This is a genomic window from Domibacillus sp. DTU_2020_1001157_1_SI_ALB_TIR_016 (assembly GCF_032341995.1).
GTDB classification, from domain to species: domain Bacteria; phylum Bacillota; class Bacilli; order Bacillales; family Domibacillaceae; genus Domibacillus; species Domibacillus indicus_A.
This window is the reverse complement of sequence record NZ_CP135439.1, coordinates 57,672-115,342: the sequence shown is the minus strand read 5'-3', so window position 1 is coordinate 115,342 and position 57,671 is coordinate 57,672. Positions and strand designations below refer to the sequence as shown.

Here is a 57,671-nt window from a genome sequence, read left to right as displayed (position 1 = left end):
GCATGTTCTCTACCATTTCAACTGCCTGGTCGCCATCGTATGCGCATTGCACGTCATATCCTTCTTTTTTTAAATTAAACTGCAAAATATCTGCAATGGGTCTTTCATCATCGACAACCAATATTTTCTTTTGCATCATGTATGTCCCTCACTTTTAGTTTCACAGAATAAAAGATGGCTTCAAATATTATATTTTATCACATTTTTGCCCTTTACGCTTTTCTTTACTTTACCATGGCAGGAAGACTGCGGCATCTGGCAATAAGCGTTAGAAATAACAAAAAGCACCACGGGAGCGAAATCACCGCGATGCTTTTTCTATGGCTCAGGACGGAATCGAACCGCCGACACAAGGATTTTCAGTCCTTTGCTCTACCAACTGAGCTACTGAGCCGGAATTAAACAACATGTTTATACATAGGTTATTACGTTTTTACTGCCAGAAGTGCATGAAGACTAAATTTTCAAAAAACACAGCGGCCGTTTTTTCGTGAAGGACAATTCAAAGATGCGGACGGCCGCCATCAAGAACATAACGATAGATAGGTTTAAGTAAAGTAAAAATGGCGGTCCGGACGGGACTCGAACCCGCGACCTCCTGCGTGACAGGCAGGCATTCTAACCAACTGAACTACCGGACCAATTTTAGCGCTGTTTCCCAGCAACGTTGTTAATAGTATCATATGGGGGGAAGGGTGACAATACATTTTCACCATATTTGTCGAAAAAAACGAACAAAATAGTGAAATTTCGACAATTTCATGCCTTTCCCCAAACATTCTAAGGAAAAAAGTACAAAATAATACATTTTTATCTTATATAGGGAGAATTTGCGGGAGGACCATTGACATAGATAGATAGAAAAAAGCGGGACAAAACTTAAAAAATAAAATCTTTTGAAAAAGTATCTCTTTGTTTCTTTTTTCTCAAGAAGTGCGGCAGTTCAGATGAGAGCCGGCAAGGCGGCAAAGGTTAATAGAACACATGCCCTATCACCAAAGCGGTAAAAGTGTATGTGAAGATGCCTCTTTGCGGCTTTTTCGAAACAAATGGGGAAGCCGGCCGGACGAAGACTCCTGCGGGATGCACAGTGAGTCGGGAGATCCCGCAGGCGTGTGCGCCGAGGAGGCTCCCGTACTGTCCCTAAGGGGTGTAAAGTCCGACCGGCTTCCTATCGGCTCTTTTTTTAGAACTGATAGTCTCCTGCCCATTTTAGGCGGCGAAACTTTCATAAAAAAAGACTGACGACAAAGTCGTCAGTCTTAAGCTGACCTATCTTAAGGCAGCTTTTTTTATTATTTAACTCCACACACTGCGGACTATATTTGTCTGGTTACGGTCTGGGCCTACTGAGAAAACAGACAATGGGATACCAGTCAGCTGCGACACACGTTCGATGTAATGGCGTGCATTTGCCGGAAGCTCACTTAAATCTTTCACACCTGTAATATCTTCTGTCCAGCCTGGAAGCTCTTCATATACCGGCTCGCACTCTGCAAGTACGCGAAGGTTCGCTGGGTATTCTGTGATTAGCTCGTCTTTGTAACGGTACGCTGTACAAATTTTCAACGTTTCAATTCCTGTTAGTACGTCGATTGAATTCAGTGAAAGATCTGTGATTCCGCTCACACGGCGCGCATGGCGTACAACAACACTGTCAAACCAGCCAACACGGCGCGGACGGCCTGTTGTTGTACCATATTCACGGCCCACTTCACGAATTTGATCTCCGATTTCGTTGTTCAGCTCCGTTGGGAACGGACCATCGCCGACACGAGTTGTATAAGCTTTGGATACGCCAACAACATGTGTAATTTTGGATGGGCCGACACCCGAACCAATTGTTACACCGCCGGCAACTGGATTCGAAGAAGTAACAAACGGATATGTTCCCTGGTCGATATCAAGCATAACGCCCTGGGCGCCTTCAAATAGAACGCGGCGGCCTTCATCAAGCGCATCGTTCAGGACAACGGATGTATCACAGACAAGGTCTTTGATTTGCTGTCCGTACTCATAGTATTCGTCCAGAATATCTTCCACTTTAAAGCCTTCTGTTTCGTAGAAGCGCTCAAGCAGGCGATTTTTTTCTGCAATGTTATGCGTCAGCTTTTCTTCAAATGTTTCGCGATCCAAAAGGTCAGCCATGCGGATTCCCATCCGTGCAGCTTTATCCATATAAGCAGGGCCGATGCCTTTTTTCGTTGTGCCGATTTTATTGGCGCCTTTGCGCTCTTCTTCCACTTCATCAATTTTCAAGTGGTATGGCAAAATCACGTGCGCACGGTTTGAAATGCGCAGGTTTTCTGTTGACACGCCATGTCCATGCAAATATTCCAGCTCTTTTACAAGTGCTTTTGGATCTACAACCATACCGTTGCCGATTACGCAAATTTTATCCGAATAAAAAATACCAGATGGAATCAAGTGAAGTTTGTATGTAACACCGTTAAATTTAATTGTATGACCTGCGTTGTTACCGCCTTGGTAACGGGCTACGACTTCTGCGTTTTCAGAAAGAAAATCGGTTACTTTCCCTTTTCCTTCATCGCCCCATTGCGTTCCTACTACAACTACTGATGACATTTTTTGCACCTCCGAAGGTTCATGAAAAACGTTTTATCAAACACGTTTATTTTACCAGCAGAAAACGGAGCCGTCAAACTAAAAGACGAACATTTTAAACTTAATCAGATTTTTTTATTCGTTTTTATTCCAAAAGTACCGGTTGCTTCAAGTGAGAGAATGCTTGAAAACGCATAAAAACAAAAAAAGCCAGCAATCGCTGGCTTTTTTTATGCTCCGGGCGGCGCTCCCATTTCATCCATGCGCCGTTCCACATTTACGAATTTATTGTATTCCTTCACGAAAGCGAGCTCGACTGTTCCAGTCGGGCCGTTCCGCTGCTTGGCAATAATGATCTCGATCATATTTTTGTTTTCGGTTTCTTTATCGTAATAATCATCCCGGTACAAGAACGCTACAATATCGGCATCCTGCTCAATCGATCCAGATTCCCGGATATCGGACATCATTGGACGCTTGTCCTGCCGCTGCTCCACGCCACGGGAAAGCTGGGAGAGCGCAATAACCGGCACTTCCAGCTCACGGGCGAGCGCTTTTAAGGAACGGGAAATTTCCGATACTTCCTGCTGGCGGTTTTCGCCGGAGCGTCCATTCCCTTGAATGAGCTGCAGGTAGTCGATCAAAATCATGCCCAGTCCCTGCTCCTGCTTCAGCCGGCGGCATTTGGAGCGGATTTCTCCAATGCGTACACCCGGCGTATCATCAATATAGATACCTGAATTAGACAAGCTGCCCATTGCCATTGTCAGCTTGCGCCAGTCTTCATCCGTCAGGGTGCCTGTCCGCAGGCTTTGCGCATTAATATTTCCTTCTGCGCAGAGCATCCGCATAACCAGCTGCTCTGCCCCCATCTCAAGACTAAAGATCGCAACCGTTTCGTCCGTATTTGTTGCGACGTTTTGGGCAATATTAAGAGCAAATGCCGTTTTCCCGACAGACGGACGTGCGGCAACAATAATTAAATCATTTCGCTGGAACCCTGCGGTCATCCGGTCCAGCTCGGCAAATCCGGTTGGAATGCCGGTTACATCGCCTTTTCGGTTGTGAAGAAGCTCAATATTATCATACGTGCGCACAAGCACGTCTTTAATATTGTGAAAGGCACCCGCATTTTTCCGCTGGGCCACTTCCATAATGCTTTTTTCCGCTTCGCTCAGCAAGCCTTCCACTTCATTCTCACGCTCGTACCCGTCTGTGGCGATGGTAGTCGCCGTGCGGATCAATCGGCGCAGAAGCGATTTTTCTTCTACAATGCGGGAATAATATTCAATATTAGCCGCTGTTGGGACAGCTTCCGCCAATTCACTCAAATACGAAATACCGCCGACATCTTCAATCAATTTATGAGCGGCCAGGTCTTCGGTGACCGTCACCACGTCCACTGCTTTTCCGTGGTCGCTAAGCTTCAGCATCGTTAAATAAATCTGCTGGTGGGCATTCCGGTAAAAGTCTTCCGGAATTAATATTTCCGAAGCGACTGTTAACGCGGACGGCTCCAAAAAGATCGCCCCCAGCACAGCCTGTTCTGCTTCAATATTTTGCGGCGGTACACGGTCCGTTAATACATCGCTCATTGTTACCCTCCTCGTGAAAAAAACATGTGATCAGAGAACTCTGACCACATGTTTTTCTATTATTTTTCTTCTGTTACATGTACCTTAAGTGTAGCTGTGACTTCATTATGCAATTTAACCGGCACGTTTGTGTAGCCAAGGCCGCGGATGCCGTCCGGAAGATCCATCTTCCGTTTATCAATCTTAATTTTATGTGTTTTATTTAATTGATCTGCCACTTGTTTAGCTGTTACAGAACCGAAAAGTCGTCCGCCTGCCCCTGTTTTAGCATGCAATTCAACAGTCAGTGCTTCAATCGTTTCTTTCAGGCGCTTTGCTTCTTCCAGCTCTTCTGCTGCAAGAGCTACTTGTTTTTTCTTTTGAGCATCAAGCGCGTTTTGGTTGCCCGATGTTGCTTCGACTGCATAGCCGTTTTTAATTAAAAAGTTATGTGCATAGCCGTCGGCTACATTTTTAATATCGCCTTTTTTGCCTTTTCCTTTTACGTCCTTTAAAAAGATTACCTTCATTCTTCATTTCCTCCTTCAGTGACTTCATCGATAACGCGGCACAGCTCCATTTCAGCGTCTTCTACAGAAGCGTCCCGAATTTGCGTTGCAGCATTTGTTAAATGGCCGCCTCCGTTCAACTGCTCCATAATGATCTGTACATTGACTTCGCCAAGTGAGCGGGCACTGATCCCGATCATTTCTTCGGACCGGCGGGCAATCACAAACGATGCCTGGACCCCGTTCATGGTCAAAATCGTATCCGCTGCCTGGGCAATTAAGACAGAATCATACACATAATCATCATCGCCTTTGGCAATCGCCAGGCCGTCTTTATAAAAATAAACCGTTTCAATCAGCTGGCTACGCTGAATGTAGGTGCCAATATCTTCTTTTAAAAACTTTTGAACTAAAATCGTATCCGCACCGTTTGTACGTAAATAAGCAGCTGCGTCAAACGTGCGGGCTCCAGTCCGCAGTGAAAAACTTTTTGTATCGACAATTATACCAGCAAGCAGGGCCGTTGACTCAAGCATCGATATTTTTTTTGTTTTCGGCTGATATTCCAACAGCTCTGTGACAAGCTCTGCCGTAGAAGAAGCATAGGGCTCCATATAAACAAGAAGCGGGTTTTTAATAAATTCTTCTCCGCGCCGATGGTGATCGATCACGACCACTCGTTCCGCTCTGGAAAGCAGTTTTCCTTCAATGACAAGCGATGGCTTATGGGTATCCACCACAACAAGCAAGGTTCGATTCGTTGCAATTTCAAGCGCTTCTTCTGGTGTAATAATTCTTGAATGAAGTTCAGGATTCTGTTCTTTCAGCTCGTTAAGCAGTCGTTTCACTGCCGTATCGACTTGTGCAGGATCAACGACAATATAACCTTCCCGCCCATTTAATTCTGCAACATGGCGAATACCCATTGAAGCACCAACTGCATCCATATCCGGATACTTGTGGCCCATCACGATCACTTTGTCACTCTCAGTTACGATGTCACGAAGTGCGTGTGAAATCACGCGGGCACGCACCCGTGTCCGTTTCTCGGTTGGATTTGTTTTCCCCCCGTAAAACTTTACTTTCCCGTCTCCCTGCTTGATGGCAGCCTGGTCACCGCCGCGTCCAAGAGCCAGATCCAAACTGGATTGAGCGAGATCGCCCAATTCCGGCAGTGGAACAACTCCCTGTCCGATACCAATGCTCAATGTCAGCGGGGCATAATGCTTAGCCGTTTCTTCACGCACTTCATCCAAAATGGAAAACTTATCTTCTTCAAGTTTGGCTAAAATACGCTCGTTCATCACAGTAAAAAAGCGTTCCGACGACACACGTTTTAAAAACATGCCGTGTTTTTTCGCCCAGCCATTGAGCATAGAAGTAACCAGGCTGTTTAAGCTGCTTTTTGTTTGATCATCCATCCCCTGTGTTAAATCATCGTAGTTATCGAGAAAGATGATGCTGAGCGTGGTTTTTTCTTCTCTAAACTGGCGGGCGACCCGTTCTTCTTCGGTCACATCAAAAAAGTAAAGAAGCCGTTCATCTGGTTTTGACACCACACGAAAGGTTTTGTCGTTTAAGTTAAGCATAGCTTCTTTGCCGCTTTTAATAGCCGAAAGCAAAGGTTCCGCTACTTCATAAAGCGATTCGCCAACAAGGGTCTCCTCTTGAAAGTAAGAGGTTAAAAAAGCATTCGCCCATTCGATTGTATACTCCTTATTATAAAGCAGAATGCCAATCGGCAGCTCCTGAAGCGTTTCTTCACCGACTTTTTGAAGGCGGTACGATAAAGTGGCCACATACTTCTGTACATCTTCATGCATTTTTCTTTCTGCCAAATATAAAAAGAGGAGCAGAAAAATCGTCAATGTAAGCAAGCCGGCGCCGGCAGCCCAATTGTAGGAGAACAGCCAGGCCGACGCGGCCACAAGCACAAGCGTAATGACAATGATCGGTACTTGAATCATCCGCCTGTTATAATACGAAAGCATTCGCTTCAGCTCCTCGTTCTAAAGCTCCACCTTTTGTGCTCGATGGAGCTAATTTTAAAAAGCATCTTACCGCTTTTTTTGCATCCGTTGTCTTAAGTCGAACCCTAAATCAATTATACCTAATAATCGGATAAGATAAAGAAGCGGAATTAGAGGAATTGATAAAAGGGCCGCTAAAACCGGGATGGCTTTTGGCCATTTTTTGCTGTGGGCAAAGAAAAAAACAAAAGACAAACCTTGTATATATAAGCATGCCTGCAAAATAAACAGCACGTTCACATAAATATCATACCAGCTTGTACCGGGCTCCGGCTGAACAAAAATAGCTCCTGCCATTAAAAGGAGATAATACCAAAGGATTGTCCGGGGCAGACGTACTGTCCGGAATGGCTGAAGCGGTTTTATTTTGACGCCGAGCCGTTTGGCAATCGGGTAATTCACCGTTCTTAAAAGCAGCACCGTAAGAAAAGCCAGCGCTGTGAGAATCGCCGGTAAAATAGCGTTCATATACTCAATCAGCGTATTGATTTCCTCGCCTGTGTAAGGCACTTCCTGTCCGAGCACGCGGCTTGTTTCGGCTGCTGACTCCTTAAAGGCTTTACTGAATTCGTCTGCAAACGAAATATCAAAAAGCCACATGGCTGCCGCATACTGCACAATCAAATTTAATAAAAATACGAGACTTCCACCCATATAAACAATCCAGCCATCTGACTGCCTGCGGATGAGTGCCCCCATCATCAAGCCGGTTGTTCCGTACATAATCGCCAGAGGCACAGAGATTACGCCTCCTATTATAAAGGACAGCGCTACCGAACAAGCAAGCAGCCCAAAAGCCGGCCCGGCCGGATATTTAGCACTGTATATCAAAAAAGGAAGCAGTAAAAAAAGCGCGCCGACAATAGAGATAATCGGTACGTAGACGGAGACCGCCAGTAGAATCGCAAAGATGGCCAGCATCATTGCTCCTTCTGTTATGACTTTTGTTCTTTCCACTTTAACACTCCGTTCATTTACCAAGCATTTCGGCATTCTCCCCCCTTATTCTACATTCCTTTAGTCCCCCATTCAACTTTAAAAGAAAAAAGTCCGAACAAAAGATCGGACTTTTTCACTTATTTTTCATATTTGAAATTGGTGTATTGCGTGAATCAATTCTTCATTAAGTAAAGACAGCTGTTCGGAAGCCGCCGCTACGCCCTCAATGGCCAACAGCTGCGTCCGCGTTCTTTCCTGGGCTTCTTCACAGGAAAAAGCCGAAACTTTGGCTTCTTCCGCCAGCTGGCCGGCCGTATACACAACTGTATCTTTTTCCTGATCGGCTGTACGAATCCCTCTGACCATTTCGGCAATCGCTGCCTTCATTTTCTGCACAACTTCTTCCTGATGAACAAATACTCCTTCGGTTTCCTGTACCGCTTCTGTTTGCGCGGTAATGTATCCGCCTGCTTCCGTTACCGTCTGGATCGCTTGAATGGACCCTTCCTGCACCGCCGCAATTTTTTTATGTATCTCACCGGCCGCCTTGCCCGACTGCTCAGCAAGCTTTCTCACTTCCTGGGCAACCACTGCGAAGCCTTTGCCGTGGCTGCCTGCCCGCGCTGCTTCAATCGATGCATTGAGCGCCAGCAGGTTTGTCTGAGCGGATATCCCTTCAATAACATGTACAATGTCTTCAATGCGTTTAATGTCCTCTGCCAGTGTGCTAATAGACTTCATCGCTGCGTCCATTCTTTCAGCAGAAGCACCCATAGATTCTGCCATCACCGAGACATGCCTTGCTCCTGTTTCAGCTGCCTGGGCTGCCGTGCCAGCAAGCTGAGTCATGGCATCTGCTTCACCTGATATGGAGCTGATTAACGTGCCCAGCTCCCTTGAACGATCCGCTGCTTTTTGCGAGCCGTTTGCGGATCTTTCCGTTCCATGAGTTAATTCATCCAGCGCAGACGCTGCTGCTGTTCCGGATTCATTGATTTCCTGTACCGCGATATTCAAGTTCTCAATGGATTCCCTTACATTTTTCGCTGCATCTTCTGTCACCCCGACAATGCTGCGCATTTTCACGACCATTTCATTAAAATTGCGGCTTAGTTCCGCTGTTTCGTCCCTTCCTGAAACATAAACGTGTGTTTGCAAGTTGCCTTCTGCCACTTGTTTCACAGAGGCTTTCAATGTTTGAAGCGGCTTTGTAATGTTTGATGTCAGCCAAAACACAACAAGCATCACAACGGCAAGTGCCGACAGCGCTGTAAGGGCCAGAATTTTTTTCATTTCGTCTGAAACGCTGAACAAATGGCTCTTTTCGTAGACCGCCCCGATTTTCCAGCCGGTCTGTGCAGCTGTATCGTAAACAATCAGCTGGTTTTCTTTTTCTAAAATGCCGCTTTTTTCACCAGCTAACATCGCTCCCATCAGCGCATCTTTTGATACATCTTTGCCTTTTTGAGATGGGTGAACAAGTGCCCTTCCTTGCTCGGATAGGACAACCGGGTACCCTTCGTAGCCGACGTTCAGCTTGTTCATTCGATTGGTCATGCTCGTTAAGTCAATATCAACCCCAATGACGCCGAGCACTTCTGAGCCGCTCATAATGGCTTTGGAGACTGTAATAATATCGTCCCCTGTTTCGCTTTGATACGGTTCACTCCACACCGGCTGTCCGCTTTCGGCTGCCTGCTTATAGGCGAGCTCCTCTAACGGGTTAAAATCTTTTAGAAGCGATGTGGCAGGTGCCATTTTAAAGGTGCCGGCTGCTGATGTATAGTAAACGCTTAGTGTTTCCTTATAAATATCGGTGTACCGGTTAAACACAGCCTGCAGCTCCCTGTCTGCTTCGCCGTCCAGCTGTTTATCCGACTGCGCCAGCTGGGCATATCCGAGTACTTGTGCGCTTTCGGATAAAAGTAGAATACTTTCTTCGTACTTTTGCAAAAAGGCATCCGCAGAATTGTTTAATTCTTTTACAAACTCTTTTGTTTGGGCGGCTGCATTTTTTTCAATCCGCTGTTCTGTTTTTAATCCAGTAAAAAAAATAACAAAAGCAAAGGCACTGATCAGAATAATCGCAATGGGAAGCATAAATTTCATTCGAATTGATTTCATTTCACTACACCTTTCTCCCTATATACGCTCCCATTATAGTTTTATAGTCCTAACACAGTATTAAGGAAATGTAAAAAATTTATTAAAAAAAGGACGCCGGTACTAGCCGGCATCCTTTTTATATTTTAAATTGATCTACAATTCCTTTTAATTCTGCACTTAACTCCATCAGCTGCTCAGAGGAATCTGTCACGGTCCGAACCGCTCTTAATTGCTCTTCGGCCGAGGCACTGACTTCTTCACTTGCAGCGGCAGACTGCTGGCTGGCCGCGGCAATACCGGTCATCGTATGGATCACTTCATCCTTTGTGACTCCTACTTCTTTGATTTCCTCATTGATTGTGGCAATGGACGAATCAATCGTACTGACAAGAGACGAAAGCTGGTGGAAAACCTTGCTTGTTTCTTCTACCGCTTCCGTTTGCTCATCGAAATTGCTGCGTGTTTTCTTCATTTGCTCAACGGCTGTACGAGAGCCGGATTGAATGTCGAGAATCGTTCGTCTGACTTCATCTGCTGCTTCGCTGGACTGCTCTGCCAGCTTGCGGACTTCTTCTGCCACCACAGCAAATCCTTTGCCGTGCTCGCCGGCTCTTGCCGCTTCAATCGATGCATTGAGCGCTAGCAGATTCGTTTGGGCGGAAATGTCAGTAATGGCTCCAATCACAGCCTCAATCGAGTTCATTTTCGATTCCAGCTCTTCAATCACCATTTGCATGCCGGAAATGTACGTTTTCGTTTCATTATTTGAAGCGCGAAGCTGTTCAATTTGCCCGGCTCCTTTTTGGTTTGCCTGTTCAGCCTGGGAAGCGGCGTGCGCCATGTCTCCTGCCTGGCCGGTAATCACATCAATTTGGCTGCCTAAACTGTTTGAGCGCTCAGTTGCCTCAGCAGAATCTTCTGCCGAACGGGAAACCCCCAAGGTAATTTCACTGATCGCATGGGTCATTTGTTCGCTGGACGCACTTGTTTCTTCCGATACGGCACTTAAGCTTTCAGCAGATGCTTTGACATCCTGTACCGAGTCATTCACTTTTTGCAAAATGTTTCGCATGTTGGCAGTCATTTTATTAAATGCTTCGGACAGTTGTCCTACTTCATCCCTTGTTTTGACCGGCACCTGCACCGTCAAGTCACCTTCAGCAATTTGAGAAGCAGATCGTTCCAAATAGCGGAGCGGTTTGACGATTTTTGAGATTACAAACAGCATTACGGCACTGATCAACAAAAGCAGCGCAACGCCGGTCCAAAGCAGAGACTTACCAATGGATTGAGACAAACCGAGCAAGTCAGCCTGGTTATAAACGGCTGCTGTCGTCCAATTCACACCGGGCACGTTGTTAAATACGATAATACGGTTTTCCCCGTCCAGCTGATAGTACTTTCTGCCGGATGGAGAGGAACCATCGATAATGCTCTTAATAACCGGAATCTTTGTTAAATCTTCTCCCTGTCTATCCGGATGGACAATGCCCATGCCTGCTGTTGAAAACACAACGGGGTAGCCTTGATAGCCAAGATCTGTTTGTTTGACCCGTTCTGTTAACACGGTTAAAACAATATCAGCACCAATCACGCCAAGGAACCGGTCATTATCGTCATAAAGGGCTCTCGACACCGTTACGACAGAAGAACCGGTGGCCTGGTCTTCATACGGCTCGCTCCAAACCGCCGCTTTTTTATTTTCAGCTTGTGTATACCAGTCTCTTTCCCGGGGATCGAAATCTGCAGGAAGCTCAATTACCGGGGAAATAATGGTCGTTCCATCTGCTGAACCAAAATAAATACTCGACACATCCTGATACGTATCCAAATAATTGATGAAAAGTGTTTCTATTGACTGGCGGTTTGCTTTGTCTTGGGCTAATTCATTTTTTGCGTAAGATTGAATCGTATCGTCGAAAACAAGCAGATCAATACTTTTCTCATGTTGGTCTAAAAATGACTTTACCGTACCCGACAAACTTTCTACTGTACCCTCACTTTGATCGATCACGCTTTTTTCCACACTGTTTTCTGTTTGCCAGCTGATAAATATAATAATAAAAGCAAACGCCAAAACAAGCGCTGCAATAATAGGAATAAGTAGTTTCGTGCGAATAGATTTGATGCCTTTCAACTGTGCACCTCCTTTTGTAGTAAAAATACCCTATGCTTATTTTACCTATTAATGAATAAATATCTAGCCTTTTCTTTTATTTCATTAAAAAAATTAATATTTTCTTCCTATTTAACCCATATATTTACACACAAAAAAGCACAGTCCTGAATGATCAGAACTGTGCTTTTTCTTATATAAAAGATCTTATCTTTCTTCTCCAACGAATGGAAGAAGTGCTACCTGACGCGCACGTTTGATTGCAATTGTCAAACGGCGTTGGTATTTAGCACTTGTACCTGTTACACGGCGTGGAAGAATTTTTCCACGTTCAGATACGAACTTTTTAAGCAAATCAACATCTTTATAGTCGATATGTGTAATACCGTTAGATGTGAAATAGCAAACCTTTTTACGCTTACGTCCACCTCTGCGTCCTGCCATGAGTTTCCCCTCCTTGCTTAAATTAGAATGGAAGATCGTCGTCTGAAATATCGATCGGCTGTCCGTTATCTGCAAACGGATCTTCATTCATTTTAGAATAACCGGCATTGTTATTGCCGCGCTGTTGATTCTGCTGTGGCTGACCAAATGGAAAGTCCTGATTGCTTTGCTGTCCGCCATAACCGCCACCTTGCTGCTGGGGAGCATTGCCATACTGCTGGCCGCCTCCACCGCCTCCGGATTTTGGTTCAAGAAATTGGACACTGTCTGCCTGGACTTCTGTCACGTATACACGCTTTCCATCCTGGCCTTCATAACTGCGTGTTTGAATGCGCCCTTCTACGCCGGCAAGGCTTCCTTTTTTGAGGAAATTTGCCACGTTTTCAGCCGGACGACGCCAAATCACGCAATTAATAAAATCCGCTTCCCGGTCGCCTTGCTGATTCGTGTACGCGCGGTTCACCGCGAGCGTAAACGTTGCAACAGCTGCACCAGCTGGCGTATAGCGAAGTTCAGGATCTTTCGTTAAACGGCCTACTAAAACCACTCGGTTTATCATCAGAATCAACTCCTTTTCTTTTAAAATGTTTCAGCTTGAAACATGATGAAAAAGATGTATATTTAGTGCGTTTCGATTACTTTGCTTCTTCTTTAACAATGATATGACGGATAATGTCATCGCTGATTTTCGCAAGACGGTCAAATTCATTTACTGCAGCTGCATCTTCAGCGTTAGCATGAATAAGTTGGTAGAAACCTTCGCGGAAATCGTTGATTTCATACGCTAAACGGCGTTTACCCCATTCTTTTGAATCGATGATTTCAGCACCGTTTGAAGTAAGGATGTTGTCAAAACGCTCAACTAGCGCTTTTTTCGCCTCATCTTCAATGTTCGGGCGGATAATGTACATGAATTCGTACTTTCTCATCTTCGTTCACCTCCTCGTGGACTATGCGGCTGTCGCCTTCCCTTTACGGGCTCGACAGCAAGGAGCAAATTTTCATTACTCACAAGTTGAAATTATAACATGAATCTCTCAACAGCGCAATATTTTTCGCAATACAATAAAACAAAAAGGGACTTATGGCGATTCAGGTGATACTCCCCCATTATAGAACATATGTTTGAAACATGCAAGTTTAAAACATTCTTTGCTTGAAAAAAGCGGGGTATGTAAGGAAAGAAACAATCATCGCCGTAATCGCCGTGTTGCCAAATGTGGTTAAGGCAATGACAAGCTGATACTTTACAGCGACAACAGGTGAAGCACCGGCGATAATGGCTCCTGTCATCATACCTGGAAGCTGCACAAGGCCAATGGTTTTCATCCCTTCCATGCTCGGAATCAAAGCGGCTTTGACCGTTGCCTCAATCAATTCCTGTGATGCCTGACGGCGCGTAGCACCCAGCGCCAGCTTTCCCATAATCAATTCTTTTGTCGAATCAAATTCCCGCTTCAGCCTGTCAAACACGAGACTGACAGCCACCATAGAACTGCCGATAATCATGCCGCTCATCGGCAGAATGTACTGGGCTTCAAAATCTACAATATCAAACGTTACCCAGATTACAACAGAAGCCGCTTCCGCTGCTACTAACGCAGCGAAGGCAATCCAGAGGGAACGTTCAAAGGCCTCCCCCCGCTTAGCGGATGTCCGCGAAGCAATGACAATCATAATAAAAATAATAAATAAAAACAAAACCGGGTTTTCAATCGAGAAAACAAATGTAATGATATACCCGATCACCGTCAGCTGAACAAAAGCCCGAACTGAGGCCGTCATCATTTCTTTTGAAATACCAAGTTTTTGTTTGTACGAAAGCCAAAACGGAATAAGCATAAATAAAAAAGCGGCCAGCAGGGCTGCATAACTGATATCTTTCAATCCAAACACCTCCTACAAAAAAACTCCACCGGTTATCTGGTGGAGTCATTGTACTTGTCTAGCTGCAGATGTTTTAAGCACGCGGGATGATAAGCCTGGCTGGCTTTTACATGCCGCTCCGGCCAAACGCTTTTTGCTTTTCGCTTAAACGTTAAAACGGAAGTGAACAACATCTCCGTCTTTCATGACGTATTCTTTTCCTTCAAGACGAACTTTGCCGGCTTCTTTCGCTGCGGTCATCGAGCCGTTCTCAACAAGATCATCGTACGAAACCGTCTCAGCACGGATAAAGCCCCGCTCAAAGTCTGAATGGATAATGCCGGCACATTGTGGTGCCTTCATGCCTTTACGGAACGTCCAGGCGCGTACTTCCTGCACGCCCGCTGTAAAGTACGTTGCAAGCCCTAAAAGCGAGTACGCAGCTGTGATCAATTGATCCAGGCCGGATTGTTCAATGCCAAGCTCTTCAAGGAACATCGCTTTTTCATCATCATCAAGCTCGGCGATTTCTTCTTCTACCTTCGCGCTGATCACAATGACTTCCGAGCCTTCGCCAGCCGCGTATTCACGCACTTTTTGTACGTGCTCATTGCCTGATGGATCCGCGATTTCTTCCTCGCTCACATTGGCCACATACAACATTGGTTTAGCTGTTAACAAGTGAAGCTGCTTGACAATTTTTTGTTGCTCTTCAGTGAATTCCACAGAACGGGCAGGCTTGTCAGACTCAAGCGCTTCTTTCACCAAGACAAGCACGTCATGCTCGGCAACCGCGTCTTTATCTTTTTGCTTAGCAAGCTTTGCCACGCGCGTAAGACGTTTGTCCACCGATTCAAGATCTGCCAAAATAAGCTCAAGGTTAATAACCTCAATATCATCAATCGGGTCTACTTTTCCAGATACGTGCGTGATGTTTTCATCATCAAAGCAGCGTACGACCTGACAGATCGCGTCTACTTCACGGATGTGGGACAAAAACTTGTTTCCTAAACCTTCACCTTTGCTGGCACCTTTTACGATCCCGGCGATATCCGTAAATTCAAACGCCGTTGGAATGGTTTTTTTCGGTGTTACCATTTCCGTTAGTTTCGCCAGACGCTCATCCGGTACTTCCACGATGCCGACATTCGGATCAATTGTACAGAATGGATAGTTGGCTGATTCGGCACCTGCTTTTGTAATTGCGTTAAACAAAGTCGATTTTCCCACGTTTGGAAGACCGACGATTCCTGCTGTTAATGCCATATAATTGGTTCACTCCTTGTTTTCTGTAAACACGTACATAGTATTCTAAACCTTTCCCCATTATATGGACTAAGGCGGAAAAAGGCAACGTAAGAAAAGCGCAAGCCCAAGGTCAGGATGAAATACCAGGGGAAACAGCTTCTATTCTAAAACGTCTTTTTGCTCCAAAAGAAAGAGCGGCTTACTCGCCGCTCTCGGTTACTACTTTTTTCATTTTTTTCGCAAATTCACGCCGCGGCAGCATGACACTGTGTCCGCACCCTTCACACTTGATTCGAATGTCCATGCCAAGACGAATGATTTTCCAGCGATTTGTTCCGCAAGGATGGGCTTTTTTCATTTCTACCACATCGTGCAACGCAAACTGTTTCTCTTCCATTTATGCCGTTCCCCCGCTTTTTGCCTGTTTTGAGCCTGCTTGTGCTTCCTGCTCCGTTCTTGAGTACATCACCATGCGCGGATATGGAATTTCAATTCCGTTCGCATCCAGACATTCCTTGATGTCTTTGCGCATCATTCGAGCCACATACCAGTGATTCATCGGCGTTGTTTCCGCTGTAATCCGAAGAGTCACATCTGACGGTCCCAGCATTTGAATGCCGAGCAGCTTCGGTGTATCGACAATTTCAGGATACTTGTCTTTTAATGTCTCAAGAAGCTCGTTAATCACCTTCTCAGCTTTTTCGACATTTTCCTCATAGGCAATACTGATGTCAACGACAGCCACACTGTTATGAAGAGAGAAATTCGTGACTTCTATAATGCTGCCGTTTGGCAAGATATGAATTTCACCCGTCCATACCTTCAGCTTTGTTGTGCGCAGGCCAATTTCCTCGACTGTTCCTTCAAACTGGCCGATTCGGACAAAATCTCCTACTGAAAACTGGTCTTCAAAAATGATAAAAAAGCCCGTAATCACGTCTTTTACCAAGCTTTGAGCGCCAAAACCAATCGCAAGCCCGAGCACCCCGGCTCCAGCGATGAGTCCTTTTACATCAAAGGTTAGAACCCCAAGTATATTCACAAGCGCAATAAAGTACACCACATACGCCAGCACATTTTCAATCAATTTGAGCAATGTGTTTTCCCGCCGCTCAGAAAACGTCAATGGTGCTTTTGAGCGAAGAGCAAAAAAATTGCGGATGGCGATTTTCCCAACTTTTACAATAAACCACGCCACCAGAATCGTCAGGGTAATTTTAATAGTGCCTTCTCCGAACGCAAGCCACGTTTCTTCATTGGTAAACTTTCTCCACAACGATTCGAGGGCGCGCTGATAGGTTGATAATGATTGATCGTCCAAAAAAAGCCCTCCTTCTGCTGGTTTACATAAGTCGTTTCCATTTTAACAGGAGAAAACACTTTTTCACAGAAAATTGAATTATGCGTGTGTCCGCTTATAGTAAGTGAGCGCCAGGGCAAAAGCAAGAACGGACCCTTTTACAATATCCATCGCATAATAAGGGACAGACATCATCACGAGCCCATTTTGCAAAATACCGATTAATACCGCACCAACAAAGGTGCCGAGCGCGTTCGGCTTGCCGGCACCGAGAACGGATAATCCAATAAACGCAGCGGCTACCGCATCCATTAAGTAAGGGCCGCCTGCGTTAATTTCAGCCGTCATCACGCGGGAAGCTAATACAATACCGCCAAGCGCGGCTAAAAGTGCTGACAAAATATAAGCGGCTACTTTGTATTTGTTTACAGGAATGCCGGACAAACGGGCAGCTTCTTGATTGCCGCCGATCATATACATAAACCGGCCGTGCTTTGTCAATGAAAGAAATCCTTGAACGGCTAAAACAACTACGACCATGATGACGATAATCCAGGGAAGCTGTCCAAGCTTGGCAAAAACAGGGCTGATTACACCTTCTGCATAAGATCCATCAGCCATGACCATGTTTTCAGAAATGGTTGCTCCTTTTGTATATGTTAAAGCGACACCTTGAATGATAAACATCATTGCCAATGTAGCCAGCATATCTGGAATTTTCAGCTTAACGATCATAATAGAGTTTAATATACCGATGAGCACAGCGCCGAGAAGGGCTGCCAAAAGCGCCACAACAAGGTTCTGCGAAAACCAGACAAACATAGAGATCACCACAGCACTTGCCAGGGAAGCGGATGAGCCGACCGATAAATCAAATCCATTTATCGAAAGTGACACTGTAACTCCTACAGCAATAATCGTGACAATGGAAATCGAGCGTAAAATGTTCAAAACATTGTCGCTGCTTATAAAAGCAGGATTCAAGGCGGTAAAAACAGCAATTAACACAATAATGGTTAAGATTGTGCCGTATTTATAAAAAAAATCAAACAACTGAAACGGTTTTTTCTGAGACACTTTAGTTTCCTCCTGTTGAATAATACATGACTTCTTCTTCTGTCGTAAGCGCGGTTTCTTTTTCCATCACGGCCTGTCCATCGTAAATCACATACAGCCGGTCTGTCATACCAAATATTTCAGGCAGTTCACTTGATGCGTATAAAATGCCTTTTCCGCGCGCGGCAAGCTCGGCGATTAAGTCGAAAATTTCCCGCTTCGCCCCAACATCAATGCCTTTTGTCGGCTCGTCAAAGATATACACATCCGCTTCGGCAAGCAGCCATTTTCCAATTGCAATTTTTTGCTGGTTTCCGCCTGACAGGTAGCGGACCTTCGTTTCAGGAGACGGGGTCCGCACATCCAGCCGCTCGATAACAGAAACAGCCGTTTCTTTTTCTTTTTTTAAATTAATCCAGGCACCCGCTCTCAGCATCGACTTCAGCGTGGTGACGGTGATGTTTGAGCGTACGGATTCTGACACAAATACACCTTCACGGCGCCTTTCCTCCGGCACAAGTACAAGGCCGCTGCGGACTGCATCGTAAGGCGAACGAAGCGATACCGGCTTTCCTTTTACTTGAATGTTTCCCGCTTCCACTTTGGATTCTCCAAACAGCGCTTTGCATATTTCCGATTTTCCGGCACCGACAAGCCCCGTTAAACCGACCACTTCCCCGGCGTGAACGGTTATATTCACACCGTTTACACCGGCTGCTGAAAGGCTGGATGCTTGAAGCAGTACTATTCCCTTTTCAGATTTGCGGACTGGAAACTGCTCGTCCATTTTCCGGCCCAGCATGTTTTCGACTACTTCATTTTGCGTCGTGTCTGCTATGCGTTTTTTTGAAACAAGCTCCCCGTTGCGCATAATCGTAATGTCGTCGCAGATCTCAAACAATTCTGGAAGGCGGTGTGAAATAAAAATAATACTTACATCCTCTTGCTTCAGCTGCCGCACAATCCGGAATAATTCATCAGTTTCTGCCTGGCTGAGCGGAGCGGTCGGCTCATCTAAAATTAAAAAGCGGCAGTCATTTGAAATGGCCCGGGCAATCAGCACCATCTGCTTTTCTGCCAGTGTCAGCTCACTTACCTGCTTTGTTGGAGAAAGAGAAAGGTTCATTCTTTCCAGCAGCGCAGCGGACTTTTCCCGGAGCTTCCTCCAGTGGATCCATCCGCTTCCCCCTTTGCCGTTTACAAGCTGATCCATCATAATATTTTCACCAACGGTTAAATGAGGAATAAGTGCTGTATCTACTTCCTGATAAACCATTTGAATACCATACTTTTTTGCATCAGCCGGCTGACGGACATGAATAAGCTCTCCGTTGATCGACAGCTCTCCTTCATAATGGCCGTAGGCACCGGATAAAATTTTCATAAGCGTGGATTTCCCGGCTCCGTTTGCGCCGATTAATGCGTGAACCTGCCCTGTCTGCGCCCCAAAATCCACTTCGTTCAGCGCTTTTACACCGGGAAAGGAAATCGAAATATTTTTCATATCAAGTGTTGCAGTCATCTTGTATCCTCCTTTCGGCGACAGAAAAGGAGGAAATCTCTTTAAAAGAGATTTCCTCGGGTTCTGTTCTTATTTTGCATAATGTTCTTTTAACGTTTTCATCCAGTCTTCTGTGAATTCATCCGACTGTCCCCAGCCTTCCACAACACCGGACAGGCTTTCCATGTTCACTGCGCCGTCAGCGGATTGAAGCTGATCTTTTGAAATAAGCGATGGCTCAAGCGCATATTCCTGTGGTGTTTCTTCCCCAGCGATTTTTTTCGCCAGAATACGCATATCGATTGAACCAATCAGTGCCGGGTCTACGGCAGCTGTGTACTGCCAAGGGCTTTTTGGATCTTGAATTTCCTGCAAATCTGCATTGGAAACGTCAATACCGTAAATCTTTACATCATCCCGTCCTGCTTCCTGCACGGCGCGTGCGGCACCGATAGCGAAAGCATCCCACGTTGCAAAAATAGCATCGAGTTTGCCTTCTGGATATTTTTTCAGCATGGCCTGCACGGCATTTTGTGTTTGAACCGTTGTATCAGCAGCGGCTACACCAAAACGGTCCACTTCCTTGATACCTGGGTTTTCACTTAGCTTTTGCTCGTATACGGCATTGCGGCGTACCATTGGCGGGAACCCGTCTACCCATAAATAAGCAATGTTTGCCTTGCCCTTTGTATCTTTAATCAATTGGTCAAGAGCCAGTGTTGCCAATGCTTCGTCATCCTGGGATGTCAGGGTCACGCCTTTCACATTTTTTAGTTCCTCATTGGAATCAAATGTAACGACACTTTTTCCTGCTTCCACAAGCTTTTTCACTTCGCTGATTGTTGCTGCATCATCGCCGTGTGAAATAATAAAGCCGTCGTAATCCTGTGTGAGCCCTTGATTAATCGCATCATGGAATTTAGCAGAATCACCGTTAGCGGTGATTGTGTCTACTTGAAACCCAAGCGATTCGCCTTCTTTTTGTGCGCCCGCTAAAAACTGGGCCGTATGGTCGTCACCGCCAATTTTGCGGATTACTTTAATTTTAACCGGATCTTCTCCGTTTACCTGCTCGGGTACGTTTTCAACAGGTGTATGGCTTCCGCCTGATGAAGCATTTTCGCCGCCGCAGCCTGCTAGAAAAAGTGAAAGTGCTACAGCCGAAAGGCCTAATGTTTGTTTTAACTTCATTGAATCCGCACAGACAATCCTGTGCTGCCCCCTTCCATTTCAATAACCTTATAATTCTTATGTAATAACTAGGATTATTACATGGGAAAGAGCAGGTGTCAATGAGTTTTTTGAAAAATGAAAAAAGCTCCTCCGAAGAGAAGCTTACGGCCAAATCGTTACAAACAAGGCGACGAAGGCAATTGCCGGCAGCAGATTAGCAATGCGTATATTGGTAATTTGAAGCAAATTCAGACCGATGGCAAAAATCATAATCCCCCCGGCTGCCGTCATTTCTAAAATAAAGGCATCCATCCATTCCTGCGAAACAAAACGGTCAATTTGCGTCGCAAACAGGGCAATAAGCCCTTCATATAGAAGAACAGGGACAGCGGAAAATAAAACACCGATGCCAAGTGTAGTCGTTAAAATAAGAGCCGTAATCCCATCGATCAGTGATTTTGTAAACAGCACTTCATGATTTCCCCGGATGCCGCTGTCAAGCGCGCCAATAACACCCATTGCCCCAATGACAAAAATAAGAGTCGCCGTTACAAACCCCTGCGAAATGCTGCCGTTTCCTTTTGAGCCTACTTTCTGCTCAAGCCAATTGCCAAGATCATTCAGCCGTTCATCAATTTTAAGCAGCTCGCCTACTACAGCGCCAGCTGTAAGACTCAAAATCACGAGCAGGAAATTCTCGCCTTTTAATCCCATTTGTAAGCCAAGCACCACTACCGCCAGCCCAATCGCGTGCATGACTGTTCCTTTTATTCCTTCTGGAATCCTCGCCATAGAGGCGCCGAGCAATGCACCGGCGCCAATGGCAATTCCATTCACGAGCGAACCTGTTATAAACATCGTTTAACCTCTGTTATCAAGCATTTCCAAGATGCGGTTTAAGTCTTCCGTAGACATATATTCAATTTCAATTTTACCTTTTTTGCCGTTTTTAGATTGGCGGATTTGCACGGATGTGCCGAACCGCTCCCGAAGAACCTCTTCTTGATCTAAAATAAAAATATCTTTTCTAACCGGCTTTGTTTCACGTGAAACTTTTTCTTTTTCTTCCCGGATCCAACTTTCAAGCTGGCGGACGGTCCAGTTTTCTGAAGCTGTTTTTTCAGCTGCCTTTAGCTGCTTTGCTTTCGGCTTCACACCGAGCAGCGCCCGGGCATGTCCCATCGATAGTTTTTCATCTGAAATCATATCTTGAATCTCACCCGGCAAATCAAGCAGCCGGACGTAATTGGCAATATGCGGACGGCTCTTGCCGATCCGCTCGGCAAGCTCTGCCTGTGTAACGTTCAGCTTGTCCATAATCAGCTGATAAGCTGCCGCTTCTTCCATTACGGTTAAATCCTCCCGCTGAAGGTTTTCCAGCAGAGCAAGCTCCATCATTTGAGCTTCTGTTAATTCTTTAATGATCGCCGGCACAGCTGTCATGCCAGCCGCTTTAGCAGCCCTGTAACGCCGTTCTCCGGCTACAATCTCGTATCCTTTTATGCTTTTTCGAAGCACGATCGGCTGCAGGATGCCGTGTGACTGTATAGACTGCTTTAATTCTTCAATTGCTTCTTCTTTAAACTTTTTCCGCGGCTGATGCGGATTCGGGCGAATCTCTTTAACGGAAATATCCTGCACAGTGCTGTTTTTATCATCAGCACCTAAATCTTTAAAAAGTGCATCCAAACCTCTGCCGAGCCCTTTAGCCATGTGCTGCCACCTCTTTCGCAAAATCAAGATACACTTCTGCACCGCGTGAACGGGCATCATACAGTAAAACCGGTTTGCCGTGGCTCGGTGCTTCACTTAATCGGACGTTACGCGGTATGACAGATTGATACACCTTGTCATGAAAATACTTTTTCACTTCTTCTGCCACTTGAATACTTAAATTGGTCCGGGCATCAAACATGGTTAATAGAACACCTTCTATGTAAAGGTCTTTATTTAAATGCTTTTGAACGAGCCGGATTGTATTTAACAGCTGATTTAATCCTTCAAGCGCATAATATTCACATTGAACTGGAATTAAAACAGAGTCCGCTGCCGTCAGCGCATTGATCGTTAACAAACCAAGCGATGGCGGACAGTCGATAATAATATAATCAAAGCTTTCACGGAGCGGCTCGAGTGCCCTTTTCATTCGAAGCTCTCGGGAAATGGCAGATACAAGTTCAATTTCAGCACCTGCGAGGGCAATGGTTGCCGGTGCGACAAACATGCCTTTCGCTGTTGTAGGCTTAATGACATCAGCCAGTTCTACATCATCCACAATGACGTCATAAATGCATTGATCTACGCTTTTTTTTTCAACGCCGGCACCGCTTGTTGCGTTTCCCTGCGGATCAATATCAAGAAGAAGCACCTTCTTGTCAAGAGAGGCGAGTGATGCCCCTAAATTTACTGATGTTGTTGTTTTTCCAACGCCGCCTTTTTGATTGGCGACCGCAATTACTTTTCCCAAAAGAAGCCACCTGCTTTCGTCTGTCGGTGTTATCTGTTTTTATTTTATCAAAATTGGCGCGTTTTGGCTTTTACGCCGTAAAAAAAAAGCCGCTTTTTATTAAAACGGCTGAGAGTGTAGACAAAGTAAGAAAGCAGGCTGATTGAAAACGCCTGCTCTTTCCAAGAACGCCGCCGGCTGAGAAGCGGAGTGACCTTTTTTAGGTCATGAGCATTCGCAGACGGCAAGTGACGCCGAACGCGGACGTTTGTGGGCAGCCTGAACCGTTTTTTATCAAAACGGCATTGTTTATGATTGCTTTGGTTTTTTCGGAATTTGAATCGTAATCCGATAGAAATCTTCATGGTCTTCTTCATCTTGTTCTACGTGGATGCCGCTTTTCTCTACAAGCACAAGTGACTGGCGAATCGTATTTAACGCAATGCGAATATCACGGCTGACCGCTTTTGTACGCGGGCGCGGCGGTTCTTTTTCAAGCATTTTGACCACGCGGTCTTCTGTTTGTTTTACATTCAATCCTTTATCAAGCACAATACGCAGAAGCTCACACTGCCATTCAGGCTTTTTCAGTGGCAGCAGCGCCCGAGCATGGCGTTCGGTAATTTTTTTTTCAGCAACCGCCTGCTGCACTTCGTCCGGCAGCTTTAACAGCCTCAGCTTATTCGCCACAAACGACTGGCTTTTTCCGACCATTTGGGCAAGAGACTGCTGGGTTGTATTATTTATATGAAGAAGGCTTTGATAAGCGCTTGCTTCTTCAATTGGAGACAGCTCTTCCCGCTGTATATTTTCAATCAGCGCTGCTGAAGCGGTCTGCTCGTCCGTAAACTGACGGACAATAACGGGTACCGTTTCATGCCCAAGGCTTTTGGCTGCCCGAAAACGGCGCTCCCCTGCTATAATTTCATATTTTTCTTCCTCGATCTCCCGGACAACAATTGGCTGAATAATGCCATGAACGGCAATAGTTGACGCAAGTTCTGCTATTTTTTCTTCTTGAAAGATAAAACGTGGCTGAAATTGGTTCGGTTCCAGAGAGTCTACCGGTATTTCTTTGACTTCATCTACGGGAAACATCATGGCTGTTTCACTTTTTCCGCCAAACAGACGGGAAAAAGGACGCTTCATGTTTACACCACCTTTTCATTCTCCATTCTGATAGTATTCGCCATGAGGCGCCCTGTTCCTGCTTAAGAACTATTCAATTGGTGTTTTATTCGGTGTGCCCGGCTTTCGCGGGTACTTTTTCGGCGTTTCTTTTTTCTTCCGAATCACGATAATCGTCCGCTCACTGTTTTCAATCGGCAGGCGGAAAGAAAAAACCTCTTCAGTTTGACCGCCAAGTGTTCCGATTGCTTTTGCAGCTGTTTCCATTTCATCCGCCGCACTCGCTGCTTTCATGGCAACAAATGTACCGCCCTTTTTCACAAACGGCAGGCACAGCTCAGACAGGACAGACATGCGGGCAACGGCACGTGCCGTTACGATGTCATACTGCTCGCGATGCTCCGGGTTCCGTCCCATTTCTTCTGCACGTCCGTGAACGAATTGAACATGTTCAAGCTTCAGCTCGGATGCTAGATGATTCAAAAACGTAATACGCTTGTTTAACGAATCAATGATGGTGACATCCAAATTCGGAAAAGCAATTTTCAATGGGATGCTTGGAAAGCCGGCGCCGGCGCCGACATCACAAATCCGGGCTGGTTTTGTTAAATCGGTATAGATGCCGGCTGTAAGTGAATCGTAAAAGTGCTTCATATACACTTCCTCCTGCTCGGTAATTGCAGTGAGATTCATTTTTTCGTTCCACTCTACAAGCAGTTCATAGTAGCGCTGAAACTGGCCAAGCTGTTCTTCAGACAGCTCAATGCCGTTTTTGGCAAGTTCGGATTGAAATTGGTCGATTTTCATGTTTTCGTTCCTTTCTTATTCGCTGACGGTCCGTGCAACACGGCCCTGCTCAATGTAAACAAGCAAAATGGAAATATCGGCCGGGTTCACGCCTGAAATACGTGAAGCCTGTGCGATGGAAAGCGGACGGACTTCTTTTAAGTTTGTCCGTGCTTCATTGGCGATACCGCTCACTGCATCGTAATCAATGTCAGCCGGAATTTTTTTGTTTTCCATCTTCTTCATCCGGTCAACCTGTTGAAGGGACTTTTCAATGTACCCTTCATATTTAATTTGAATTTCCACTTGCTCTTCTACTTCTTCATCAAGCGGGGCATCTGCCGGGATAAGCTGCTTGATTGCCGCATACGTCATTTCCGGACGGCGCAGCAGGTCTGCTCCGCGAATGCCGTCTTTCAGCTCGCTTCCACCTGCTTCACGAATAAGCGCCTGTGTTTTTTCATCCGGTTTAATAATCGTTGCTTTCAACCGATCGATTTCAGCCGCAATCGCTTCTTTTTTCGCCAGGAAAGCTTCATAGCGTCCTTCAGAAATGGTGCCGATTTTATAGCCGATTTCTGTTAAGCGAAGATCCGCGTTGTCATGACGAAGAAGAAGGCGGTATTCCGCACGAGAAGTGAGCAGGCGATATGGTTCGCTCGTTCCTTTTGTGACAAGGTCGTCAATCATAACACCGATATAAGCGTCGGAACGGCTCAGCACTACTTCTTCTTTGCCAAGCACGCGGCACGCAGCGTTAATACCGGCCATTAAACCTTGCCCAGCTGCTTCTTCATAACCGGATGTACCGTTAATCTGCCCAGCTGTGTACAAGTTTTTCACTCGTTTTGTTTCCAGTGTCGGCCATAGCTGTGTCGGCACAACTGCATCATATTCAATCGCATAGCCCGCACGCATCAGCTGTGCTTTTTCAAGGCCCGGGATTGTCCGAAGCATCCGGTATTGTACATCCTCCGGCAGGCTTGTAGAAAAGCCCTGTACGTATACTTCTTCTGTATTCCGTCCTTCCGGCTCAAGGAAAATCTGGTGGCGCGGCTTATCATTAAAACGGACTACTTTATCTTCGATTGATGGACAATAACGCGGTCCGCGTCCTTTAATGACCCCAGAGTACATCGGAGAACGGTGCAGGTTTTCACCGATAATATTATGTGTTTCTTCATTTGTATACGTCAGCCAGCATGGCAGCTGATCCATGATAAATTCTTTTGTTTCATAGCTGAATGCACGGGGAACATCATCACCCGGCTGAATTTCTGTTTTGGAATAGTCGATTGTCCGGCTGTTGACGCGCGGCGGTGTCCCTGTTTTAAAGCGGACAAGTTCAAAGCCAAGCTCATCTAAATGCTCGGATAGCTTTACAGAAGGCTGCTGATTGTTCGGGCCGCTGGAATATTTTAAATCACCGAGAATAATTTCACCGCGCATAAACGTTCCGCTCGTAATAATTACAGCTTTTGAACGGTAAACGGCACCTGTTTGTGTGATGATACCGCGGCATTCTCCCTCTTCCACGATTAACCGCTCTGCCATTCCTTGAACGAGCGTTAAATTCGGTTCGTTTTCAATCGTTTTTTTCATTTCCTGCTGGTACAGCACTTTATCCGCCTGCGCGCGCAGCGCCCGCACAGCCGGTCCTTTTCCTGTATTCAGCATTCTCATTTGAATGTGTGTTTTATCAATATTTTTGGCCATCTCACCGCCAAGCGCATCGATTTCCCGGACAACAATTCCTTTTGCCGGTCCGCCGACAGACGGGTTGCATGGCATGTAAGCGATCATATCAAGGTTAATGGTAATCATTAGCGTTTTGGCGCCTGTCCGTGCAGAAGCAAGCCCTGCTTCTACTCCAGCATGGCCCGCCCCAATAACAATGACTTCATATTCGCCTGCTTCATAGTAATTCATGCTGTTTTTCTTCCTTTCCGTTCATTATTTCCCGAGGCAAAATTGTGAAAACAGCTGATCAATCAAGCTTTCGTGGACGCTTTCGCCGATAATTTCACCGAGCAGCTCCCACGTTCTTGTTAAATCAATTTGAACAATATCAATTGGCACGCCTGCTTCTACTCCATGAATAGCGTCTGTTATAGAGCGGCTTGCCTGGTTTAATAGGGCAATATGACGGGAATTAGACACATACGTCATATCCTGCGCACCAACTGCACCTGAGAAAAACAAACCAGCAATCGCTTCTTCCAATTCATCAATTCCTTTTTCCTCAAGAAGCGAAGTCGTCACAAGACGGCTGCTGCCAGCCAGTTCTTTTACACGGTCCATATTTATTTTCGGCTCAAGATCCGTTTTGTTCACAATGACAATCACATCCATGCCGCTTGCTGCTTCGAACAGCTTTTCATCTTCCGGCGTCAGCTCGTCAGAATAATTTAATACAAGCAAGATAAGATCCGCTTCTTTTAATACTTTTCTTGAGCGCTCGACACCAATTCGTTCCACAATATCTTCTGTTTCGCGAATACCCGCCGTATCAACTAGACGGAGCGGCACGCCGCGCACGTTCACGTATTCTTCAATTACATCACGTGTTGTGCCGGGAATATCTGTCACAATCGCTTTGTTTTCTTGTACGAGCGCATTTAAAAGTGAAGATTTACCGACATTCGGACGCCCAATAATAACTGTCGACAACCCTTCACGTAAAATTTTACCTTGTTCAGCTGTCCGGAGCAGACGTTCAATTTCAGATTGAACAAATTGTGATTTTTCAAGAAGCACACGGTGTGTCATTTCCTCCACATCGTCATATTCCGGATAATCAATGTTCACTTCCACATGAGCCAGCGTTTCAAGAATCTCCTGGCGAAGCCGCCCAATCAATCGGGACAGCCGCCCTTCCACTTGGTTTAACGCCACGTTCATCGCCTTGTCTGTTTTGGCACGAATCAAGTCCATCACAGCTTCTGCCTGTGATAAATCAATACGGCCATTTAAGAAAGCACGCTTTGTAAATTCACCGGGTTCGGCAAGGCGAGCTCCTTCATTTAAAACAAGCTGCAGTACGCGATTAACGGCTGTAATGCCTCCGTGACAGTTGATTTCCACGACATCTTCGCGTGTGAATGTTTTTGGCCCTTTCATTAAAGATACCATCACTTCCTCCGCGACACGTCCTGTGGATGGCTCAACTAAGTGGCCATAGTGAATTGTATGACTCGGCACTGTGGACAACTGCTTTTGTCCAGGTGCACGAAACACTTTATCCGCAATAGAGATCGCCTGATCGCCGCTTAGTCGGACGATGGCAATCGCCCCTTCTCCCGGCGGTGTTGAAATAGCCGCTATTGTGTCGAACTCCACGTTGTTCACCTCTTTCATATTGATGTTAGTATATGTTATCGCCTATTGGCTTTTATTTGATTCCCTAAATAAATAGAATATCACAGCTGTTCACCGAAAAAAAGGTATATGTTCATCCACATGTTGATAACTTTTTTCTTTAAACGCACGTTTATGTATGGAAATATAACCCTTTTTCTACACAAAAAAAGACATTGCGATGTTAGCAATGTCTTTTCTTCTACTCATTATTAAAGGCCAGCATCCTGAACCGGCTTTTTTCTGCCAATAATTAATGTTTGAATAATCATAAAAATACTGCCGACTACCCAATACAAAGCAAGTGCCGACGGCAGCGTAATCCCAAACACGATGATCATGATCGGCATTAAGTACAGCATCATTTTCATTTGCGGATTATCACTTGCGGGTCCTGCCATCATTAGTTTTTGCTGGAAAAAAGTAAAAACACCAGCTAAAACAGATAAAATAATATCCGGCGAGCCTAGATCGAACCATAAAAAAGTATGGTTTTTAATTTCGCCCGTCCGCATAATGGCTTGATAAAGTCCAATGATGATCGGCATTTGAACTAAAATTGGGAAACATCCAGCCAGCGGGTTTACACTATGCTTCTGGAACAATGCCATCGTTTCCTGCTGCAGCTTTTGCTGTGTCTGTGCATCTTTTGATTTGTATTTTTCTTGAATTTTCTTAATTTCAGGCTGAATCTCCTGCATCGCTTTAGCACTTTTTGTCTGCTTAATCATAAGCGGCAAAATAATGATCCGAATAATGATCGTAACAACGATAATACCAGGACCGTAGCCGCCTACGAGGTCAGATGTAGCGGTAATAAATTGTGAGAGCGGATAAATGACGTATTCATTCCAGAATCCTTCACTTTCTGCTGTAATTTCTTGGTTTACTTCCGTACATCCTGCCAGCAGGACGGAAAAAAGAGCCACGATCAAGAATGAAAGCGTTCTTTTCTTCAAGCGGTTGCTCCCCCTGTCATTGGCTGAATTCCTGCTTATTCATTTGGATTATTTTCGCTGAAGCGCTCGCGCCAGTTTCAGTACATGTATTAAGCTTGTTTTTATTTCTGCGCAGGACATGTCCACTGCCGGCTTACGGGCAATAATAATAAAATCCCAGCCAGGCTGAATTTCTTCTTTTAATTCCGTAAAGCTCTGTCTGATGCAGCGCTTAATGCGGTTGCGCATCACAGCATTGCCCAGCTTTTTGCTGACAGACAAGCCGATCCGGAACGGAACATTCTGCTCTTTTTTATACATATATACAACAAACTGGCGATTTGCGAACGACTTCCCTTTGCTGAAGACCGTTTGAAAATCATTGTTTTTTTTGATGCGGAATGATTTTTTCATTTATGCCACCTGCCGGCTTTTCATTCATATAGAACAAAGGCGGACTTGGCAGCTTTCTGCCACGCCGCCTTTGCGGACCCTTTCTAGCAATCCTAAAAAAAGACCACTGAAATGGTCAGTGGTCTTATGCAGATAGTACTTTTCTGCCTTTAGCACGGCGGCTTGCTAAAACACGGCGGCCGTTTTTAGAACTCATGCGTGCACGGAAACCATGAACTTTGCTTCTTTTACGTTTGTTAGGCTGGTACGTTCTTTTCATATTAAAACACCTCCCTGAGGTTTTCGAATTCATATTTTCAAAACAGTCTTTGTTAATTATAAGGACCAGAGGCCATCCTGTCAACCACCTTTTAAAAGCCTCAAAGATCCAGATTATTTTACTGTCTTTTTGATGAGGAATGCAGGTTATACAAAAAGTATCATATCTTGCCCCATTTTCCATCTGTGGACAGCAATCGACGGCATTTTCGATTATCCACAACTTCTTCGATGGTTCTTTCACAAGTCCTCACCCTGTGGACAAACATTTTCACAAGGAGAAAAAGCCTGTGGATAATTCATTGAAGTGATTGCAGAGTCTCGTTTTTTCTGCTATTATTATTTTGTTTTCACTCTGGATAACTAAATTCGACATATTATCTATCCACAGCTGTGGATAATATGTGGAAAAACAATAAACAGGGTGTTTTTATTTTTATCCACAACCTGTAGATTTTGTCGAAAAACTAGTTTTATCTTATTATATATTTATTCACAAACATTGTCATGCATAATTATGAATCCTTAACTAAATGGGTTGTACAAACATTAAACAAACTGCACTGACAGTCAGTAAGGAGGGGCCAATGGAGAACATCGATGATTTATGGAATAAAGTGCTGGAGCGTATCCAGGCGCGAATTAGCAAGCCAAGCTACGAAACGTGGGTGAAGTCAACCAAAGCGCATTCGCTTCACGGAGACGCTATTGTAATAGCGGCACCTAACTTTTTTAATCGTGATTGGCTTGAAGGGCATTATACGCATTTAACGTCCGAAATTATTGATGAATTAACAGGCGAAAAGCTTGATGTTTACTTTATTTCGCCAGATGTTCACGACATGGAATCATATGTACCGCCTTCGCATCGGGCTGAACAGCCAACTCCACCGCCAAAGCCAAGCGGGGAATCAACCATTCAAAGTATGCTGAATCCAAAATATACATTCGACACGTTTGTCATCGGATCCGGCAACCGGTTTGCCCATGCAGCTTCTCTTGCAGTAGCAGAAGCACCGGCCAAAGCGTATAATCCACTGTTTATTTACGGGGGAGTAGGATTGGGCAAAACACACTTAATGCATGCAATCGGGCATTACGTGCTTGAGCATAATCCCGACGCTAAAGTGGTGTATCTCTCCTCGGAGAAGTTTACGAACGAATTCATTAATTCCATTCGAGACAATAAAGCGGTGGAGTTCCGTAATAAATACCGCAATGTGGACGTCCTGCTTATTGATGATATTCAGTTCTTAGCCGGAAAAGAACAAACACAGGAAGAATTTTTCCACACATTTAATACGCTGCATGAAGAAAGCAAGCAGATTATCATTTCCAGCGACCGGCCGCCAAAAGAAATCCCGACTCTTGAGGATCGACTTCGTTCCCGGTTCGAGTGGGGGCTTATTACAGACATTACACCGCCGGACCTTGAAACGCGGATTGCCATTTTGCGCAAAAAAGCCCGCGCTGAAAATCTTGATGTGCCAAATGAAGTGATGCTGTATATCGCCAATCAAATTGATACGAATATTCGTGAGCTTGAAGGCGCATTGATCCGGGTCGTTGCTTACTCTTCTTTAATCAACAAAGAAGTGAACGCGACAGTAGCAGCAGATGCTTTAAAAGATATTATTCCGGGGGCTCGTCCAAAATCCGTGACCATTCCGGATATTCAGCGGGTAGTCGGGGAGCAGTACGGCATCCGCCTGGAGGATTTTACAGCCAGAAAGCGGACAAAATCGGTTGCTTTTCCAAGACAGGTAGCCATGTATTTGTCACGCGAATTAACAGATTTTTCACTGCCTAAAATTGGCGAGGAGTTTGGAGGACGTGATCACACGACCGTTATTCATGCCCATGAGAAAATTTCAAAGCTCATGGAAACTGATCCTGCTGCCGCTCAAAAAATAAATGAAATTATCACCATTTTAAAAGCTTAATAAATTGTGAATAAAAAAGGGCGCTCATCAACAGTCTGTCCACATGTGGATAGACTGTTATTTCTTCGTTTTTGCATACTTATCCACAAATCAACAGCGCCTACTACTACGTCTATTATTTTTTTAATATATAAATACTAAATTCGCAGTTAAGTGAATTGCTATATCAAAATAATTTCGGAGGGATCCCCATGAAATTTTCGATACAAAAAGACCGGCTTGCTGCCGGCGTACAAGATGTCTTAAAGGCAGTAAGCTCGAGAACAACTATTCCCATTTTGACCGGTATTAAAATTCATGCGTCAGATGAGGGGATCACCTTAACGGGAAGTGACTCCGATATTTCCATTGAATCGTTTATTCCAAGTGAAGAAGGGGATGTATCCATTGCCTCGATCGAGCAAACAGGGGGCGTAGTTTTAAATGCCCGTTTTTTCAATGAGATTGTCCGCAAGCTGCCGGCTTCGACGATTGAATTTGAAACCTCTGCTTCTTTTCAAACGATCATTCGTTCAGGACATGCGGAATTCAGCTTGAACGGCCAGGACGCAGATGAATATCCGCATTTGCCGCAAATCGATGACGAGAATGTTTTTAAGCTGCCGGCTGATCTTGTTAAAACATTGATCCGGCAAACTGTATTTGCTGTATCTACTTCAGAAACGCGTCCGATTTTAACGGGTGTAAACTGGAAAATTGAAAATGGCACGCTTATTTGCACCGCTACGGACAGCCATCGTCTGGCTCTTCGTAAAACAGCGGCAGAAGGGCTTCCATCAGGAGAATACAACGTCGTGATTCCTGGAAAAAGCTTGACGGAATTAAGCAAAATTTTAGACGACACAAACGAGCCGGTTGAAATCGTCATGACAGAAAACCAAGTATTATTCCGTTCAAAGCATGTTTTGTTTTTCTCGCGGCTGCTTGACGGCAACTATCCTGACACAACCCGCTTGATTCCTGATGAATACAAAACAAAAATTGATTTAAATACAAAAGAATATCTGCAAGCGGTAGACCGTGCTTCTCTCTTAGCGCGGGAAGGGCGGAACAACGTCGTGAAAATGAGCAGCGAGGACGGCGGGATGGTTGAGATTTCATCGAACTCACCAGAGATCGGAAAAGTAACCGAGCAGGTAAACAGCTTGTCGTCTGAAGGAGAGGAATTGAAAATCTCATTCAGCGCAAAATATATGATGGATGCACTCAAAGCAATTGAGGGGAACGAAATTGAAATTCAATTTACAGGCGCAATGCGTCCATTTGTGATTCGTCCGCTTCATGATGATTCAACACTTCAGTTGATCCTGCCGGTGCGAACGTATTAATTCAAACTCCGGAAAAGCGGGGCATATTTGCGCCGCTTTTTTTGTATTTATGTTAAAATAAAGTACTAAGATGTTTACGGAGGAAACCACATTATGATGACAAAAAAAGCTGAAAACGAGGAATTTATCACCCTTGGCCAATTTCTGAAACTGGCTGGCATTATTCAAACTGGCGGCCAGGCAAAATGGTATCTAAGTGAACACGAAGTATACGTTAACGGAGAGCTTGATGACCGAAGAGGAAGAAAGCTGTATGAAGGGGATGAAGTGGAGATTCCTGGAGATGGCGTATATGAAGTAGGATTTGGAACAGAGGAAGAAAGTGATTAAAGGCCGTCGAAAGGTGTTTTTGCATGCACATTGAACAACTGGCTTTAGAGAATTACCGAAATTATGAATCACTCCTCGTTGAATTTGATAATACTGTAAATGTCATCATTGGCGAAAATGCCCAAGGGAAAACCAATATCATCGAATCCATTTACGTGCTGGCTATGGCCAAATCGCACCGGACCTCGAATGATAAAGATTTAATTCGCTGGGAAGCGGAGTATGCTAAAATAAAGGGACGAGTGCAGAAAAAGCACCAATCGCTCCCGATTGAGCTTCTGATCTCCAAAAAAGGCAAAAAAGCCAAGGTTAACCACTTGGAGCAGACGCGTCTCAGCCAGTACATCGGCAATATGAATGTCGTGATGTTTGCCCCGGAAGATTTAACATTAGTAAAAGGCAGTCCGCAAGTAAGAAGGCGGTTTATTGACATGGAAATTGGTCAAGTATCGCCTGTGTATCTGCATGACTTAAGCCTTTATCATAAAGTGCTGCAGCAGCGGAATCATTACTTAAAACAGCTGCAGACAAAAAAAGCATCTGACTTGACGATGCTTGAGGTTTTAACTGAACAGCTTGTTGAGCTGGCGGCAAAAGTAACAAAAAAGCGCTTTGAGTTTATTCATCTGCTTCAAAAATGGGCTGGTCCGCTTCATGCCGGTATTTCAAGAGGGGTTGAAGAGCTGGCTATTATGTATGAGCCGGCCGCTGGGATAAAAGAGGAGCAGAGTGACGAGCAGATAAGGTCGGCTTTGCTGGATCTTTTCCAGAGAAGCCGGACGAGAGAAGTCGACCGGGGTGTGACATTAACCGGTCCGCATCGCGACGATCTCCTTTTTTATGTGAACGGAAAAAATATTCAAACGTTTGGATCGCAAGGGCAGCAGCGGACAACAGCGCTTGCCGTAAAGCTTGCTGAAATCGAGCTGATTCAATCGGAAATTGGTGAATACCCGATTTTGCTGCTGGATGATGTGCTATCTGAGCTTGACGATTACCGCCAGTCACATCTGCTGAATACGATTCATGGAAAAGTGCAAACGTTTGTTACAACAACAAACACGGACGGCATTGAGCATGACACGTTAAATGCCGCCTCTGCCTACAGCGTTACCGCTGGGGCAGTAACCAAAATAAAGTAAGATTATTTTACCGAAAGAGAAGGTGACTGGATTTGACTATGGACCCGCAAAATACGACACCTTCCTATGATGAAAATCAAATACAGGTGCTCGAAGGACTTGAAGCTGTCCGAAAACGTCCTGGTATGTATATTGGTTCAACAAGTGTAAAAGGACTTCATCATCTCGTCTGGGAAATCGTTGATAACAGTATCGACGAAGCACTGGCCGGGTATTGCGATGAAATCAACGTCATCATAGAAGAAGACAACAGCATTACTGTAAAAGACAATGGACGCGGCATTCCGGTCGGGATTCATGAAAAAATGGGACGCCCGGCGGTAGAAGTAATTTTAACCGTCCTGCATGCCGGAGGTAAATTCGGCGGCGGCGGCTATAAAGTATCCGGCGGACTTCATGGTGTTGGTGCTTCTGTTGTAAACGCACTTTCTACACTTCTAGAAGTATATGTACACCGTGACGGAAAGATTCATTACCAAGCATTTAAACGCGGTGTGCCGCAAGAAGATTTGAAGGTAGTAGGCGAAACAGATGTTACCGGTACACACATTCACTTCCGTCCAGACAGTGAGATTTTTACAGAAACACTCGTGTATGACTACGATACGCTTGCTCAACGGCTTCGTGAACTTGCTTTCTTAAACCGCGGTATTAAAATTACGCTCGAAGACAAACGTGGAGAAGGCAAGAAAAATGAGTATTATTACGAAGGCGGTATTAAATCATACGTTGAGCATTTAAACCGTTCCAAAGAAGTGCTTCATGAAGAAGCGATCTTTATGGAGGGTGAGCGTGAAGGAATTCAAGTTGAAGTAGCCCTTCAATACAACGACGGCTATACAAGCAACATTTATTCATTCGCCAACAATATCAGCACGCACGAAGGCGGAACGCATGAATCTGGCTTTAAAACCGCTTTAACACGTGTAATCAACGACTATGCCCGGAAAAATGGCCTCGCAAAGGACGTTGATGCCAATTTAACAGGAGAAGATGTCCGTGAAGGTTTAACGGCTATTATTTCCGTGAAACATCCGGATCCACAGTTTGAAGGTCAAACGAAAACAAAGCTTGGCAACTCAGAAGCGAGAACGGTGACAGACAACGTTTTTGCCGGCCGATTTGAAACATTTATGCTTGAAAATCCGAATACGGCTCGAAAAATTGTTGAAAAAGGCATGATGGCAGCCCGGGCAAGAATGGCTGCGAAAAAAGCGCGGGAGCTGACACGGCGCAAAAGTGCGCTCGAGGTATCCAGCCTTCCTGGTAAACTGGCTGACTGCTCATCACGCGATCCGAAAATCAGCGAATTGTATATCGTAGAAGGAGACTCTGCCGGCGGTTCAGCCAAGCAGGGGCGTGACCGCCACTTCCAGGCTATCCTGCCGCTGCGCGGAAAAATCCTGAACGTTGAAAAAGCGCGTCTTGATAAAATTTTGTCAAATAATGAAGTGCGGGCAATGATTACAGCACTCGGAACAGGGATCAGCGAAGAGTTTGACCTGGAAAAAGCACGTTATCACAAATTGGTTATCATGACGGATGCGGACGTGGATGGCGCCCATATCCGCACGCTGTTGTTAACATTCTTTTTCCGCTACATGCGTCCGCTTATTGAAGCGGGGTATGTGTATATTGCCCAGCCGCCGCTTTACAAAGTACAGCAGGGCAAAAATATCAGCTACGCATACAACGACCACGAGCTGGATGAAATCATGAAAGACATCCCGGCAAATGCAAAACCGAGTTTGCAGCGTTATAAAGGTCTTGGAGAAATGAATCCGGCGCAGCTATGGGAAACGACTATGGATCCATCCACACGTACACTGCTCCAGGTAACCCTGACAGATGCGATGGAGGCCGATGAAACATTTGAAATTTTAATGGGCGATAAAGTAGAACCGCGCCGTAATTTCATTCAGGACAACGCACGCTACGTTAAAAATCTTGATATATAAGTTTAAAAAGCGCCCGTAAGCCGCGGGCGCTCCCGCTTTTTAATAACACCTAAGTTCCAGGCGCCAATCGGCTGAAAGCTCATTGAATATGGGCGGCAAGGACAGGCTTGTCCCATGCTTGTCACCGATAAATGGGCGCCTTGTACTTTTCTTAAAAGGAGGATTTTTCATGGCTGATACGCCACACTCGAACGTAAAAGAGATTAATATAAGCCAGGAAATGCGTTCATCGTTTCTTGATTATGCGATGAGCGTTATCGTATCCCGGGCGCTTCCGGACGTGCGCGATGGCTTAAAGCCGGTGCACCGCCGTATTTTGTATGCGATGAATGATCTCGGCATGACAGCCGATAAAGCGTATAAGAAGTCTGCCCGGATCGTCGGTGACGTTATCGGTAAATATCACCCGCACGGGGATTCAGCTGTATACGAAACGATGGTACGGATGGCGCAGGACTTTAACTACCGCCATATGCTGGTTGATGGACACGGAAACTTCGGCTCAGTTGACGGCGATGCTGCTGCCGCGATGCGGTACACAGAAGCCCGCATGTCTAAAATCGCTATGGAGATCACACGTGATTTAAACAAAGACACCATTGATTACAAAGACAACTACGATGGTTCTGAGCGTGAGCCTGTTGTATTACCGGCCCGTTTCCCGAATCTGCTCGTGAACGGCGCTTCCGGTATTGCGGTCGGGATGGCAACCAACATTCCGCCTCACCACCTTGGAGAAGTCATTGATGCGCTGCTTGCTGTCAGTAAAAACCCGGATATGTCTGTTCTGGACTTAATGGAATTTATTCAAGGACCTGATTTTCCAACAGCAGGTATTTTAATGGGCCGCAGCGGTATCCGCCGTGCCTATGAAACAGGCCGCGGTTCGATTATTTTGCGTGCCCGTACGGAAATTGAAGAAAAAGCAAACGGTAAAGAAACGATTATCGTGACAGAAATCCCGTACCAAGTAAACAAAGCAAAGCTCATTGAACGTATTGCGGAGCTTGTCCGTGAAAAGAAAATCGACGGCATTACCGATCTTCGCGACGAATCAGATCGTGAAGGTATGCGAATTGTGATGGAAATTCGCCGTGATGCCAATGCGAGCGTTGTATTAAATAATTTATATAAATACACAGCCATGCAGACAAGCTTCGGTATTAACATGCTGGCGCTTGTAGACGGCCATCCGAAAGTACTCAGCTTAAAAGAGTGCTTAAAGCATTACTTAGCGCATCAGCAGGAGATTATCCGCCGGCGTACGCAATTTGACTTAAATAAAGCCGAAGCACGCGCACACATTTTAGAGGGTCTTCGTATTGCTTTAGATCACATAGATCGCATTATCGCATTGATTCGCGGCTCGCGGACAACAGAGGCTGCCCGCGAAGGCTTGATGGAGCAGTTTGGTTTATCTGAGAAACAAGCTCAAGCCATCTTGGATATGCGTTTGCAACGCTTGACCGGCCTTGAGCGTGAAAAAATCGAAGAAGAATATCAAAACCTTCTTGCAGTGATTAAAGAATTAAGAGCCATTTTAGCTGACGAGGAAAAAATTCTTCAAATTATCCGTGAAGAGCTGACTGAAATTAAAGACAGGTACGCCGATAAACGCCGGACAGAAATTACCGATGGAGCGCCTGGTGATTTGCTGGATGAAGATTTAATTCCGGTTGAAAAAATTATTATTACATTAACCCATAAAGGATATATTAAACGTCAGCCAATCTCGACTTACCGGAGCCAGCGCCGCGGAGGCCGCGGTATTCAAGGGATGGGAACAAACGAAAATGATTTTGTTGAGCAGCTTCTGACAACCTCAACACATGATACGATTCTGTTCTTTACAAACAAAGGGAAAGTGTATCGATTAAAAGGCTATCAGATTCCTGAATTCAGCCGGACGGCAAAAGGAATCCCGCTTGTGAATCTGCTTGGCGTCGAGCAGGATGAGTGGGTGAATTCGATGCTGTTTGTCGAAGAGTTCACAGAGGATTCGTTCCTGTTCTTTGCAACGAAGCAGGGAATTGTAAAGCGGACACCGTTAATGGATTACGCAAATATTCGAACAAACGGCTTGATCGCTTTGAATATCCGGGAGGAAGACGAGCTCATTTCTGTGCGGCTGACAAATGGCGAAAAACATATTGTAATGGGAACGCGCGATGGCATGCTGATCCGTTTCCCGGAAGACAATGTCCGTTCCATGGGACGCACATCAACAGGGGTAAAAGGCATTACCTTGTCTGATGGAGATTACGCAGTTGGAATGGAACTCGTAGAAGAAAATGATTATATTTTAATTGTTACCGAAAATGGATACGGCAAATTAACGCCTGAATCTGAATACCGCATTCAAACACGTGGCGGAAAAGGGCTTAAAACGCTGAATATTACCGGCAAGAACGGGGCGCTCATCGCAGTTAAGACGGTTACAGGTGAAGAAGACCTGATGCTTATGACCATGGGCGGCGTCATGATCCGGATGGATATTGCCACCATTTCCATTACTGGCCGAAACACGCAGGGGGTTAAGCTGATCCGCCTTGGTGAAAATGAAACAGTAGCAACCGTAGCAAAAGTCGAAAAAGAAGAAGAATTGCTCGAAGAAGAAGAAGAATAGAAGAATAAAAACACGGCACAGGTATTTCAAAATACCTGTGCTTTTTTGTCTATCATTTGACTGTGATTTTTCTTATAATTAGGTACAAAGATGCAAGAGGAGGCAGGGAATGTACGTAAAAGTTGAAGACATCAAGCCTGGATATCAGGTGAAAGAAGCCGTCATGGCTGCGACAGCCAATCCCATCATTGCGGCTGGAACGGTTTTAACAGATCAACATATTCGTTTTTTGCACGCTTTTTCTATAAGATCCATTGATGTACTAGCAAAGGAAGAGCAGCCAGAGGCCGTGCTGCATTGTTCAGATTCACTCAATCGTGTACTGCCGGCTGCAGATCGGATAGAGCAGCTTTATTTTAAGACATTAAAAAGTGTAAAAGAAGAATTTCAGCGGTGGCAGTCAGGGATGAATGTAGATATTGCCCGAATACGTACAATCATCCTGCCCATACTTGAATACATGTTAGAACATCCGGCGGAACTAGAAAAAGTCGCATCATACTCTAAAAAAGACGAGTATCTTTATCACCATACCTTGGCCGTCAGCCTGCTGAGTGGACTGATTGCCCAAAAACTCCAGTACGATAGAGGATTGATTGTTCAGGCAGCATTAGCCGGATTTTTAGCTGACTGCGGGATGTCAAAAATAACAACATCCTTATTAACAAAAAAAACGGCCCTGACAGAGGGTGAATACAAAGAGATTCAAAATCATCCAGTGGTCAGCTATAAAATGGTGAAAGACTTAAAACTTCTCAAACCGGAAGCAAAGCTTGCTGTTTATCAGCATCACGAGCGGATGGACGGATCTGGTTATCCGGCGGGTACAAAAGGAAAATCAGTGCATGTACTTTCACAAATAGTGGGACTGTCTGATACCTTTCATGCTTTAACAACAGATCGGTTATTTAAAGGTAGGCAGTCTGTATTTAAAGCAGTTGAAATTATCCAGCAGGATTTGTTTGGCCAGTTTGATCTGTCAATTACAGAAGTATTGTTTTCGCTGACAGCCGAGGTTTTACAAGATATGCAGGTGACGTTATCAGATGGCAGCAAAGGCAAAGTCATCTTTGTGCCGCCTGGGAATAAAACAAGACCGATGATTCAACTGCCAAATGGAGACATTATTGATTTGGTTCAAAGAAGAGATTTATATATTGAAATCAGAGACTAAAAAACAGCCTTAAAAAAAAGGCTGTTTTTTTTATAAAAAAGCTTGCTCTTTGTTTTTATACATGATATATTATTTAAGTCGCCAGATGGTGACGGCAAAAACAAAGCAAATTGAACATTGAAAACTGAACAAAATCAATAAAAACGTCAACGTTTTAAATTTTTATCTTCCACTAAAAACACCCCGTGTTTTAGTGGAAACAAATGAGCAAGTCAAACTTTTTTGGAGAGTTTGATCCTGGCTCAGGACGAACGCTGGCGGCGTGCCTAATACATGCAAGTCGAGCGGACTTGACAGAGCTTGCTCTGTTCAAGTTAGCGGCGGACGGGTGAGTAACACGTGGGTAACCTGCCTGTAAGACTGGGATAACTCCGGGAAACCGGGGCTAATACCGGATAATATCAAGAGCTGCATGGCTCTTGATTGAAAGGCGGCTTCGGCTGTCACTTACAGATGGACCCGCGGCGCATTAGCTAGTTGGTGAGGTAACGGCTCACCAAGGCGACGATGCGTAGCCGACCTGAGAGGGTGATCGGCCACACTGGGACTGAGACACGGCCCAGACTCCTACGGGAGGCAGCAGTAGGGAATCTTCCGCAATGGACGAAAGTCTGACGGAGCAACGCCGCGTGAGTGAAGAAGGTTTTCGGATCGTAAAACTCTGTTGTCAGGGAAGAACAAGTACGGGAGTAACTGCCCGTACCTTGACGGTACCTGGCCAGAAAGCCACGGCTAACTACGTGCCAGCAGCCGCGGTAATACGTAGGTGGCAAGCGTTGTCCGGAATTATTGGGCGTAAAGCGCGCGCAGGCGGCCTTTTAAGTCTGATGTGAAAGCCCACGGCTCAACCGTGGAGGGTCATTGGAAACTGGAAGGCTTGAGTGCAGAAGAGAAGAGCGGAATTCCACGTGTAGCGGTGAAATGCGTAGAGATGTGGAGGAACACCAGTGGCGAAGGCGGCTCTTTGGTCTGTAACTGACGCTGAGGCGCGAAAGCGTGGGGAGCGAACAGGATTAGATACCCTGGTAGTCCACGCCGTAAACGATGAGTGCTAAGTGTTGGGGGGTTTCCGCCCCTCAGTGCTGCAGCTAACGCATTAAGCACTCCGCCTGGGGAGTACGGCCGCAAGGCTGAAACTCAAAGGAATTGACGGGGGCCCGCACAAGCGGTGGAGCATGTGGTTTAATTCGAAGCAACGCGAAGAACCTTACCAGGTCTTGACATCCCGCTGACCGGTCTGGAGACAGATCTTCCCCTTCGGGGGCAGCGGTGACAGGTGGTGCATGGTTGTCGTCAGCTCGTGTCGTGAGATGTTGGGTTAAGTCCCGCAACGAGCGCAACCCTTGATCTTAGTTGCCAGCATTTAGTTGGGCACTCTAAGGTGACTGCCGGTGACAAACCGGAGGAAGGTGGGGATGACGTCAAATCATCATGCCCCTTATGACCTGGGCTACACACGTGCTACAATGGATGGTACAAAGGGCTGCAAGACCGCGAGGTTTAGCCAATCCCATAAAACCATTCTCAGTTCGGATTGCAGGCTGCAACTCGCCTGCATGAAGCTGGAATCGCTAGTAATCGCGGATCAGCATGCCGCGGTGAATACGTTCCCGGGCCTTGTACACACCGCCCGTCACACCACGAGAGTTTGCAACACCCGAAGTCGGTGGGGTAACCCTTACGGGAGCCAGCCGCCGAAGGTGGGGCAGATGATTGGGGTGAAGTCGTAACAAGGTAGCCGTATCGGAAGGTGCGGCTGGATCACCTCCTTTCTAAGGATATTTACGGAAGTGAGAACTTGGTTCTCACAAACGTTTGACGTTTGATTTTGTTCAGTTTTGAAGAGTTCAATCTCTTCTTGTGCCCGCATTTATTTATGCAGGCAGCTGAAACTGTTCTTTGAAAACTGGATAGAAGCAACACATTGTATGACCAAAGCAAAAAACCGAGTAAGATACACCGCCATTTTAGGTTAAGTTAGAAAGGGCGCACGGTGGATGCCTTGGCACTAGGAGCCGAAGAAGGACGGGACTAACACCGATATGCTCCGGGGAGCTGTAAGTAAGCTTTGATCCGGAGATTTCCGAATGGGGAAACCCGCCATCCGTAATGGGGTGGCACCCCTGCCTGAATACATAGGGCAGGAGGAGGCATACCCGGGGAACTGAAACATCTAAGTACCCGGAGGAAGAGAAAGCAAACGCGATTCCCTGAGTAGCGGCGAGCGAAACGGGACATAGCCCAAACCAAGAAGCTTGCTTCTTGGGGTTGTAGGACACTCTATACGGAGTTACAAAGGAAGAGGATAGGTGAAGCGATCTGGAAAGATCCGCGGTACAAGGTAACAGCCCTGTAGCTGAAATCTTCTTCTCTCTTGAGTGTATCCTGAGTACGGCGGAACACGAGGAATTCCGTCGGAATCCGGGAGGACCATCTCCCAAGGCTAAATACTCCCTAGTGACCGATAGTGAACCAGTACCGTGAGGGAAAGGTGAAAAGCACCCCGGAAGGGGAGTGAAAGAGATCCTGAAACCGTGTGCCTACAAGTAGTTAGAGCCCTTTAACGGGTGATAGCGTGCCTTTTGTAGAATGAACCGGCGAGTTACGATTTCATGCAAGGTTAAGCTGATAAGGCGGAGCCGCAGCGAAAGCGAGTCTGAATAGGGCGCATGAGTATGAGGTCGTAGACCCGAAACCAGGTGATCTACCCATGTCCAGGATGAAGGTGAGGTAACACTCACTGGAGGTCCGAACCCACGCACGTTGAAAAGTGCGGGGATGAGGTGTGGGTAGCGGTGAAATTCCAATCGAACCTGGAGATAGCTGGTTCTCTCCGAAATAGCTTTAGGGCTAGCCTCAAACGAAGAGTACTGGAGGTAGAGCACTGTTTGGACTAGGGGCCCATCCCGGGTTACCGAATTCAGACAAACTCCGAATGCCAGATACTTATGTTTGGGAGTCAGACTGCGAGTGATAAGATCCGTAGTCAAGAGGGAAACAGCCCAGACCACCAGCTAAGGTCCCCAAGTATACGTTAAGTGGAAAAGGATGTGGAGTTGCCCAGACAACCAGGATGTTGGCTTAGAAGCAGCCACCATTTAAAGAGTGCGTAATAGCTCACTGGTCGAGTGACTCTGCGCCGAAAATGTACCGGGGCTAAACGTATCACCGAAGCTGTGGATTGACACCTTGTGGTGTCAGTGGTAGGAGAGCGTTCCAGGGGCTGTGAAGCCAGACCGAAAGGACTGGTGGAGCGCCTGGAAGTGAGAATGCCGGTATGAGTAGCGAAAGAAGGGTGAGAATCCCTTCCACCGAATGCCTAAGGTTTCCTGAGGAAGGCTCGTCCTCTCAGGGTTAGTCGGGACCTAAGCCGAGGCCGAAAGGCGTAGGCGATGGATAACAGGTTGATATTCCTGTACCACCAAGCATCGTTTGAGTGATGGGGGGACGCAGGAGGATAGGAGATCACGCAGCTGGATACGCGTGTTTAAGCAGTCAGGCTGGAAATGAGGCAAATCCCGTTTCCGTTAAGGCTGAGCTGTGATGACGAGGGAATTTTAGTACCGAAGTCTTCGATTCCACACTGCCAAGAAAAGCCTCTAGCGAGATGTAAGGTGCCCGTACCGCAAACCGACACAGGTAGGCGAGGAGAGAATCCTAAGGTGAGCGAGTGAACTCTCGTTAAGGAACTCGGCAAAATGACCCCGTAACTTCGGGAGAAGGGGTGCTCTGGTAGGGTGCAAGCCCGAGAGAGCCGCAGTGAATAGGCCCAGGCGACTGTTTAGCAAAAACACAGGTCTCTGCAAAGCCGCAAGGCGACGTATAGGGGCTGACGCCTGCCCGGTGCTGGAAGGTTAAGAGGAGGGCTTAGCGCAAGCGAAGGTCTGAATTGAAGCCCCAGTAAACGGCGGCCGTAACTATAACGGTCCTAAGGTAGCGAAATTCCTTGTCGGGTAAGTTCCGACCCGCACGAAAGGCGCAACGATCTGGGCACTGTCTCAACGAGAGACTCGGTGAAATTATAGTACCTGTGAAGATGCAGGTTACCCGCGACAGGACGGAAAGACCCCGTGGAGCTTTACTGCAGCCTGATATTGAATTTTGGCACAGTCTGCACAGGATAGGCAGGAGCCTTGGAAGCCGGAGCGCCAGCTTCGGTGGAGGCGCTGGTGGGATACTGCCCTGACTGTGTTGAAATTCTAACCCGCACCCGTGATCCGGGTGGGAGACAGTGTCAGGCGGGCAGTTTGACTGGGGCGGTCGCCTCCTAAAATGTAACGGAGGCGCCCAAAGGTTCCCTCAGAATGGTTGGAAATCATTCGCAGAGTGTAAAGGCACAAGGGAGCTTGACTGCGAGACCTACAAGTCGAGCAGGGACGAAAGTCGGGCTTAGTGATCCGGTGGTTCCGCATGGAAGGGCCATCGCTCAACGGATAAAAGCTACCCCGGGGATAACAGGCTTATCTCCCCCAAGAGTCCACATCGACGGGGAGGTTTGGCACCTCGATGTCGGCTCATCGCATCCTGGGGCTGTAGTCGGTCCCAAGGGTTGGGCTGTTCGCCCATTAAAGCGGTACGCGAGCTGGGTTCAGAACGTCGTGAGACAGTTCGGTCCCTATCCGTCGCGGGCGCAGGAAATTTGAGAGGAGCTGTCCTTAGTACGAGAGGACCGGGATGGACACACCGCTGGTGTACCAGTTGTCTCGCCAGAGGCATCGCTGGGTAGCTATGTGTGGACGGGATAAGTGCTGAAAGCATCTAAGCATGAAGCCCCCCTCAAGATGAGATTTCCCATTACGCAAGTAAGTAAGATCCCTTGAAGATGACGAGGTAGATAGGTTCGAGGTGGAAGTGCGGCGACGCATGGAGCTGACGAATACTAATCGATCGAGGACTTAATCAATGTACACTTGGCGTGTAACCGAAAGGTTTTTGCCCATACAATAACGCTTCTATCCAGTTTTGAAAGAACACTTCTTTCAAACTTCATAGTCAGGTGGCAATAGCGAAGAGGTCACACCCGTTCCCATCCCGAACACGGCCGTTAAGCTCTTCAGCGCCGATGGTAGTTGGGGGTTTCCCCCTGTGAGAGCAGGACGCCGCCTGGCACGCTAAGACAACTTGAGAAATCGGGTTGTCTTTTTTGTTGTAATTTTTGAAGAACAAGCTAAAATAAAACAGAAGAATGCCTCTGCGACACTGAATATGGGAAATATTGTTTCCCTGCCGCGTGAAAAAATGTTTGCTTTAACGTTCGGATTTAAGTGTGAAAATTCCAAAAAATCTAACTTATAAAGCGAACCTTGACATTATACCCGTTCAATTGATAACCTACTAATAATATTTTTCGGTCAGGGAGGCTTAATTATGTGGGAAGATAAGTTCAAAAAAGAAGGTTTAACGTTTGATGATGTATTGCTTGTTCCAGCTAAATCTGAGGTGCTTCCAAAAGACGTATCTCTAAAGGTGGAATTAACACCCACCTTGAAATTGAACATCCCAATGATCAGTGCAGGGATGGATACTGTAACAGAAGGCGATATGGCTATCGCAATGGCCCGTCAAGGCGGCTTAGGAATCATTCATAAAAACATGAGTATTGAGCAGCAAGCTGAGCAGGTAGACAAAGTAAAACGCTCTGAAAGCGGCGTTATCACCGATCCATTCTTTTTAACACCTGAGCATCAAGTGTTTGATGCCGAGCATCTAATGGGCAAATATCGCATTTCTGGTGTGCCAATTGTAAACAATCAAGAAGAGCAAAAGCTTGTTGGCATCCTGACAAACCGTGACCTTCGCTTTATCCAGGACTACTCCATTTTAATTACAGACGTAATGACGAAGGAAAATCTGGTGACAGCTCCGGTAGGAACTACACTGGATGAAGCAGAAAAAATTCTTCAAAAACATAAAATCGAAAAGCTTCCACTTATTGATAAAGACGGTGTTTTAAAAGGCCTTATCACGATTAAAGATATTGAAAAAGTAATCGAGTTCCCGAACTCGGCAAAAGACGCGCAGGGACGCCTTTTAGCAGGCGCTGCTGTTGGGGTAACAGGAGACACGATGAAGCGTGTTGAAATGCTTGTTAAGTCCCAGGTAGACGTAATTGTGGTGGATACGGCACACGGCCACTCAGCAGGGGTAATCAACACCGTAAAAGAAATCCGCGCTGCTTATCCTGACTTGAACATTATCGCTGGAAATGTTGCTACAGCTGAAGCAACACGTGAGCTGTTCGAAGCGGGCGTAGATGTTGTAAAAGTGGGAATCGGTCCAGGCTCTATCTGTACAACGCGTGTTGTAGCCGGTGTAGGCGTACCACAAATTACCGCTGTATACGATTGTGCAACAGAAGCGCGTAAGCACGGCAAAGCGATCATTGCCGATGGAGGAATTAAGTACTCCGGTGACATCGTTAAAGCCATTGCAGCCGGTGGCTCTGCGGTTATGCTTGGCAGCTTGCTTGCGGGTACATCAGAAAGCCCTGGTGAAACAGAAATCTTCCAAGGGCGCCGCTTCAAGGTATACCGTGGTATGGGCTCTGTAAGCGCGATGGAAAAAGGCTCGAAAGATCGTTACTTCCAGGAGGATGCAAAGAAATTTGTTCCAGAAGGTATCGAGGGACGTATTCCTTACAAAGGTCCACTATCTGACACATTGTATCAGTTAACAGGCGGCCTTCGTTCAGGTATGGGTTACTGCGGTACAAAGGATATCGTAGCACTCCGTGAAGAAAGCCAGTTTGTTCGTATGACGGGTGCGGGTCTTCGTGAAAGCCATCCGCACGATGTGCAAATTACAAAAGAAGCACCTAACTATTCTTTATAAGAAAACATATAAAGCCTGTCCATTGCCGGACAGGCTTTTTTTTCTTCTTTATAAAACGAGTTATCTAGGTCGTTTCTCGTCTATTTTTCTCCTGAATGTGTATGGTACAATAACGAAAGTGTTGCATAATAAATGGAGGGTTTTGAGTGTGAGAAAAAGAAATGGGTATCGGATCAGTTCCATTGTATTGAGTATGTTGTTGTTTTTTGGATTATTTTCTCCGGGAGCGTTAAAGGCGGATGCCGCATTTGATGTTAATGCAGGTGCAGCCATTTTGGTTGATGGAGAAACAGGACAGATTTTGTTTGAAAAAAATAGCAACCAGCAGCTCGGTGTAGCGAGTATGTCGAAAATGATGACAGAATATCTGCTGCTTGAGGCTGTTAAAAAAGGAAAAGTAAGCTTGGACGATACGTATCAGGTATCGGAGTATGTATATCAAGTGTCACAGGATCGCAGCTTGTCGAATGTACCACTTCGTGCGGACGAAACATACCAAATCCGTGAACTCTATGAAGCGATGACCATTTATTCAGCCAATGCGGCAACAATCGCGATTGCAGAAAAAATTGCCGGTTCAGAAGCGGAATTTGTTAAGTTAATGAATAAAAAAGCAAAAGAACTCGGAATGGAAAAAGCAAAATTCGTCAATGCGACGGGATTAAACAATAAAGACTTAAAAGGCCATCATACGACTGGTGGACCGACAGAGGAAAATACGATGACAGCCCGGGATGTGGCGACACTTGCTTACCGGCTGGTGAACGATTATCCGGAGGTTCTTGAAACAGCGGGAATTCCGAAAAAGAAATTCCGTGAGGGAACTGACGATGAAATTGCAATGGAAAATTGGAACTGGATGCTTCCGTCCCTTGTTTTTGAATATGAGGGCATGACAGGGTTAAAAACGGGAACAACAGATTTCGCTGGATATTGCTTTACTGGAACAGCTGAACGCGACGGCCAAAAGTTAATTGGTATTGTGATGGATGCAACGGATGATAAAGGCGAGGGGACGTACAACGCTCGTTTTACCGAAATGAAAAAGCTGATGGATTATGGCTTCACTCAATTTGAGCGTAAAGAAATTGCAGCAGCCGGCAGCACTGTAAAAGGAGCTGAAACGGTACCTGTTCAAAAAGGAAAAGAGAAGGAAGTAAAGCTTGAAACAGCTTCCGATCTGTCTGTTTTAGTGCCAAAAGCTTCAAACACGAAATATAAAACAGATATAACGTTGAATAGTTCGGATTTAGATAAAAATAACGAGCTGGTTGCCCCTGTTAAAAAGGGTAAAGTGGTTGGTTTTGTTGAAGTTCAGGATGAAAAAGGAGAGGCTGTTCCTTTCCTGAAAGCAGGAGGTCAGACAAAAGTGCAAACCGCCGAAAACGTTGAGAAAGCGAATTGGTTTGTTTTATCAATGCGGGCAGTTGGCGGCGGAATCGCAAACGGCTGGCACTGGCTGATAGATACGATAACTGGTTGGTTTTAATAAAAATCACCTTCTGCTATTGACAGAAGGTGATTTTTCGTGTTTATTAGGATTTAAGTATTTCACAAAAAATCAGACCTTTCTGATCAATATAGGAGGAATATCAAATGAATACAGGTACAGACCGTGTAAAACGTGGAATGGCAGAAATGCAAAAAGGCGGCGTAATTATGGACGTCGTAAATGCGGAGCAGGCAAAAATTGCAGAGGAAGCAGGCGCAGTTGCGGTTATGGCGCTTGAGCGCGTTCCTTCTGACATTCGTAAAGCAGGCGGCGTTGCCCGTATGGCAGATCCTCGTATTGTAGAAGAAGTGATGAACGCTGTAACGATCCCAGTTATGGCGAAAGCGCGTATTGGACACATTGTAGAAGCGCGTGTGCTTGAAGCAATGGGTGTTGATTACTTGGATGAAAGTGAAGTGTTAACGCCAGCAGATGAAGAATACCATTTGCTGAAAAGTGACTTTACTGTTCCATTCGTTTGCGGATGCCGTGATATCGGTGAAGCAGCACGCCGTATCGGTGAAGGTGCTTCCATGCTCCGCACAAAAGGCGAGCCGGGAACAGGAAACATCGTAGAAGCCGTACGCCATATGCGCAAAGTAAATGCACAGGTGCGTAAGCTCGTTCATATGAACGAAGATGAAATTATGACAGAAGCAAAAATTCACGGCGCTCCTTTTGAAGTATTAATGCAAATTAAAAAAGAAGGACGCCTTCCGGTTGTCAACTTCGCAGCAGGCGGTATTGCAACACCAGCGGACGCAGCACTGATGATGGAGCTTGGTGCAGACGGCGTATTCGTTGGATCTGGTATTTTCAAATCAGAAAACCCGGCGAAATTTGCCCGTGCGATCGTGGAAGCAACCACTCATTACCAGGACTACAAGTTGATTGCCGAACTTTCGAAAGAGCTGGGTGAGCCAATGAAAGGCCTTGAGATTGCCGGCATCGCAGCAGCTGATCGTATGCAGGAGCGCGGCTGGTAATGACAAAGGTCGGTGTACTGGGCTTGCAGGGTGCCGTTCGTGAGCATGTTCTTTCGATAGAGGAAAGTGGAGCTGAGGCTGTAGTAGTAAAATGGCCGGAGCAGCTGGATGAGCTGGATGGGCTGATTTTGCCCGGCGGTGAAAGTACAACAATGCGCCGCTTAATGGACCGCTACGGTTTTATGGAGCCGCTGCGGGCATTCGGGAAATCTGGGCGTCCGATGTTCGGAACGTGCGCAGGCCTTATTTTACTCGCTGGCGAAGTTGTTGGATATGGTGAGCCGCATCTTGGCTTAATGGATATCAAGGTTGAACGAAACTCATTTGGCCGTCAAAAAGAAAGCTTCGAAGCAAACCTTGCCATTAAAGGCGTGGCAGATGATTACAATGCTGTTTTTATTCGGGCACCGCATATCGTCTCAGCCGGCGAAGGAACAGAAATATTGGCAGAATGCGACGGGCGGATTGTCGCTGCGCGCAACGGCCAATATCTCGGCTGTTCCTTTCATCCAGAATTGACGGATGACCATCGCATTACCGCTTACTTTGTCAAGATGGCGGAGCAGGCAAAAGCGTCACTTGCGCATTCATAAAAAATGTAGTACATTGAATGCAAATCGAATAGTGAAACGCGATGAAGGAAGTCAGTAGCTTGATACTTCTTCTTAAAGAGAGCCGGTGGTTGGTGCGAACCGGTGTAGAAGCCAGGTGAATCCGTTCTGGAGCGGGATGCTGAACACAAAAAGCAGAGTAGGCATTGACCGGCGCAGGCCGTTAAAACGTTGTTTGAGAGGAAAGCTGTACGGCTTTCAATCAGGGTGGTAACGCGGAATCAAACTTCCGTCCCTTTCCATAGGGGCGGAAGTTTTTTATTTTTTAAAGGAGGAATTGCATATGCTGGATATGAAATATTTGCGGTCTCATTTTGCGGAAGTGAAAGAACGCCTGAAGTTTCGGGGCGAGGATATGAGCGCATTTGAAGATTTTGAAGAACTGGAGAAAAAGCGCCGTGAGCTGCTTGGCCAGACAGAAGAGCTGAAGAGCAAACGCAACACAGTATCACAGGAGGTTGCTCGTTTAAAAAAAGAAAAACAGGATGCGGATGCACTCATTACAGAAATGCGTGAAGTCGGCGAAAAAATTAAAGAGCTTGATACGGAGCTTCGGGAAACAGAAGAAAAACTGGAGCAGCTGATGCTGCGGATGCCGAACATCCCGCATGAAAGTGTCCCGGCAGGCGATTCTGAAGAAGATAATGTGGAAATTCGTAAATGGGGAAGCGTGCCGGAATTTAGCTTTGAAGCAAAGCCGCATTGGGATTTAGCAACGGATTTGGATATCCTTGATTTCGAGCGTGCCGGCAAAGTAACAGGCAGCCGCTTTACTTTCTATAAAGGGGCAGGTTCAAAGCTTGAACGTGCTCTTATCAGCTTTATGCTGGATTTGCACACGGAAGAGCATGGCTACACAGAAATGATGCCGCCGTACATGGTAAACCGTGGAAGCATGACAGGGACAGGGCAGCTGCCAAAGTTTGAAGAGGATGCTTTCCGGATTGAAGCGGAAGATTACTTCCTCATCCCGACAGCGGAAGTGCCGGTGACAAATTATCACCGCGATGAAATTTTAAATGGTGAGGACCTGCCGATTGCTTATGCAGCGTACAGCGCATGCTTCCGTTCTGAAGCAGGATCTGCCGGCCGTGACACACGCGGCTTAATTCGCCAGCATCAATTCAACAAGGTAGAAATGGTCCGTTTTGTGAAGCCGGAAGATTCTTATGCAGAGCTTGAAAAGCTGACAGGTCATGCGGAAAAAGTACTGCAGCTGCTCGGTCTTCCTTACCGTGTGCTTGATATGTGTTCTGCGGACCTCGGGTTTACCGCAGCGAAAAAGTACGATATTGAAGTATGGCTGCCAAGCTACAATGAGTATAAAGAAATTTCTTCTTGCTCAAACTTTGAAGGCTTCCAGGCACGCCGGGCGAATATCCGTTTCCGTCGCGAGAAAAATGGCAAGCCGGAGCATGTGCATACACTAAATGGGTCAGGTCTTGCGATTGGCCGTACAGTGGCAGCTCTTTTAGAGAACTACCAGCAGGAAGACGGAAGCATTCTAATTCCAGAAGTGCTGCGTCCATATATGGGCGGCAAAGAAAAAATCGAAAAAAAATAAGTGGAATCGTGTTGACAGAATAATTTACCCTATGATAAATTAATTCTTGTCGATACGACGGAGGAATACCCAAGTCCGGCTGAAGGGATCGGTCTTGAAAACCGACAGGCGGGTCAAACCGCGCAGGGGTTCGAATCCCCTTTCCTCCTCCATTTTTAACATAAGTGCATAATTGGAGATATGAACGCCCATCTGACTTGTCAGATGGGCGTTCTTTTTATATTTTAACGACCGTAAACCGGTCAGAAAGCAGCAGCCAGTTTTGTGGAAAGGAAAAACCAATTTTCCAATAAGCGATACCGCCCAGTCCGAGCTCTCTAATGAGCGAGAATTTTGCATCGACTGAGCGTGCATCTTCAAACCAAATTTTATGAGCACGTCCTTCTTCGTCTGTATAGTCGATAAAAGGAGCCTGTGCCGTAAAATCATAACGGACAGAAGCGTTGTAACGCGCCGCACGCCGCAGTGCTTCCTGCGGGCTGACCGCTCTTGCAAACGGATTTCCCGGCCTGTATGGAAGTGTCCAATCATATCCGTATAAATTCTGGCCCATGACGATTTTAGAAGCAGGCATTTCCGTCACGGCATACGTAAGGACGTTACGGACAGGCCCAATCGGTGAAACGGCCATTGGCGGACCTCCGCTGTATCCCCATTCATAGGTCATAAGGACGGAGAAATCCACAATTTCTCCGTGCGCTTTGTAATCATGCGCTTCATACCACTGCCCCTGCTGGGTAGCGCTTGTTTTGGGAGCAAGAGCGGTTGAAACCGTTTTGCCTTCGCGGTGAAATCGTTCCACCGCCCGGCGGAGAAACTGGTTGTATGCTTCTCTATCCTCAGGCCGCAAATATTCAAAATCAAAATGGATATCCCTGAAATTTGTTTGGGCGGCAATCCTGCTGATATTGTTTAAAAAGGTTTCCTGAACAGCTGTATCGTTCAGCAGTACGCGGGCAAGCTCTCCGCTGAATTGTCCTTCTTCTAAATTAGTAATGTCCATCATTAAGACGGTGCCATGTTGTTCAGCAATCGTCGCAATGGGACGAACAGCCGGTTCTGTTAAAGATCCATCCCGCCTTGCATTGTAGCTGACCGGGGCGAAGTAAGTGAGATGGGGGGCCGCTTCCCGGGCTTGATTGAGAATGGTGCTTGAATAACCGGCCGCAGAAGGCTCAACATAAGCAAGAGACTCAATTTGTTTTTTTGGAGGCGATGGAATACGCAGCTGCCGACCGATTTGAAGCGGAGCAGTTGGCGACAAACCGTTGATACGGACAATTTCTTCAACAGTTACTCCATACTGTCTTGATATTCTCCATAAGCTGTCTCCGGCAACCACAGTGTGGAACCTTCCGGCAATAGGGATCACCAGCGCCTGTCCGACCACAAGATGTGGCAGAGTCGCAAGCTGGTTTGCATCGCTGATTGCGTCTACGGTTGTCCCGTACCGCCGTGCGATTTGAAATAATGTATCGCCGCTTTTTACAACATAAATGTCCATACGCCGTTCCTCCTCTCTATACTAAGTGTACAGAGAGGAAAGGCGTCTTATGACAACAGTTGAATCAAATCATTTGATGGGCGCACATCTGCGCTAAGAACTGTTTCCATCATTTCAAGCGCATATTGGTTGAATTTCTTTTCCTCTGATGCAATGGCATCCTTTGGAACGTAAATGTTAAACTCGCGCATATAAGCGTCGTTTGCGGTAAAGAAAACACAAATGTTTCCGGCTACGCCTGTTACAGCTACCGAATCTACGCCTAGTTCATGCAGCAGTGTATGAAGAGCGGTACCATAAAAAGCGGAATGCTTTGGCTTGATTAAAAAGTAATCTTCGTCGCTCGGCTTTATTTGCTGTATAATAGGAGCGCTTATTTCATTAGATGCGTGGTCTGTAATCAGCGCAATATCCGCTTTCCAAAGTCCATAGTGGTCATTTATATAAATAACCGGCCATTCTTTTTGATGGAAATGATCTTTCAACTGCAAAATTGGTTCGATCGTTTCTTTTGTAAAGCCGGCCAGTTGTTTCCCTTTTGGGAATTGAAAATCGTTAATCATGTCAACAACTAGAAGTGCACATTTTTTGGTCATAACTGTTCCTCCTTCACTTCTATATGTAATACCCTTATTTCTGCAGAAAGGAGCATGAAAGTGGACGAATTTTTTATGAAGCTGGCAATTGAGGAAGCAAAAAAAGCCGAGTACCTCGGTGAAGTGCCGATCGGGGCGGTAATTGTGAAAGACAATAAAGTCATTGCATCGGGATACAATTTGAGAGAAACGACTCAAAACGCTGTTACCCATGCAGAGCTTTTAGCCATTCAACGCGCTTGTGAAGAAACAGAAGGCTGGAGGCTCGAGGGGACGACGCTTTACGTTACACTGGAGCCGTGTCCGATGTGCAGCGGCGCCATTTTATTGTCTCGTGTAGAGCGGGTGGTTTACGGAGCGGCAGATCCAAAAGCCGGCTGCGCCGGTACACTGATGAATCTGCTTGAAGATGACCGTTTTAACCATCGCTGCGAAGTGGTGCCCGGTGTGTTGGAAGAAGAATGCGGCATGATCCTGACGCAGTTTTTTCGGAATATCCGGCAAAGGAAAAAGGAACAAAAAAAGCAGCAACAGAGTAAATAGTTTCCACATTGCTTTTTTTGACTCAAGGTAGTATAATAGATCTTGCCGTGCTAAGTGGGGAGGTAGCGGTGCCCTGTATCCGCAATCCGCTCTAGCGGGACTGAATTCCTTCTCGAGGCTGTTTAATTGTGGGGTCTGCCTTTTGTAAGTGGCGTTGACGTTCGGGTCCTGCGCAATGGGAACCCATGAACCATGTCAGGTCCGGAAGGAAGCAGCATTAAGTGGACTCTCTCATGTGCCGCGGGGCAGCCTGGGCTGAGCTAACTGCTCAAGTAACGCCTGTGATTGGCAGTCGACAGAAGGTGCACGGTATTACATAATAAACATAAACAAGGCGTCCGGTTTGCCGGGCGTCTTTTTGCTTTCATTGGAATAGAAAAGGTGTGCTCGTTCGTTTATAATAAAACAAGAAAGATGAAGGGGGTACAGAATGAGCTATCAGGCATTATACCGTGTATGGCGGCCGCAGAACTTTGCGGATGTCGTTGGGCAGGAGCACATAACGAAAACGCTTCAGAACGCTCTCCTTCAAGACAAGATCTCACATGCTTATCTTTTTTCCGGCCCGCGTGGAACCGGAAAAACAAGTGCGGCGAAGATTTTAGCTAAAGCGGTAAACTGTGAAAACGGTCCTTCAGCAGAACCGTGCAATGAATGTGCATCCTGCCGGGGAATTTCAGATGGATCCATTCAGGATGTAATTGAAATTGACGCAGCTTCGAACAATGGTGTAGATGAAATTCGCGATATTCGCGACAAAGTAAAGTACGCACCCGGCTCTGTCCGGTTTAAAGTATATATTATTGATGAAGTGCACATGCTTTCAACCGGCGCGTTTAACGCTTTACTAAAAACGCTTGAAGAACCACCGACGCATGTGATCTTTATTTTGGCGACAACAGAACCGCACAAAATTCCTCTCACGATCATTTCTCGCTGCCAGCGGTTTGATTTTAAGCGAATTACGGCTCAGGCGATTACCGGGCGCATGACGCTTATTTTAAATGAAACCGGAACAGCGTTTGATGAACCGGCACTGCCGATCATTGCCCGGGCGGCGGAAGGCGGAATGCGTGACGCCCTTAGTCTGCTCGATCAAGCGGTTTCTTACAGCCGAGGCCGTTTAACAGAAGCAGATGCTCTAATCGTAACCGGGACAGTCGGGCAGGAGATGCTTCAGAGCATCGCCGAGGCCGTTTTTAATCAAAACGCCGCTGAAGCTGTTCAAACACTGAACAAACTGCTTATGGAAGGAAAAGATCCGACTCGATTTACGGAGGATTTAATTTTATATTTCCGTGATATGCTGCTTTTAAAAATGGCGCCGGAACTTGAAGAATCATTAGAACGCACAATGGCGGAAGAAACGTTTACAGAACTTGCAGGCCGGGTGTCTGAACCGGCTATTTATGAATATATCGCCATTTTAAATAAAGCGCAGCAGGATATGAAGTTCACCAATCACGCGCGTATTTATCTTGAAGTGGCCCTCGTGAAAATGAGCCGTCTTCACATAAAAGCAGAGTCTGCTGCCTCCGGCCCGGAAATCGCCGGCCTGCTTGAAAAAATAAACCGGCTTGAGCAGGAAGTACAGGAGCTGAAAAAACGTCCGGCCGGCTCAGTAGAAACGGAAGTACCGAAGCCGGCTGCGAAGAAAATGTCACGCCCGAGCAATCAATTTAAAGTGGCCGTTCCGCAGATTGAAAAAGTACTTTCGGAAGCAACAAAGCAGGATATTCAAAATATTAAAAGCCGCTGGGGCAATATGATTGGCTACTTGAATGAACGGCAAATGCGCTCTCAGGCAGCTCTTTTAAATGATGCAGAACCTGTCGCTGCGTCTGCAGACTCATTTGTGTTAAAATTTAAATACGAAATTCATTGTCAAATGGCCTCTGATAATAAAGCGTTTATGGATTCCATTTCGACGATTTTAAATGAATTAACCGGCAAGCCATATCGGCCGCTTGTTGTGCCGGAAGAAGCGTGGCTCGACATTCGCCGCTCTTTTGTGAAAAAGCAAAAAGAAGAAGGCGTTACGGCACCACCGGGTGAAGAAGCAGAAGCGGATGTGCCGGAAGAGGAAGAAGATCCTCTCGTGTCAAAAGCGCTTGAGCTTGTTGGAGAAGAATTTCTTGAAATCAAAGACTAATTTAATTGGAGGATGATGAACATGATGCGTGGCGGAGGAATGGGCAACATGCAGAATATGATGAAGCAGATGCAGAAAATGCAAAAGCAGATGCAGCAGGCGCAGGAAGAACTGGCGGAAAAACAATTTGAAGGAACAGCAGGAGGCGGCATGGTGAAAGTCAGCATGTCCGGCCAAAAACAAGTAACCGATGTTCAAATCAAAGAAGAAGTTGTAGATCCAGATGATATCGAAATGCTTCAAGATCTTGTTCTTGCAGCAGTAAATGATGCGCTGAAAAAAGTAGACGACGAAACGAACCAGACGATGGGACAGTTTACGAAAGGGATGAACCTTCCTTTCTAAAGAGGAGGAATTATAAATGTATTATCCCGAACCTATAACGAAGCTGATTGACAGCTTCATGAAATTGCCGGGCATCGGGCCAAAAACAGCGGCTCGTCTGGCTTTTTTTGTGCTAAACATGAAAGAAGAAGATGTGCTTGAATTCGGGAAAGCACTTGTGAATGCCAAACGTGACCTAGGCTATTGTTCAGTATGCGGCCATATTACCGATCAAGATCCATGTTCCATTTGTAAAGATGAGCGCCGTGACCGAAGCATTGTCTGCGTAGTACAGGACCCGAAAGACGTCATTGCGATGGAGAAAATGAAGGAATACAATGGCTTGTACCATGTTCTTCATGGCGCTATCTCTCCAATGGAAGGAATCGGGCCGGAAGATATCAACGTACCGGACTTAGTGAAACGGCTTCAGGATGAAACCATTAAAGAAGTCATTTTAGCGACCAATCCGAATATCGAAGGAGAAGCAACGGCAATGTATATCTCCAGGCTGCTAAAACCATCTGGTATCCGGACGACCCGCATTGCTCATGGCCTTCCAGTCGGCGGTGATCTTGAATATGCCGATGAAGTGACTTTGTCTAAGGCGATAGAGGGACGCCGGGAGCTGTAAGGAGGAAAGCATCTATGTTTTTTCGCAAAAAACAAAGCATGCGCAGTATGTATGATGATAAATTAATCAGTTTAATGAGCCAGGCAAGAACAGATTGGTTTAAAAATCGTGACTTGCTTCGTCTTAGCTTTGAACAAAACAATGAGCTTGAAGCTCAAACAAAAGCCGCTCAAGCGAAA

At 46.0% G+C, this 57,671-nt stretch carries 47 protein-coding genes, 3 tRNA genes, 3 rRNA genes, 1 other RNA gene and 1 other annotated feature (2 of these 55 cut by a window edge); of the genes, 22 read left to right on the top strand and 32 right to left on the bottom strand.

Annotation, left to right across the window (positions count from 1 at the left end; translation table 11 throughout):
• The 30 genes from yycF to rpmH all read right to left on the bottom strand — a co-directional run.
• On the bottom strand, window positions 1-136 hold the 5' portion of the coding sequence (yycF, locus tag RRU94_RS08600) for a response regulator YycF (protein ID WP_242232813.1). The gene continues 575 nt to the left of window position 1, outside the view; only the first 136 of its 711 coding nucleotides appear in the window; its start codon is at window positions 134-136; the stop codon falls past the left edge of the window.
• Between the two features lie 185 nt (window positions 137-321).
• Window positions 322-394 (bottom strand) — tRNA-Phe (locus tag RRU94_RS08595).
• A gap of 170 nt (window positions 395-564) precedes the next feature.
• A tRNA-Asp gene (locus tag RRU94_RS08590) sits at window positions 565-641 on the bottom strand.
• A gap of 658 nt (window positions 642-1,299) precedes the next feature.
• Window positions 1,300-2,586 (bottom strand): adenylosuccinate synthase, encoded by a 1,287-nt coding sequence (locus tag RRU94_RS08585; RefSeq protein ID WP_315693698.1) that lies wholly within the window; start codon window positions 2,584-2,586, stop codon window positions 1,300-1,302.
• Between the two features lie 209 nt (window positions 2,587-2,795).
• On the bottom strand, window positions 2,796-4,160 hold the full coding sequence (dnaB, locus tag RRU94_RS08580; protein ID WP_315693697.1) for a replicative DNA helicase: 1,365 nt from the start codon (window positions 4,158-4,160) through the stop codon (window positions 2,796-2,798).
• Between the two features lie 59 nt (window positions 4,161-4,219).
• A complete protein-coding gene (gene rplI / locus RRU94_RS08575; RefSeq protein ID WP_315693696.1) occupies window positions 4,220-4,669 on the bottom strand; it encodes a 50S ribosomal protein L9 in 450 nt (149 codons plus the stop codon).
• A complete protein-coding gene (locus RRU94_RS08570) occupies window positions 4,666-6,639 on the bottom strand; it encodes a DHH family phosphoesterase (protein WP_315693695.1) in 1,974 nt (657 codons plus the stop codon). The genes rplI and RRU94_RS08570 overlap by 4 nt, the downstream gene beginning before the upstream one ends.
• Window positions 6,640-6,705: 66 nt before the next feature.
• Window positions 6,706-7,671, bottom strand: coding sequence for a YybS family protein (locus RRU94_RS08565; RefSeq protein ID WP_315693694.1), 966 nt, complete (start codon window positions 7,669-7,671; stop codon window positions 6,706-6,708).
• 90 nt (window positions 7,672-7,761) lie between these two features.
• Window positions 7,762-9,741, bottom strand: a complete 1,980-nt coding sequence (locus RRU94_RS08560; protein ID WP_315693693.1) for a methyl-accepting chemotaxis protein — start codon at window positions 9,739-9,741, stop codon at window positions 7,762-7,764.
• Between the two features lie 118 nt (window positions 9,742-9,859).
• Complete coding sequence (locus RRU94_RS08555) at window positions 9,860-11,860, bottom strand: methyl-accepting chemotaxis protein (RefSeq protein WP_315693692.1); 2,001 nt, start codon at window positions 11,858-11,860, stop codon at window positions 9,860-9,862.
• A gap of 186 nt (window positions 11,861-12,046) precedes the next feature.
• A complete protein-coding gene (gene rpsR / locus RRU94_RS08550) occupies window positions 12,047-12,283 on the bottom strand; it encodes a 30S ribosomal protein S18 (RefSeq protein WP_046176393.1) in 237 nt (78 codons plus the stop codon).
• Between the two features lie 22 nt (window positions 12,284-12,305).
• The gene (ssb, locus tag RRU94_RS08545) at window positions 12,306-12,842 is read right to left on the bottom strand and encodes a single-stranded DNA-binding protein (protein WP_251271159.1); all 537 of its coding nucleotides are present in this window, start codon (window positions 12,840-12,842) and stop codon (window positions 12,306-12,308) included.
• Window positions 12,843-12,918: 76 nt separating this feature from the next.
• Window positions 12,919-13,212: a 30S ribosomal protein S6 gene (gene rpsF, locus RRU94_RS08540; RefSeq protein WP_242232491.1), complete on the bottom strand. Its 294-nt coding sequence runs from the start codon at window positions 13,210-13,212 to the stop codon at window positions 12,919-12,921.
• Window positions 13,213-13,423: 211 nt separating this feature from the next.
• Window positions 13,424-14,170 carry an ABC transporter permease gene (locus RRU94_RS08535; protein WP_315693691.1) on the bottom strand — a complete coding sequence of 249 codons (747 nt, stop codon included), beginning with the start codon at window positions 14,168-14,170 and terminating at the stop codon, window positions 13,424-13,426.
• Between the two features lie 144 nt (window positions 14,171-14,314).
• Entirely contained in the window at window positions 14,315-15,415 is a 1,101-nt protein-coding gene (ychF, locus tag RRU94_RS08530) for a redox-regulated ATPase YchF (protein WP_242232489.1), read from the bottom strand.
• Window positions 15,416-15,596: 181 nt separating this feature from the next.
• A complete protein-coding gene (locus tag RRU94_RS08525) occupies window positions 15,597-15,794 on the bottom strand; it encodes a DUF951 domain-containing protein (protein WP_242232488.1) in 198 nt (65 codons plus the stop codon).
• Complete coding sequence (locus tag RRU94_RS08520; protein WP_315693690.1) at window positions 15,795-16,718, bottom strand: mechanosensitive ion channel family protein; 924 nt, start codon at window positions 16,716-16,718, stop codon at window positions 15,795-15,797.
• A gap of 78 nt (window positions 16,719-16,796) precedes the next feature.
• Window positions 16,797-17,774, bottom strand: a complete 978-nt coding sequence (locus RRU94_RS08515) for an ABC transporter permease (RefSeq protein WP_315693689.1) — start codon at window positions 17,772-17,774, stop codon at window positions 16,797-16,799.
• A 1-nt stretch (window position 17,775) separates the two neighbouring features.
• A complete protein-coding gene (locus RRU94_RS08510; protein WP_315693688.1) occupies window positions 17,776-19,275 on the bottom strand; it encodes a sugar ABC transporter ATP-binding protein in 1,500 nt (499 codons plus the stop codon).
• A 69-nt stretch (window positions 19,276-19,344) separates the two neighbouring features.
• Window positions 19,345-20,445: a sugar ABC transporter substrate-binding protein gene (locus RRU94_RS08505; protein ID WP_315693687.1), complete on the bottom strand. Its 1,101-nt coding sequence runs from the start codon at window positions 20,443-20,445 to the stop codon at window positions 19,345-19,347.
• A 144-nt stretch (window positions 20,446-20,589) separates the two neighbouring features.
• Window positions 20,590-21,285: a DUF554 domain-containing protein gene (locus RRU94_RS08500; RefSeq protein ID WP_315693686.1), complete on the bottom strand. Its 696-nt coding sequence runs from the start codon at window positions 21,283-21,285 to the stop codon at window positions 20,590-20,592.
• A gap of 3 nt (window positions 21,286-21,288) precedes the next feature.
• Window positions 21,289-22,140 carry a ParB/RepB/Spo0J family partition protein gene (locus tag RRU94_RS08495; protein WP_315693684.1) on the bottom strand — a complete coding sequence of 284 codons (852 nt, stop codon included), beginning with the start codon at window positions 22,138-22,140 and terminating at the stop codon, window positions 21,289-21,291.
• Window positions 22,133-22,894 (bottom strand): ParA family protein, encoded by a 762-nt coding sequence (locus RRU94_RS08490; protein WP_315693683.1) that lies wholly within the window; start codon window positions 22,892-22,894, stop codon window positions 22,133-22,135. Before RRU94_RS08490 ends, RRU94_RS08495 begins: the two co-directional genes overlap by 8 nt.
• A gap of 288 nt (window positions 22,895-23,182) precedes the next feature.
• A complete protein-coding gene (gene noc, locus RRU94_RS08485) occupies window positions 23,183-24,022 on the bottom strand; it encodes a nucleoid occlusion protein (protein ID WP_375164540.1) in 840 nt (279 codons plus the stop codon).
• Window positions 24,023-24,091: 69 nt separating this feature from the next.
• Window positions 24,092-24,808: a 16S rRNA (guanine(527)-N(7))-methyltransferase RsmG gene (gene rsmG, locus RRU94_RS08480; protein ID WP_251271146.1), complete on the bottom strand. Its 717-nt coding sequence runs from the start codon at window positions 24,806-24,808 to the stop codon at window positions 24,092-24,094.
• 15 nt (window positions 24,809-24,823) lie between these two features.
• Window positions 24,824-26,716 (bottom strand): tRNA uridine-5-carboxymethylaminomethyl(34) synthesis enzyme MnmG, encoded by a 1,893-nt coding sequence (gene mnmG / locus RRU94_RS08475; protein ID WP_315693681.1) that lies wholly within the window; start codon window positions 26,714-26,716, stop codon window positions 24,824-24,826.
• 24 nt (window positions 26,717-26,740) lie between these two features.
• Complete coding sequence (gene mnmE / locus RRU94_RS08470; protein ID WP_315693679.1) at window positions 26,741-28,126, bottom strand: tRNA uridine-5-carboxymethylaminomethyl(34) synthesis GTPase MnmE; 1,386 nt, start codon at window positions 28,124-28,126, stop codon at window positions 26,741-26,743.
• 230 nt (window positions 28,127-28,356) lie between these two features.
• Window positions 28,357-29,103 (bottom strand): YidC family membrane integrase SpoIIIJ, encoded by a 747-nt coding sequence (gene spoIIIJ / locus RRU94_RS08465; protein WP_315693677.1) that lies wholly within the window; start codon window positions 29,101-29,103, stop codon window positions 28,357-28,359.
• Window positions 29,104-29,151: 48 nt separating this feature from the next.
• A complete protein-coding gene (rnpA, locus tag RRU94_RS08460) occupies window positions 29,152-29,496 on the bottom strand; it encodes a ribonuclease P protein component (RefSeq protein WP_251271143.1) in 345 nt (114 codons plus the stop codon).
• Window positions 29,497-29,620: 124 nt separating this feature from the next.
• Window positions 29,621-29,755, bottom strand: coding sequence for a 50S ribosomal protein L34 (rpmH, locus tag RRU94_RS08455; RefSeq protein WP_046180646.1), 135 nt, complete (start codon window positions 29,753-29,755; stop codon window positions 29,621-29,623).
• Window positions 29,756-30,341: 586 nt separating this feature from the next.
• On the opposite strand from rpmH, the gene dnaA reads away from it, so the two are divergent.
• The 16 genes from dnaA (at window position 30,342) to RRU94_RS08375 (ending at window position 51,891) form a co-directional block, all read left to right on the top strand.
• A complete protein-coding gene (dnaA, locus tag RRU94_RS08450; protein WP_315693673.1) occupies window positions 30,342-31,697 on the top strand; it encodes a chromosomal replication initiator protein DnaA in 1,356 nt (451 codons plus the stop codon).
• Window positions 31,698-31,888: 191 nt separating this feature from the next.
• On the top strand, window positions 31,889-33,025 hold the full coding sequence (gene dnaN, locus RRU94_RS08445; RefSeq protein ID WP_315693672.1) for a DNA polymerase III subunit beta: 1,137 nt from the start codon (window positions 31,889-31,891) through the stop codon (window positions 33,023-33,025).
• Between the two features lie 93 nt (window positions 33,026-33,118).
• The gene (gene yaaA / locus RRU94_RS08440; protein WP_050180215.1) at window positions 33,119-33,355 is read left to right on the top strand and encodes a S4 domain-containing protein YaaA; all 237 of its coding nucleotides are present in this window, start codon (window positions 33,119-33,121) and stop codon (window positions 33,353-33,355) included.
• A gap of 23 nt (window positions 33,356-33,378) precedes the next feature.
• Window positions 33,379-34,497, top strand: a complete 1,119-nt coding sequence (gene recF, locus RRU94_RS08435; protein ID WP_315693671.1) for a DNA replication/repair protein RecF — start codon at window positions 33,379-33,381, stop codon at window positions 34,495-34,497.
• 38 nt (window positions 34,498-34,535) lie between these two features.
• On the top strand, window positions 34,536-36,455 hold the full coding sequence (gyrB, locus tag RRU94_RS08430; RefSeq protein ID WP_315695878.1) for a DNA topoisomerase (ATP-hydrolyzing) subunit B: 1,920 nt from the start codon (window positions 34,536-34,538) through the stop codon (window positions 36,453-36,455).
• A 169-nt stretch (window positions 36,456-36,624) separates the two neighbouring features.
• Window positions 36,625-39,081, top strand: coding sequence for a DNA gyrase subunit A (gene gyrA, locus RRU94_RS08425; RefSeq protein ID WP_315693670.1), 2,457 nt, complete (start codon window positions 36,625-36,627; stop codon window positions 39,079-39,081).
• A 109-nt stretch (window positions 39,082-39,190) separates the two neighbouring features.
• On the top strand, window positions 39,191-40,255 hold the full coding sequence (locus RRU94_RS08420) for an HD-GYP domain-containing protein (RefSeq protein ID WP_315693669.1): 1,065 nt from the start codon (window positions 39,191-39,193) through the stop codon (window positions 40,253-40,255).
• Between the two features lie 219 nt (window positions 40,256-40,474).
• Window positions 40,475-42,027 (top strand): 16S ribosomal RNA (locus tag RRU94_RS08415).
• Between the two features lie 198 nt (window positions 42,028-42,225).
• Window positions 42,226-45,158, top strand: a 23S ribosomal RNA gene (locus tag RRU94_RS08410).
• Between the two features lie 89 nt (window positions 45,159-45,247).
• Window positions 45,248-45,363, top strand: a 5S ribosomal RNA gene (gene rrf / locus RRU94_RS08405).
• Together the 16S, 23S and 5S rRNA genes form the textbook arrangement of a ribosomal RNA operon.
• A 259-nt stretch (window positions 45,364-45,622) precedes the next feature.
• A complete protein-coding gene (gene guaB, locus RRU94_RS08400; RefSeq protein WP_242237776.1) occupies window positions 45,623-47,086 on the top strand; it encodes an IMP dehydrogenase in 1,464 nt (487 codons plus the stop codon).
• A 193-nt stretch (window positions 47,087-47,279) separates the two neighbouring features.
• Window positions 47,280-48,575, top strand: coding sequence for a D-alanyl-D-alanine carboxypeptidase family protein (locus RRU94_RS08395; RefSeq protein ID WP_410493037.1), 1,296 nt, complete (start codon window positions 47,280-47,282; stop codon window positions 48,573-48,575).
• 107 nt (window positions 48,576-48,682) lie between these two features.
• Window positions 48,683-49,564: a pyridoxal 5'-phosphate synthase lyase subunit PdxS gene (gene pdxS / locus RRU94_RS08390; protein WP_242237755.1), complete on the top strand. Its 882-nt coding sequence runs from the start codon at window positions 48,683-48,685 to the stop codon at window positions 49,562-49,564.
• A complete protein-coding gene (gene pdxT, locus RRU94_RS08385) occupies window positions 49,564-50,157 on the top strand; it encodes a pyridoxal 5'-phosphate synthase glutaminase subunit PdxT (protein ID WP_315693667.1) in 594 nt (197 codons plus the stop codon). The genes pdxS and pdxT overlap by 1 nt, the downstream gene beginning before the upstream one ends.
• Before the next feature lie 32 nt (window positions 50,158-50,189).
• Window positions 50,190-50,415 (top strand) — a binding site (T-box leader).
• A 43-nt stretch (window positions 50,416-50,458) separates the two neighbouring features.
• Window positions 50,459-51,739 (top strand): serine--tRNA ligase, encoded by a 1,281-nt coding sequence (serS, locus tag RRU94_RS08380; RefSeq protein WP_315693665.1) that lies wholly within the window; start codon window positions 50,459-50,461, stop codon window positions 51,737-51,739.
• Between the two features lie 59 nt (window positions 51,740-51,798).
• Window positions 51,799-51,891, top strand: a tRNA-Ser gene (locus tag RRU94_RS08375).
• A gap of 65 nt (window positions 51,892-51,956) precedes the next feature.
• Here RRU94_RS08375 and RRU94_RS08370 read toward each other — a convergent pair.
• Window positions 51,957-53,243: a glycoside hydrolase family 18 protein gene (locus RRU94_RS08370; protein WP_315693664.1), complete on the bottom strand. Its 1,287-nt coding sequence runs from the start codon at window positions 53,241-53,243 to the stop codon at window positions 51,957-51,959.
• A gap of 47 nt (window positions 53,244-53,290) precedes the next feature.
• Complete coding sequence (locus RRU94_RS08365) at window positions 53,291-53,839, bottom strand: cysteine hydrolase family protein (RefSeq protein ID WP_315693663.1); 549 nt, start codon at window positions 53,837-53,839, stop codon at window positions 53,291-53,293.
• 54 nt (window positions 53,840-53,893) lie between these two features.
• Between RRU94_RS08365 and tadA the strand changes: the two genes are divergently transcribed.
• The 6 genes from tadA to RRU94_RS08335 all read left to right on the top strand — a co-directional run.
• The gene (gene tadA / locus RRU94_RS08360; protein ID WP_315693661.1) at window positions 53,894-54,382 is read left to right on the top strand and encodes a tRNA adenosine(34) deaminase TadA; all 489 of its coding nucleotides are present in this window, start codon (window positions 53,894-53,896) and stop codon (window positions 54,380-54,382) included.
• Between the two features lie 45 nt (window positions 54,383-54,427).
• Window positions 54,428-54,692: signal recognition particle sRNA large type (gene ffs / locus RRU94_RS08355), an RNA gene on the top strand.
• Between the two features lie 120 nt (window positions 54,693-54,812).
• Entirely contained in the window at window positions 54,813-56,534 is a 1,722-nt protein-coding gene (gene dnaX / locus RRU94_RS08350; RefSeq protein WP_315693659.1) for a DNA polymerase III subunit gamma/tau, read from the top strand.
• Window positions 56,535-56,558: 24 nt separating this feature from the next.
• Complete coding sequence (locus RRU94_RS08345; protein WP_375164564.1) at window positions 56,559-56,879, top strand: YbaB/EbfC family nucleoid-associated protein; 321 nt, start codon at window positions 56,559-56,561, stop codon at window positions 56,877-56,879.
• A 16-nt stretch (window positions 56,880-56,895) separates the two neighbouring features.
• Window positions 56,896-57,492, top strand: a complete 597-nt coding sequence (gene recR / locus RRU94_RS08340; protein WP_242237741.1) for a recombination mediator RecR — start codon at window positions 56,896-56,898, stop codon at window positions 57,490-57,492.
• Between the two features lie 14 nt (window positions 57,493-57,506).
• Window positions 57,507-57,671, top strand: the 5' portion of a protein-coding gene (locus tag RRU94_RS08335; protein WP_315693657.1) for a YaaL family protein. It continues 54 nt past the right edge of the window; 165 of the gene's 219 nt are visible here — the first part of the coding sequence; the start codon lies at window positions 57,507-57,509; the stop codon falls past the right edge of the window.

What these genes read in the sequence shown, in the direction of transcription:
- pdxT (WP_315693667.1), top strand. Translation starts at nt 49,564, where the DNA reads ATGACAAAGGTCGGTGTACTGGGCTTGCAGGGTGCCGTTCGTGAGCAT.
- gyrA (WP_315693670.1), top strand. Translation starts at nt 36,625, where the DNA reads ATGGCTGATACGCCACACTCGAACGTAAAAGAGATTAATATAAGCCAG.
- ssb (WP_251271159.1), bottom strand. Translation starts at nt 12,842, where the DNA reads ATGATAAACCGAGTGGTTTTAGTAGGCCGTTTAACGAAAGATCCTGAA.
- RRU94_RS08585 (WP_315693698.1), bottom strand. Translation starts at nt 2,586, where the DNA reads ATGTCATCAGTAGTTGTAGTAGGAACGCAATGGGGCGATGAAGGAAAA.
- RRU94_RS08570 (WP_315693695.1), bottom strand. Translation starts at nt 6,639, where the DNA reads ATGCTTTCGTATTATAACAGGCGGATGATTCAAGTACCGATCATTGTC.
- rpsF (WP_242232491.1), bottom strand. Translation starts at nt 13,212, where the DNA reads ATGAGAAAGTACGAATTCATGTACATTATCCGCCCGAACATTGAAGAT.
- rpmH (WP_046180646.1), bottom strand. Translation starts at nt 29,755, where the DNA reads ATGAAAAGAACGTACCAGCCTAACAAACGTAAAAGAAGCAAAGTTCAT.
- RRU94_RS08370 (WP_315693664.1), bottom strand. Translation starts at nt 53,243, where the DNA reads ATGGACATTTATGTTGTAAAAAGCGGCGATACATTATTTCAAATCGCA.
- gyrB (WP_315695878.1), top strand. Translation starts at nt 34,536, where the DNA reads ATGGACCCGCAAAATACGACACCTTCCTATGATGAAAATCAAATACAG.
- serS (WP_315693665.1), top strand. Translation starts at nt 50,459, where the DNA reads ATGCTGGATATGAAATATTTGCGGTCTCATTTTGCGGAAGTGAAAGAA.
- rpsR (WP_046176393.1), bottom strand. Translation starts at nt 12,283, where the DNA reads ATGGCAGGACGCAGAGGTGGACGTAAGCGTAAAAAGGTTTGCTATTTC.
- rsmG (WP_251271146.1), bottom strand. Translation starts at nt 24,808, where the DNA reads ATGAAAATCGACCAATTTCAATCCGAACTTGCCAAAAACGGCATTGAG.
- RRU94_RS08510 (WP_315693688.1), bottom strand. Translation starts at nt 19,275, where the DNA reads ATGACTGCAACACTTGATATGAAAAATATTTCGATTTCCTTTCCCGGT.
- RRU94_RS08365 (WP_315693663.1), bottom strand. Translation starts at nt 53,839, where the DNA reads ATGACCAAAAAATGTGCACTTCTAGTTGTTGACATGATTAACGATTTT.
- RRU94_RS08420 (WP_315693669.1), top strand. Translation starts at nt 39,191, where the DNA reads ATGTACGTAAAAGTTGAAGACATCAAGCCTGGATATCAGGTGAAAGAA.
- RRU94_RS08565 (WP_315693694.1), bottom strand. Translation starts at nt 7,671, where the DNA reads ATGCCGAAATGCTTGGTAAATGAACGGAGTGTTAAAGTGGAAAGAACA.
- tadA (WP_315693661.1), top strand. Translation starts at nt 53,894, where the DNA reads ATGAAAGTGGACGAATTTTTTATGAAGCTGGCAATTGAGGAAGCAAAA.
- RRU94_RS08500 (WP_315693686.1), bottom strand. Translation starts at nt 21,285, where the DNA reads ATGTTTATAACAGGTTCGCTCGTGAATGGAATTGCCATTGGCGCCGGT.
- dnaA (WP_315693673.1), top strand. Translation starts at nt 30,342, where the DNA reads ATGGAGAACATCGATGATTTATGGAATAAAGTGCTGGAGCGTATCCAG.
- noc (WP_375164540.1), bottom strand. Translation starts at nt 24,022, where the DNA reads ATGAAGCGTCCTTTTTCCCGTCTGTTTGGCGGAAAAAGTGAAACAGCC.
- ychF (WP_242232489.1), bottom strand. Translation starts at nt 15,415, where the DNA reads ATGGCATTAACAGCAGGAATCGTCGGTCTTCCAAACGTGGGAAAATCG.
- rnpA (WP_251271143.1), bottom strand. Translation starts at nt 29,496, where the DNA reads ATGAAAAAATCATTCCGCATCAAAAAAAACAATGATTTTCAAACGGTC.
- dnaX (WP_315693659.1), top strand. Translation starts at nt 54,813, where the DNA reads ATGAGCTATCAGGCATTATACCGTGTATGGCGGCCGCAGAACTTTGCG.
- RRU94_RS08395 (WP_410493037.1), top strand. Translation starts at nt 47,280, where the DNA reads ATGTTGTTGTTTTTTGGATTATTTTCTCCGGGAGCGTTAAAGGCGGAT.
- RRU94_RS08560 (WP_315693693.1), bottom strand. Translation starts at nt 9,741, where the DNA reads ATGAAATCAATTCGAATGAAATTTATGCTTCCCATTGCGATTATTCTG.
- RRU94_RS08525 (WP_242232488.1), bottom strand. Translation starts at nt 15,794, where the DNA reads ATGGAAGAGAAACAGTTTGCGTTGCACGATGTGGTAGAAATGAAAAAA.
- guaB (WP_242237776.1), top strand. Translation starts at nt 45,623, where the DNA reads ATGTGGGAAGATAAGTTCAAAAAAGAAGGTTTAACGTTTGATGATGTA.
- RRU94_RS08505 (WP_315693687.1), bottom strand. Translation starts at nt 20,445, where the DNA reads ATGAAGTTAAAACAAACATTAGGCCTTTCGGCTGTAGCACTTTCACTT.
- yaaA (WP_050180215.1), top strand. Translation starts at nt 33,119, where the DNA reads ATGATGACAAAAAAAGCTGAAAACGAGGAATTTATCACCCTTGGCCAA.
- dnaN (WP_315693672.1), top strand. Translation starts at nt 31,889, where the DNA reads ATGAAATTTTCGATACAAAAAGACCGGCTTGCTGCCGGCGTACAAGAT.
- recR (WP_242237741.1), top strand. Translation starts at nt 56,896, where the DNA reads ATGTATTATCCCGAACCTATAACGAAGCTGATTGACAGCTTCATGAAA.
- mnmG (WP_315693681.1), bottom strand. Translation starts at nt 26,716, where the DNA reads ATGAATTACTATGAAGCAGGCGAATATGAAGTCATTGTTATTGGGGCG.
- RRU94_RS08345 (WP_375164564.1), top strand. Translation starts at nt 56,559, where the DNA reads ATGCGTGGCGGAGGAATGGGCAACATGCAGAATATGATGAAGCAGATG.
- pdxS (WP_242237755.1), top strand. Translation starts at nt 48,683, where the DNA reads ATGAATACAGGTACAGACCGTGTAAAACGTGGAATGGCAGAAATGCAA.
- recF (WP_315693671.1), top strand. Translation starts at nt 33,379, where the DNA reads ATGCACATTGAACAACTGGCTTTAGAGAATTACCGAAATTATGAATCA.
- rplI (WP_315693696.1), bottom strand. Translation starts at nt 4,669, where the DNA reads ATGAAGGTAATCTTTTTAAAGGACGTAAAAGGAAAAGGCAAAAAAGGC.
- dnaB (WP_315693697.1), bottom strand. Translation starts at nt 4,160, where the DNA reads ATGAGCGATGTATTAACGGACCGTGTACCGCCGCAAAATATTGAAGCA.
- RRU94_RS08495 (WP_315693684.1), bottom strand. Translation starts at nt 22,140, where the DNA reads ATGGCTAAAGGGCTCGGCAGAGGTTTGGATGCACTTTTTAAAGATTTA.